Below are 56,421 nucleotides of genomic sequence, written 5' to 3'. Positions count from 1 at the left end.
GGCGATTTCGACGCCCCTCCTTTGAGCCTGGAAGCAGAAGCCTCCGCCGCCTTTGACGAGCTGTTTGCCAACGCAGAGCAGCTATCCGATATTGAAGAGCCGCCGCCGGAGCTGATCCCTCCTTCCCCCGAGCCTTTTTCGCAGGCGCTTGAGGAGCTGAGCCCAGAAGAGGGGGGAGCGGAAACGGATTTGGCGGAGCTGTTTGCCGAAGTAATGGGCGAAGCGGCGGCAGAGCTGTCACCTGTCGAGCCTGCCGAGCTGACAGGAGCCGAGGAAACCAGCCAGGCCATCTGGGATGTCCCCGCCCAGGAGCGGGCGGCCCAAGTCGCTGCGGAAAGCCCCGAGGAAGCCTCGGCTGCAGACGAAGCTGCAAGTGTCGGAGTGGAAGCCTTGTTCGAGCTCGAGGAGCTGGCAGTAGAGAGCTCTCCTCTGCAGGAGCTGTCTCAGTTGCCTGACTTTGGGGCTGCTCCCGACAGCGGGCCGGAAGCGGATCTTTGGGCAGAGGAGCCGTCTCCGTCCCTCCAGCCTGGGGATGGGGAGGCGGCCGCAGACTTGTGGGCTGAGTTCCCCGCCGACATCTGGCCGGGGGACTTTTCTGTCCCCGATGAGACGGGATCCCTGACATCTTTGGACTCTGCGGCTGAAGGCGGCCTGGAGAGCCTTGTCTCGGCGGCGGATCAGGCCTGGTGGAGCCCAGAAGAAGCAGGCGAACCTTCCCCCTCTTTCGAGGTGGCTTCTCAACCCTCTTCTGACCTTGCCGACTCTGCCGCAGTCGAGCAACTGGAAGACCTTTTCGCCGAAGAATCTTCGCCCGGCGAACCTGCCGCTGCGGCGGAGAGCTTCTTGGCCCCTTCCGACGAGTCGACGGCGGCGGAAACCCCGGACTTGGGGGCCGAGCTGAGCCTAGCCGATCTCTTCGCCGGGGAGACGCTGGAGGATGCCCCGAGCACGGGGGATGCGGCACAGGCCCAGGACTGGGCTCTTTTGGAGAACCTCTTCCCGGTTCAGGAAGAAGCTCTCTATCCTGAGGGCCAGCCCGCGGAGGCCTTCGACCGCCTCGAGGCTCTATTTGCCGAGGAGCCCGCTACCGAAGCACTGAGCTTAGAAACCAGCGGATCCCTCTCGGCCATGGATGGCGAGGTGGATTTGGATGAGTTGAGCCGGTTCTTTGCAGAAGGGGAGGCCGCCCAGGAAGCGATCCCCTCAGATCTGGCCACTTTCCTGGGCGAGGCAGAGGCTTTGCAAGGGAGCAGTCTGGAGGGAGTGACTCTGCCTGAGCCAGAACCACTTGTAGCTGCAGCAGAGCAAGGCGGAGCTTCCCAGCCAGCAGAGGACGATCTGGCCAGCCAACTGGAAAGCCTGTTCGCGGAGGATGAGCTCTTGGCTGCCCAGAGCGCGACTGTTTCCCCAGATGAGACACAGCCTTTGGAGGAAGAAGCGCCGGAAGCCTCTCCTGCCCCAAGTTTGGACGATTTGGCCGCCCTTTTCGATGCCGCCGAACCAGCGGTGCCCCCTGAGCTAGAGGAGGTCATCGCTCCCATTGTGGGATCCCCTACAGCCGTGAGCGGCGAGGTCGCCGACGATTTCGCAGCCCAACTGGAATCCCTCCTAGGCGATCTCGAGGTCGCCCCCCAAGTCTCTGCAGCAGCGCCGGCGCCTTCTCCGCCCGCTGTCGCCGCCCCAGCAACAGCCGCCCCCACGGCACCGGCTACCCCAACAGCACCGACCACACGGCGATCTGCCCTCAGCAATCCTGTAATGCGGGTGGAGGTGCGCCACCTCGACTCCATCAACAACTTGGTGGGAGAGCTGGTGGTCATCCGCAACAGCATGGAGCAAAACCAAACTCGCCTGCGCCAGTTTCTGGATGGCCTATTGGGCCGGGTGCAACAGCTAGGGGAGCTGGGCCAGCGCATGCGGGATCAGTACGACCGCTCGTTGCTGGAAGCGGCGCTGTTCTCCAGCCGCAGCAGCGCGGCAACGGTGGGGTTTGGTCGGAACGGCGAGGAATCCCCTCGGGGACGGGTGGGTCATTCCATAGGCCAAGAGTTCGACAAGTTGGAGATGGATCAGTTTACGGCCTTCCACACGCTGGCCCAGGAGATCATTGAGCTCATCGTGCGGGTGCGCGAGTCTTCTTCCGACATCGAGTTTGCGGTGGACGAGGCAGAGCAGATCACCCGCCAATTCCGCCAGGTCACCACCCAACTGCAAGAAGGCCTGAACCGGGCGCGCATGGTGCCCTTCTCGCAAATTGCCGACCGGCTGCCCCGCGCCGTCCGTGACCTCTCCATCAAAACGGGCAAACAGGCCAGCCTGGTGGTGGAAGGCCGCGACACCCTCATCGACAAGGCCATCCTGGAAGAGCTTTCCGACCCGATGACCCACCTGGTGAACAATGCCCTGGTGCACGGGATCGAGCCCCCTGAGGAGCGGCGCCGCTTGGGCAAGCCCCCTGAAGGCAAGATCACCGTCAAAGCTTTCTACCAGGGCAACCAGACAATCATCGTCGTCGCCGACGACGGTGCCGGCATCCCGGTGGAGAAAATCAAGGCCAAGGCGCAAAGGCTGGGGCTGCTGTCAGAGCAGGCAACCGAAGAAGAAGTGTTCAACGTCCTCTTCCACCCCGGCTTTAGCGTTCGCGAGGCCAGCGAGGTGGACGATCTGGCCGGGCGGGGGGTTGGCTTGGACGTGGTGCGCCGCAACATCACCGATCTGCGCGGCAGCATCCAAGTGGATTCCGTGCGCGGCAAGGGCACCACCTTCACCATCCGCCTGCCGCTTACCCTGAGCATTTCCAAGGCAATGGTGTGTGTCAGCGACAAAGCCCTGATCGCCTTCCCCCTCGACGGTGTGGAGGAGATGCTGGATGTTCCCGTCGACGAGGTGCAGCCGGATGAACAGGGGCGGCCCTCCATTCCCTGGCGGGATCAACGCCTTCCCTTCCAGCCCCTCTCGAATCTGTTGTCCTACAGCCGCAGCCACAGCCGCAGCCGCTCAGAGGTCTACAGCATCGCCCAAGAGGAGGGCATCCTGCCCATCGTCGTCCTGCAAAGTGCCGGCCAGTACGTTGCCCTGCAGGTGGACAGCTTTGTGGAAGAGCAGGAAATCGTGATCAAGCAATTGCGCGGGCCTGTGCCCAAACCACCTGGCATTTCTGGGGCAACGGTGCTGGGCAATGGTCGCGTGCTGCCAATTGCTGACGTCCTTGAACTGGTAGATATGGCCCAAGGCCGCCGTCGCGATCTCAGCCGCCTCTGGGCGGAGCGTCGCGCTGCGGAGCCACGTGCCGAGGAAACCCATCAAACCACGGTGCTCATTGTGGACGACTCGATTGCAGTGCGGGAACTGCTCTCCATGTCCTTTCAAAAGGTGGGCTACCGGGTGGAGCAAGCCCGCGATGGCCAGGACGCCTGGGAAAAGCTTCGCGGTGGCTTGCGCTGCGATCTCATCTTTTGCGACATCGAGATGCCGCGCATGGACGGCTTGGAGTTGCTCTCCCGCATACGGGCAGACAGCAACCTCAGGCATATTCCAGTAGCTATGCTCACCTCACGGGGGGCAGAACGGCACCGGCAGACAGCCCGCGAGCTGGGAGCCACTGCCTACTTCACCAAGCCCTACTTGGAGGAAGAGCTGTTCAGCGCTGCCGCTCGCATGTTGCAAGGGGAGCAGTTGTTGGCACCCAACCCCACTTCCTGAACTGGCGACGCCAGGGGCGCCCAGATGGAGGCACCAAGCTAAGGGATCCCACTCTGGCGCCAGGATCGCCAAAGGGTTTGACTCCAGAGGGGGCTGGAAGGCGTAGGATATTGACCTGTTGTCCTCGGAGAGAAGTGGCGATGCGCCTGACTGTCTGTGCTCTCATCCTGGCTGGTGGGTTTGTCCTGGGCAATCCCTGGCTTGCCAGGGAGCTGGGGCTAGAGGCAACTGCTCATGAGAACAAGGGGGGGCTCTCAATCCAGAGAGCTCATCGGCTAGGCCTAGGCCCTGCCGACGAATCCTTCGAACTGCGGTTTCTGGATGCGATGATCCTCCACCACGAGGGAGCGGTGAGCATGGCCACAGAAGCCCTGCAAAAATCCCGGCGGCGGGAAATTCGTCAGTTGGCCAGGGCCATTGGGGTCGCCCAAAGCCAAGAAATCAAGCAGATGCAAGACTGGCGGCTGAGCTGGTACCCGCTAGCTCCCCAGGAGCCCGTCATGTGGCATGAAGAGATGGGCCACCAGATGGCCATGACTCCAGAAATGATCTCGGCTATGCGCATGGATACCGACCTGGGAGCCGCTGACCCTGAGTTCGATCTGCGCTTCCTGCAAGCAATGATCCAGCACCACGAAGGAGCCCTGGTCATGGCTAGAGAGGCTCTGGAAAAATCCAAGTGCCCCGAGATTCGGCAACTGGCAACAGCCATTGTCACTACCCAGCAAGCGGAGATTGAGCAAATGCGGGCCTGGCAAAAGCGGTGGTATCCGCGCTAGGGCCGCTGGGATCGTTTGCAGGCCTCAGCAGGCTCTGTAAAGATGATGGGATGCGAGCAAGGCCGGCTCTTGCGGCTGCCCGCAGCACTCAGAGGATTCCCCTGCATTGCCAATGGCCCTAGAGCTGCCCTCCTTCCCTCAACACCCGGCTTTGCTCCCACCGCTTCGCCCAGAGTGGAGATCCCGCTGGCTGGCGGGGCTGGCCGTTTTGCTGCTGTGTTTGGGATCCCCCAACCGCTGGCTGCACTGGTTTCCGGGAGCGCTGCTGGGCCTAGCGCCTCTGTTTTACCTTTGCGAACAGCAACAGGGTTGGAGGCAGTGGCGTTTGGCCTATGGCCTCTGGTTTTGCGTGTGCCTGTACGCCTTCTGGGTGGATCCCTTCTCGCTTCAAGTGCTCAGCGCCTGGGAGATCCTGGGAGGAGCAGTGGTGGCTCCCCTGATCCCTCTGTTTTTCACAACAGCCACGGTCTTGAGCTTGGCGCTGAGCCGGCCCCTCCCCCCCTGGGCACGTCCCCTGGGCCTGGCCACGGTCTGGACAGGCCTGGATGGGCTGCTGGGCCTGCTCTGGTGGCCGATCCCCTTTCATTGGGGATCCCTGCTCTTTGACTGGCCCCTGGGGATCCAAATTGCCGATCTCACCGGGATCTGGGGAGTGACCTTTTTTGCCGTGTTCGTCAATGGCGTGGTTTGGCAGTTGGCCGAGCAGCTCCGCTGCCAATGGAGGGCAGAGGGATCCTGCTCGGGGGCCGAGAACCCGGATATCCGGCGCACGCTGGCCTGCGGCTTAGGTCTGGGGGGGCTGGTCTTGGCCTATGGCAGCCTGCGGCTGGCCTACTTTGATGTTTTAGCGGCGGCGGAAGGGGATCCCAGCTTTCGCGTGGGGACGGTGCAGCAGGTGGCCTGGTTGGAAGCCGATCGCAGTTGGGAGTACCGCAGCCAGCGCTACCGGGAGTTGCACCAGCTTTCGGCCCAGGCGGTGGCCGAGGGGGCGCAGTTGGTGATCTGGCCGGAAGGAGCCTTGCGGGCCCGGTTGCTGAACACCCCCCTGCAACCCCATGTGATCGAGCCAATGCGAGCCATCCTCCCCCCAGAAGGGGCTTTGATTACGGGGGCCACGGAGCCGGATCCCCGCACAGCCCACCTGCCGGAGGAGGAGCAGCGATTTTTCAACACCGCCCTCTTCTTCAACGCCCAAGGCCAAGTGCTGGATTGGTTTGGCAAGCAGTGGATCTTCCCCTATTTTGAGTCGGGGCGCTACGCGCCCTCCCCAGATGGCTATCGGCCGCTGGCGGGAGGGGAGCTGTTTGGGCCTTTGGGGGTGATGATCTGCTTGGAGAGTGTATTGCCCGCCCCCAGCCGAACTCTGACCCGCAATGGAGCAGAGTCGTTGATCGTGATCTCCGACGATAGCTGGTTTGGCAACAGCCACTGGCCCATGCTCCACGGCCGGCTTTCGGTTTTCCGGGCGGTCGAAAACCGGCGCAGCGTGGTCTTTGTCAACAACACCGGCGGCAACCTGGTGGTGGATCCCTCAGGTCGACTCCAGCAGGTGGGCCCGATTTTTCAGCGCGGAGTGGTGACTGGAGAGGTCAGGCGGCAATCCCAGGTAACCTTCTACACGCGCACAGGCGACTGGCTGGCCTGGTTAACCTTAGGTCTTTCTCTAGGATTGACGGCCTGGGGATCCCGAGCAGGGCAAGGATGCGCTAAGATTGGTGAGCATCAATAGTCTAAGTCAGCTTTCCCGTCCCGCGTTCCCAGTTTGCGCTGCTGAACTGGCTGAACAAAGGGATGCGGAATTGCTTACCCTTGCTGATGTAGCTCAGTCGGTAGAGCAGCTCACTCGTAATGAGCAGGTCATCGGTTCGAGTCCGATCATCAGCTTTGGAGCCTTGTCCGGCCCTCACGGGGCTACTGACCTAGGCTGGCCTAGCGCGGGGATCCCCTCTCCCAGGAGGGGGACATGAAGAGCGTAGCCAGTTGGTCGGGGCTTCGCCTTATGCTGAGAAGTATGGCCATTTCCCCGGCAGCGGTCTTTGGCAATGGCAACCCCCTTCTCTTGGCCCTATCGCACCCCAGGGATCCCGGACTCCGCCTTTGAGCGGATCCCGGGGATCCCGATGAGCCCCCGCGAGGTACGCGTGCTGGTGCTAAGCCAGTTGCGCCTGGGAGAAGACCACTGCCTATGGGATATCGGCGCCGGGACAGGCACCATCGCCATCGAAGCGGCCATTCTCTGCCCCCGCGCTCGCGTGATTGCCATCGAGCGCGATGCCGAGGTGGTCAGCTTGATCGAGAGCAACTGCGAGAAATTCGGCCTCAACAACGTGCAAGTAATCCAGGGCACCGCCCCCGATTGCTTGCATCAGCTCTCTCCGCCCCCCGATCGCATCTGTATCGAAGGTGGCCATCCCCTACGGGAGATCCTGGAGGCCTCCTGGAACCATCTCAAACCCAACGGCAGGATTGTGGCGACCACCAACTCTCTGGAGGGGCTCTACGGCCTCTCTGCCGGGCTGGCTGCCGTGCGAGCTCATCATGTGGAGGTGATCCAATCAGCCGTGAACCGCCTGGAACACCGCGGTCGCAGCCAACTGTTGCTGCCTCTGGATCCCACCTTTGTGTTAAGCGGGGAAAAATCCAGCTAAATCTTGTAAGAAATCCGTTTATATTTTTTGCAAATCCCTTCGCAAAGTAATGGGCTCAAGAAAATTGGGCTAGCCCAAGCCCTCTTTGGAGATCGGCAAAGCACAAACCTTAAGCTATGCCGATATTTCTAGATTGCAGACTTTCATTTGCCCTTATACCAGAGACAGAGAGCTGCGGATCCCAGGGCCATGGATGAATTGCAACACCCCTTTCCCGAATCACGAGAAGTGAGGCTGCGACAACTGCTAATTCGAGAGCGCTGGCCGGAAATGCTGAAGGGCTGCCGGGCCTGCATCCATTGGGACGACTTCAAGCGACCCGAATGCTGCGGCGACTGCGGCATTGGCGATCGCCGCAGACAAGAAGCAGAAAACCAGCCCAGCAAATCTTCAGGCATTTAGCCTGGGCAGATTCTCCCCATCGGGAGCCGATTCTAGTAGTTATTTTTGCCCAGCAATTTCTACCTTAGGCTCATCAAAACGCCGGAGAGAGGAACTTCTTGGGGAGGCAGCAGAGGCACCTCTACTTTCGCCACTTCCTGCTCGTAAATGCCCAGCTGGCGAGCGGCAGCCGTCGAAATATCCAGATCTCGACCGCGAACAAAAGGGCCCCGAGCCAGAACATCCACCACCACTCTAGGCCTGGGATCCTCAGAATTGGTCAAAGTCTCCCAAAAACGTGTCCGGGAATACACTGATGAGCCCCACGGATCCCAGGTTCCGCAGAGGGATCTTTCGGCTGAAGTCAGTGGGCTTGGGTTGGGGCAATGCTCCCAGAAGCCGGCGCGGCTCCTCAAGGGCGAGGGGATCCCGGAGAAATGCAAACCACTGTATCAATTTCTACATAGTTCTCTACATTCCGCAGTCTTCGTTAGGGGCTGAGCTAGAGTGTTTCCAGCAGGCTCCTGGGGTGGGCTGCCTTTTCAGGAGGCCAAGTGCCGCGACTGATCGCATCAGCGGGCTGGAGGCACTTGGTTAGCAATTGGCAGGAGTAGCGATGCCAGCATCGCAACGGCAAGCTAGGCGCGAGAACAGCCTGGCCAAGCTTCGCAAGGAACGCCGGAGGGCAAGCAGAGGATCTAGGCCCAGCGGCCCAAAACATGTTACAGGTTCTCCCCCAGCCTGAAACCTCCGTAGGGGCGAGGGGGCGTACACAGAAGAGCTTACAGCCGTGTTGGTACCTATGTTTGCCGTGGATGGGAAAACCCCCCTGATGTTAATCAAACCCAGCCCCGCCAGACGGTGGGTAGCAAGCGGCGAAGCCACACTCCCCTGGCAGCGAGGTGAGCGGGGCGTGCGGCTGAAAGCAACCAATCGAGTGAGTTTGCAGGAGGTCGCTTCTGGCAAGCAGCTATGGCAAAATGCCAACCTAGGGTATTGCAAGTTTTTAACGTTCAACGGTTGGAGGGCACGGCTCCTAACAGCGCCGTGTAATGGTGTGTGATGAAAGTTGGAGATCGAGTGCGGGTGCGTACCAGCGTGATCGTCTATCACCACCCGGAACATCGCAATCAACCTTTTGACCTCAAAGGTATGGAGGGAGAAGTGACGGCTGTGATCCAAGACTGGAACGGCCGCCCGATCAGCGCTAATTTTCCCTTTCAGGTGCAGTTTGGGAATAAGTTCCGCGCCCACCTCCAGGCCGACGAGCTGGAGGTGATCGAGGCGAGCCCTTCCTCCGAGCCTGCGGCCTAGGTGAGACCCAGCAGGGTACGGTTGGTTTCCAGAATCGGCTGGATCAAAGCAAACTCCGCGGGGGTGAGGTACTTGGCTATCACCTCTTGCAAGAAGCGGTAGGTAGCCTCACAACTGCGCTGGGTGCGGAAGGCCCGCATCAAGGTCTGAAACCAGTAGAGAAATCGCTCCTTGTAGCGCTGCTCATCGTCTAGGAGCATGGCCAAAGCCGAGAGGCGCAAAACCCGCACGGTGTCGGCTCTCCATTTGTTGCGGAAATCCTCCACCCCTCGCATGAGCAAGTAGGGATCCAGAGCGCGCAGCTTCGCCTCCACCTCGCCGACAATCTGGGCTTCCGCCGCTTGGATTTTGCGATAGGCGCCCAGGCGCAGCTCAAAGGAGGCCAGGTAGCTCTCCATGAACTGCATCTCCTCATCTCTGAGGTAGCGTCCGTCGGCAGCCAGGCTCAGTTGGCGCAGTTGAGTCAGCATGGGGATTCCCTAGAAAACCAAGGAGAGAGGGGGAGTGCGGCCCTTTCGCCCCCGATCCTAGCCGCAAGCCCGTTGACAAAAGTGCGCGATCCTGCGGATCTTCGGCTATTCTCCCCGGCCTCTCAGCTGGGTTAATATTAATTAATAGTCTATCGTTGCAAGAATCCACTCGACCCCAGATGCCATCTGTGAGTTCGATAAAAAGCACCCTTTGGGAGGAAACGCTTCCGTGAGTCAGAAAGGTAAAAACAAAAAATGGAGAAGCGCCGGATTGTACGCGTTGCTGGCCATTGTCTTGATCTCGCTGGCCACAACCTTCTTCGGCACCCGTCCGGCTGAGCGTCTGGAGATCAGCTACTCCGACCTGATGAGCCGCATAGAACGGGGCGAGGTCAGCAAAGTCTTGGTCGAGATCGCCCCCGATGGTCGCCAAATTGCCATTGCCGAGGCGGAAATCAACAACCGCGCCACCCAAGTGCTGGTCAACCTGCCTCCCCTCACCCCCGAGTTTGAGAACACCTTGCTTGCGCAAGGGGTGGAGCTGGCGGTGCGCCCGGTTCAGGAGGAGGGTCTGCTGGGGCGCATCCTCAGCACCTTCTTCCTGCCCGTCTTGCTGCTGCTTGGCCTGTTTTTCCTGTTGCGCCGAGCCCAAAACGGCCCTGGCAGCCAGGCGCTCAACTTTGGCAAGTCGAGGGCAAGGGTGCAGATGGAGCCGAAAACTCAGGTTACCTTCAACGATGTGGCTGGTGTTGACCAGGCCAAGTTGGAGCTGGCCGAGGTGGTGGACTTTTTGAAAAACCCCGAGCGGTACAACGCTCTGGGCGCCAGGATCCCGCGCGGGGTGTTGCTGGTCGGCCCCCCAGGTACAGGTAAAACCCTGTTGGCCCGCGCTGTGGCCGGAGAGGCGGGTGTGCCCTTCTTCTCCATTTCTGGCTCTGAGTTTGTGGAGATGTTTGTTGGAGTGGGGGCCTCGCGGGTGCGGGATCTGTTCGAGCAGGCCAAGCAAAATGCCCCCTGTATTGTCTTCATCGACGAAATCGATGCCGTGGGTCGGCAGCGGGGAGCCGGCCTAGGAGGTGGCAACGACGAGCGGGAGCAAACCCTGAACCAGTTGCTGACCGAGATGGACGGCTTTGAGGGCAACTCCGGCATCATCGTTATCGCCGCCACCAACCGCCCCGATGTGTTGGATGCAGCGCTGCTGCGGCCCGGTCGCTTTGACCGCCAAGTGACGGTGGATCGCCCCGACTTCCAGGGCCGCCTGGAGATCCTCAAGGTGCATGCCCGCGGCAAAACCTTGGCCGCCGATGTGGATCTGGAGAAATTGGCCCGCCGCACCCCTGGGTTTACCGGCGCAGACCTGGCCAACCTACTCAACGAAGCGGCCATCTTGGCGGCCCGCCGCAACCTCACCGAGATCTCGATGGACGAGATCAACGACGCCGTGGATCGGGTGTTGGCTGGCCCAGAGAAGAAGGATCGCCTCATGAGCGAGCGGCGCAAGGAGCTGGTGGCCTACCACGAGGCAGGACACGCCCTGGTGGGATCCCTCTTGCCCAACTACGATCCCATTCAAAAGGTCAGCATCATTCCCCGCGGCCAGGCGGGCGGCCTCACCTGGTTCATGCCCAGCGATGATGACATGGGCCTGACCACCCGTGCCCACTTGAAAAACATGATGACCGTCGCCCTGGGGGGTCGGGTGGCAGAGGAGGTGGTCTATGGCGAGGCGGAGGTGACCACGGGGGCAGCCAGCGACCTACAGCAGGTGGCCCGCATTGCCCGCAACATGGTCACCCGCTTTGGCATGAGCGACCGCCTGGGCAACGTGGCCCTGGGACGCCAGTATGCCAATATCTTCCTAGGCCGTGAGATCGCTGCAGAGCGGGATTTCTCCGAGGAGACGGCGGCCCTCATCGACGAAGAGGTGCGACGTCTGGTGAATGAGGCCTACCAACGGGCCACTTACCTGATCCGGGAAAACCGCGCCCTCTTGGATCGCATCGCCCGCCGCTTGGTGGAGGCCGAAACCATTGATGGGGAAGAGCTGCAAGCGATCATCGACAGCTCGGAGGTGGTGATGCTACCGCCTGAGGAGGAGCCGGAGCCGCTGACCTTCCCGATAACCCTCAACGCTAGTGCCTAGTCTCCATGGACACAGGCCAGGGATCCCTGCCTTTTCGCCTGAGGAGGGCGGGGATCCCGATTTTTGCATGATGATAACTATCTCCCCTCTCCCAGAGAGAGGTTGGGGGTGGTCGCGTCGGCGGCGCGGCGCGCTTGGGCCATCCCTCAGGGAGAAGGGCTGGGTTGAGGGAGGCTAACTTAGCTAACGACGGCCGAGCCCGACAAGATGCGACTCACCTCCGTTTCGATAGGCTGGGGCTCATACATTTTCAGGACGTACTCAGCCACCATGCGGTCGGTGTTGAAGACCGGGTTGAGGGTGCGGATTGCTTCTTTCATGCGAGCAATCCAGCGGCGCGGGATCCCTTTTTCATCCCGGTCGTAGAACATAGGGATAATCTCGTATTCCAACACATCGTAGAGGGAGCTGGCGTCCAGATCGTCTTGGGCGGCTGGATCCAGACCTTCGATTTCTTGGCCGATGGCCCAGCCATTGCGACCGTTGTAGCCTTCGGGCCACCAGCCGTCCAAAACGGAGAGGTTGAGCCCCCCGTTGAAGCCCACTTTTTGGCCGGAGGTGCCGGAGGCCTCCAGAGGACGCCGCGGGTTGTTCAGCCAAAGATCCACCCCTTGGACCAAATTGCGGCTGACGTAGGCATCGTAATTTTCAATAAAGGCAACCCTGTGGGCCACCTCAGGCCGATTCGACCATTCCACCACCCGTTGGATCAGGCGCTTACCCTCTTCATCTCGCGGGTGAGCCTTGCCGGCAAAGATAATCTGCACAGGGTACTCTTTGTTGGTGAAGATGCGGGTCACTCGCTCCAAATTCCGCAAGATGAGGTCTCCTCGCTTGTAGGTGCTAAAGCGCCGGGCAAACCCAATCGTCAGGATCTTGGGATCCAACAACTGGTTGACGGCCTGGAGACGTTCGTTGCTTTCGCCGCGGTTGCGCCGCGCCCGCAACACCCGGTGGCGGGTAAAAGACACCAACCGCTCCCGCAGGGCTTCCTTGCGCCGCCACAGCTCCTCATCGGGAATTTCTTCCACCTTGGCCCACAGCTCCGGATCCGACACCCGCTCCGGCCAGTCGGGACCCAGGTATTGGTCGTAGAGGTTCCAGAAGAGGGGGGCAACCCAGGTGCGGGCGTGAACCCCGTTGGTAATGGAGCCGATGGGCACCTCCTCCACCGACCGCTCTGGGTAGAGCACATGCCACATTTGGCGAGAGACGCGCCCATGTAACTTGCTCACCCCGTTGGCTGCACGTGCGTAGCGCAAAGCCAGCACCGTCATATTGAAGCGCTCCCAGGGATCCCCGCCGCGCCGCGCCCCCAGAGCCAAAAATTGCTCCCGCGTCAAGCCCAGTTGCGGCCAGAAAGAGGCAAAGAACGCATCCATCTCGTTGGGGCTGAAAGCATCGTGCCCAGCCGGCACCGGCGTGTGAGTGGTGAAGACACACTTTTCCCGCACCTTGGCCTCTGCCGCCTCAAAGGGCGTACCCCGTGCCACCTCCTCCCGCAGCAGCTCCAAAGTCAAGAAGGCAGCATGCCCCTCGTTCATGTGATAGACCATGGGATCCAGGCCCAACTGGCGCAGCAGGCGCACCCCCCCAATGCCGAGGATACACTCCTGGGCAATGCGCGTATCGGTGCTGCCGCCGTAGAGATGAGCAGTAATCCAGCGGTCGATGGGATCATTCTCCGGCAGGTTGGTATCCAGCAGGAAGAGGGGCACCCGCCCCACGTCCACCCGCCAGGCGCGTGCCTTCACCAGCCGCTGCCGCATTGCCACTTCCACCAACAGAGGACTGCCATCTGGCTGCCGCACCAACGTCAGAGGCAGCGCGTCAAACTCGCAATCTTCGTACAGCTCCCCTTGCCAGCCGCTGAGATCCAGGCGCTGCTGGAAATAGCCTTGGCGGTAGAGCAATCCCACGCCCACCAGCGGCACCCCCAGATCGGAGGCGGATTTGAGGTGATCGGCAGCCAGCATGCCCAGGCCCCCGGAGTAGATGGGCAAAGACTCGTGCAGGCCGTACTCAGCGCAGAAATAGGCAATAGGACGCTGCCAGTCGTAGGTCTTCATGGTGCGCTTGGCCCAGGTATCCTCAGCCGCCATGTACTGCCGATAGGCCTGCACCATGCGATTGAGGGTGTTGAGGTAGTTGACGTCAGTAGCCAAGGCCGCCAAGCGCAAGTAAGAAACCTCCTCCAGCATGCGCACCGGGTTGTGAGAGGTTTTTTCCCACAGGGCGGGATCCATTTCCCGGAAAATGGTGAGGTGATCGGGGTTCCACGTCCACCAATAGTTACGGGCGATCTCGCACAGGGGCGTGAGCGCCTCCGGCAGCACCGGGCAACGTTCGGGAAAAGCGGGGGCTAAAGTGGCAAGGGACATAGGACAGATACCTGGGGTTGAAGCTATAGGCCGGAAAAAGAAGCGGCAGAGGTTAATCGTGCCTGGTAAACGTTTCTAATTTTTTATTATTGAGCCAACTTTGAGAATTCTGGCAGGAGGATTCAGGATCTCTACAAAATCTGCAGCAGCTCCAAGCCAGATTTCCTCAGTCTTTTCCCAGATCTTGCAACAACAATGGCCACCGGCAGTTCGGTTTTCAATCTCAGAGAAGGCTGCTGATCGATCTGCGGCCTGTCTGAAGAGACGGTGCTGCATCGGAGTTAACAGAGTTTCCAGAATTGCCACTGACTCCTGATCCCGGCAGGGCAATCTAAACTGCCACAAGCTCGGCAAAGCTTTAGCTGCCTTCGCTACCAAATGGCCTTTTTCGATAGGAGCTCCGACTGAGCCTAGCGTCCCTCCACCACGGCCAAGCTGGTGTTGCGGTAGTAGTGGCTGAGGATCTGTTGGTAGGAATAGTTTTGGCTGGCCAGGGCGGCAGCTCCCCATTGGCTCATGCCCACCCCGTGCCCGTAGCCGCGCCCTTGGATTTGGAAGAAAGCGGGAAAGTTTGCCCCAGCAGGGGTCAGGCTGGCGGTGGTGGCCGCCTCCCCTCGTGGGCTGATGGCGATCATCGTGCTGCGCAACCCCAGAGCCCGCCGGAATTCGCTGCCGCTGACGTCTTTGCTGCCTTGGGATCCCACTAGGCGCAGGGTGATGGCCCGTCCCCAGGGAGAGCTGCGCAGGATCTCAATGGAGCGGATGGCCCCGATCCCGCCGGCCAACTGCTGGAGCTGTTGGGCAGGAATGGTAGCCGTCCAGCTAAACACCGGCGAGTGGTGATCGAAATCGGGCACCCCCTGCAAGTAGGGCCGCGACTCCAGCCAAACATTGCCGGCATCGTCTGTGTGGCCGCCGCCGGAGGAGTGGAAAACGGCGTTGATCAACTGCCCCTGGTGGACGAGAACCTGGCCGGCAGTCTCGCGGGCTGCTGCCTGGGTGCGGTTGGATTCGGCAGCCACCCCTTTGTAAACCTGCCAATCAATCCCACTCCCCAAGTCAAAAGGCTGCTGGGAGCGACGACTGCGATGGTAGAGGGCATAGGTGCGGGAGGCCACGGCTTGGGCTTTGAGGGCCTCCATCGGGAAGCGGTGCCCCATCTCGCTGCCCACCACGCTGGAAACGTAGTCCTCCAAACCAACTTGATTGATGGCGATCACTCCACTTTCGCCGGGGATCAGCTCCACCCAGCCGCGGTACCAGTTCTGGTCGATGAACACCAACCCATCGGGGGTGGTGGGCTGTAGGTAAAGGCGTTCTCCCTGCTGGCCGGCCAAACTGACCGCCGAGCCTATCCGGCTGGCCTGCAGCGGCTGCATGGCCGGAACTTCGGCCAGCGGTTGTCCCTGGGCATCCAGCAGGCGGGCCGGGGCAGAGCTGCCGAGCCTGACCTGCGGCTTGTTGACGGCAATCCCCACCCGCAGCAGCACCCGCGCCTGCACCGGAAAGGCCAAGCAGAGCCAAGCCCAAACCAGAAGGCCGATCCCCCTAAGCCAAGCCGAGGGCAGCGGGGACACAACCGGAGAAGAAAAGAGAGCTACACTCACACGTCACTCCTCTGGGAAAGACCACCCAAGAGCAACGGATCCCTGTCCGCCGATAAACCACTTCGGAGGAGGGATCCAGAAGGAAACTGCGATCCTGCGGTGAGGATTGCCCAACCAACCCCTCAAGCGACCGACCAACCAAAGCGCTCCCGCCTTCAAAGAGCTTTGCCTTCGAGGCCGCGGCCGGATCCCAGCCAGCTGCTCGCGCTGGCGGGCCGGGGGCCTTCCGATATGACAGTATCAAAAACCGCTTGCCGATGCACGACCTCAACCCGGCCTTTTTGTCGCCCAAGTTCCCCGTCAGGTTGCCAGAGGGATCCCCCGCCGGCGGCTAAACCACTGCTGCAACAGGCGACGACACTCGGCCTCGCAAACTCCGCCGATGACCTCTGGGCAATGGAAGCTGGCGGCAGAAGCGGGCAGGTTGAGCACGCTGCGCAGCGCGCCGGCCTTGGGATCGTCGGCGCCGTAGATCACCTGGGCCAGCCGCGATTGGCTGATCGCCCCCGCGCACATGGGGCAGGGCTCCAGGGTCACGTACAGCCGACAGCCCTGCAACTGCCAGTCGCCCAGGCGCTGCCCCGCCTGCCGTAGGGCCAAAATCTCCGCGTGGGCCGTAGGATCCCGATCCCGTTCCCGCCGGTTGCTGCTTAGGGCCAACAGCTCTTCCCCCGGCCCCACCACCAGAGCCGCCACCGGCACCTCGCCCGCTTCTCCCGCCCGCTCGGCTTCTTGCAGGGCCAACTGCATCCAGGCGCGGTGGCGTTGCCATGGATCCCGCTCCGGCGGTGCTGAGGAAGGGAGGTGAGCTAGATTCCCGGTCATCGCTAGGCTCTTGAGCCCTGTCTTTGCCCGCAAGATTTGCTAAGTTAAGCACATATCCCCTAAACAGCTAAAAGAAGAATAGGCCAAAGTAAACCGGGTCTGCTTGCGCAGGTGGGTAGCGCCGGTCTGCCTGAGCTTCCTCAGTGCAGTGTTTTTGGGGCAATACGGCTGAGCTCTGGGAGGGATCATGACACGGCTTCTACGGCAAACATTTCTGGCGATGGCTTTGTTTGGCGGAGGCATTGCCTATGGGGTCTGGTTGTCCTCGCCAAGGGGGCAAGCATGGCTGCAGCAAACTCCCCTTGCCACTTGGTCGCAGCGGGCTGGAGAGGGGGTGGGATCCCTTCTGCCTTGGTCTGAGTCCCCTCCTGAGTCTGCCTCTCCTGCCGATGCCGTGCGGCCTTCCAATTTCATTGCCGCCGTTGCCCAAAAGGTGGGACCGGCGGTGGTGCGCATCGACGCCACCCGCACCGTGGCCAGCCCTATTGATCCCGATCTGTTCAACCAGCCCCTGTTCCGCCGCTTCTTTGGGGGCCAAATCCCCCAACTGCCGCAAGAGTTTCAGCAGGAGGGCACCGGATCCGGATTCATCATCGATCCCAATGGCCTCATTCTCACCAATGCCCACGTGGTGGAAGGCAGCGAGCGGGTGAGGGTGCATCTGCTGGATGGGCGCACCTTCGAAGGCAAAGTCAAAGGCTCAGACCCGGTAACCGACATCGCCGTGATCCAGATCGAGGGCGAAAATCTGCCCACGGTTACCTTGGGCAACTCCGACCAGGTGCGGCCAGGAGATTGGGCCATCGCCATCGGCAACCCGCTGGGCCTGGACAACACGGTAACGGCGGGGATCATCAGCGCCGTCGGACGCTCCTCTGGGCAAATCGGGGCCACCAACAAGCGGGTGACGTTCCTGCAAACGGATGCGGCCATCAATCCCGGCAACTCGGGCGGCCCGCTGCTGGACGCAGAAGGTCGCGTCATTGGGGTGAATACGGCCATTTTCCAGCGAGCCCAGAGCGTCGGCTTTTCCATCCCCATCAACCGCGCCATGGAAATTGCCGAGCGGCTGATCCGCGACGGCCGGGTGGAGCACGCCTTCCTGGGTATTCGCATGATCACCCTCAACCCCGATTTGGTAGCCCGCCTCAACCGCGACCCAGCGCGGCTTAGCCCGCTGACGGTGCAGGAAGGGGTGTTGATTGGGGAGGTGGTTCCGGGCTCGCCGGCTGAGCAAGTTGGCCTACGCAAAGGGGATGTCATTGTCGAGATCGACGGCCAACCTATTCGCGACGCCGAGCAGGTGCAGCAGTTGGTGGATGCCGCCGGTGTGGGCAAGACGCTGACGCTGCGGGTCATCCGCGACGGCCAGGCGCGCACCTTCCAGGTGAAGACGGGGGTGCTGCCGGTGGGCTCTTGAGCAGGCAGGCTGGGATCCCGATCCCTACCTTATTCTCAGCAAGCTCCCCTCCAAAGACTTGGAGTCGTTTTAAACTAGGTGAAAACACTCTGCCGCCATCCAAGCGCTCCGCGCCGCTGGCGCGTTTGCGACAGCTCTGCCTACCAATAACGACGTAGAGAAACGTTTCGTTGCTATTTGAAATGACCACAATCCCTGGGGCGATAGAGCCACCGCTGTGCCCGACAGGGGGTCTGCCCGGCAACGAGTAGTTTTACGTGCCGTCCGTTGTTGATCCCCGTGACAGAATAGCCCTAGAGGCGGGGAGCGAGATCGCGCATGGCTTGGGCAGTTGGCGAAGAATTGCAGGGGGGGCGCTACCGCATCGAGGCCGTTTTGGGGGAAGGGGGCTTCGGCATTACCTACCGCGCCTGGGACAGCGTCCGTGCTGAGGATGTGGTTATCAAGGTCTTAAAGGACAGCATCCGCGAGGATCCCGACTATCCTCGCTTCCAGCAAAACTTCATGAACGAGGCGCTGCAACTGGCCCGCTGCCGCCACCCCCACGTGGTGAAGGTGGAAGAGGTGATCTGGGAGCAGGAGCGTTGGTGCATTGTGATGGAGTACATCCGTGGCCAGACGCTGCACCAGCTTTTGCGGCAAAAGGGGCCGCTGCCCCTGCCGGAGGCCCTGCGCCTGACGCGAGAGGTGGGATCCGCCCTCATGGCCCTGCACGAACAGGGGATCCTGCACCGCGATGTGAAGCCGGCCAACATCCTGGTGCGGGAGGGATCCGGGCAAGCGGTGTTGATCGACTTTGGCCTGGCGCGGGCCTACGCCCAAGGTTTGATCCAGCGCCATACCTCCTACGGCACCGATGGCTACGCCCCCCTGGAGCAGTACGACAGCCTGCGCCGCCGCGGCGCCTTCACCGATGTCTATGCCTTGGCCGCCACCCTCTACACCCTGCTGACGGGGATAGTGCCCTTGTGCGCGCCGGTGCGGGCCACAGGCCGGCAGTTGGATCCCCCCCGCAGCCTTAACCCCAGCATTCCTGAAGAGGTGGAGGCCGCCATCCTCAAAGGGATGGCTCTCCACCCCGAAGAGCGCCCACAAACCATGGCCGAGTGGCTGGCCCTGCTGCCGGGAGCGGCCTCTCAAGAAGAGAAGAAGCCGCTGACCTTTGAGCCCGCCATCCGCACTCAAGATCTGCGGCAACTGGAGCGGCTTCTGGCCCCGCAACCCCAAGATGAGCTGGAACAGCTCCTGGCCCAGCACTCGGCAGAAGAGCTGGAGCAAATGGTGGCGCCCCCTACCCCTGCCACGACAAAGAAAAAAGAGGGGGCATCCGGATCCCTGGTTTCTCCCGAAGTTTGTCTAGAGGGACAGGGATCCCTGCCCGCTACTCTCCCCTGGCCAGACTGGGTGGGAGAAGCGGCTCCTGCCCTACAAGGGCTGTGGGATCGGCTGCGGGCTGGCCAGTGGGGGGAAGCCGATCGCTGGACGACGGCTCTAATGTTAAAGCTGGGCGGGCGATCCCAGGTGGGCTTTTTCGATCCCAAGGATGTTGAAGCTTTCCCCTGCCCGATGCTGCGGCTAATCGACCAACTTTGGACGCAGGCCAGCCATGGACGCTTTGGCTTTACCGTCCAGAAGCAGCTCTGGCAGGAGTGTGACTCGGAGAAAAGGGGAGGGCTCAGCTCGAGATCCTTCTCGGCCTTGCCCCGCGAAGAGTGTATGGGAGAGAAAGTAGGCTGGCAGATCCAGGGCCGCTGGCTGGAGTACGGGGAGCTCAAAACCAACTTGGAAGCGCCCAAGGGCCATCTGCCGGTGGGCTTTTTCTGGGGATACTCGGGGGGGTTACGCGCAGCCCTGCTGATGCTGGATCGGGCGGTATTGAAAAAGTTCAAAGCCTGCCTGTAAAAAACTTCCCCCTCCTGGGGATACAAAGCCAGAACGGCGAAAAAAGGGAGAGTGGACGCCTATCCCCTCAAGAAATCGAGGAGGATTGCCGGGCACTCTTCTCCAAAAGGGAGGTTGCCTGAGGGCTTTCGCGAACGGCCAGTCCCAAGTGAATCAGCGCTGTCTCAACAGTATTGACCTGCTCTGCCAAAGCTTTCCACCCTCTTGCTTTTATGCCGTAGCGCTTACTAAAGTAAGCTCGAGCGGCTGCAAAGGAAGCAAAAGCTTTTTTTAGGGTCGCTGCTGTCCAGGGCTTGGCATTCAGCCGTAGCCAATTCCTTTGACCTTGCTGCTGTCGCTCGGCAACAAGCTGTCCTGTCAACTCAAGGAGCTCAATATAGTTGCGACGCGAGGCCGCGATTGCCGTTTCAAGGCTCTCGATGAGACCCATGGTTATCCTCCAAATTCGCTTGATAAATATCCTGCTCGTTCTTCTGAAGCAACTTTCTAGAACCCGTAGAAGGCAGGTTAGCCTTAAAAATAGCCATGATCCTGTTCAGGTAACTTTGCAGTGAGCTCCTAATCTCTGGAATGGGAATGTAGTTTACCGCGTTCTGAAGCTGGTCAAAGATATGTTTAAGTTCCTTCAGAGCTAAAATGGCACGGCTGACGATCTCCTGGACTTGCAGCTGCTCTTCTGCAAGCTCTCTTATTCTATTGGCCAGCTTCTGATTTTCGTGTTCTTTCTCGACGAGCAAATCTAAAGCTACTTCCTCGCTCTCTTCTATTCTACGCTTAAGTTTTAGGTTTTGCTCTTCCAGAAATTCAATCTGCTCGATTAATAAACCTAACTCGCGCAAAGAACTAAATTCAATACCTCTGCCCACGAGAAAGTTAACAATTTGGTCGCTGCACTCTTGTCTTTGAAGCTGTAGTTCTGTGAGTTTAGGCTCTGCCAATTCCTTTAAGACTCTATGAGCTATTCCTACCCCCAGGAAATCGCCGTCGCCATGTCCAGGAATACTAACCCTCAAATGCCCGCGAACAGCTTGCGTGGGATGTCTGGCACGACGACGGACAATCTCCCAGCCCCACTTTCTTGCCTGAGACAAAATGTCTCGTTTCCGCCAATTTCTTGAAGACTGAATAGTGGTTTGAATCTCTCTCTGCTCCTCTATAACTTCTTCCCGCCTCTTAAGGAGATAGCCAAGCTCGTCTTCTCTGAGACAATCCATAGAACAGAACCTTAAGTGAAACTTCCTTACCTAGTCTACTCGGTTTTCACGGAGACCTGGGCTGATTGTACGGCAAAACCTCACCTCTCAGAAGCTATTGACGTTAAGAAATACTTAGTAGTTTTTCTAACAAGGTTTCTAAGTAACAACACAGCGGCAGAGCGAGCCAGCTCTGTAAAAAACTCCCCTCTCCCCTTGGGAGAGGGGCTGGGGGTGAGAGGGTGGAGAGCCTTAGTAGCGATGCACCAGCTTATTGATGGGCTTGAAGATGTCGGCCTCAAACCTCTTGCCCTTGAGCATGCGGTTCCAGTACAGCCAGGGCAACAGGTGCACCTTGGCCAAGTACATGGAGTAGCGCTCCCGCGTTGGATCCAGGGGGAAAGAGGGAGCTAGCTTCCCGTCGTAGGCAAACTCTGCCATGATCAGGGAGTTGTAGCCGGTGATCAGGGGGCAGCAGGTGTAGCCGTCGTAGCGGGCCGGCAGCGGCTTGGACTGCATGGCCGCCAAGAGGTTTTCCGCCAGCACCGGCGCCTGCTTGCGGGCCGCGGCTGCCGTCTTGGAAGTTGGCAGGGAAGAGGCATCCCCCAAAGCAAACACGTTGGGGTAGCGGGGATGCTGCAGCGTCCATTTGTCCACCTCCACCCAGCCGCCGGGCCCTGCCAGAGGGCTGCGCTTGACAAAGTCCGGGGCGCTCATGGGCGGAGCCACGTGGATCATGTCGTAGTGCAGGCTCACCTCCTCTTTGCCGCCGTCGGTGGTGACTTCAAAGATGGCCTCCCGGGTCTCGGGCCGGATGGCCTTGAGGTTGTGCCTGAACTTCACCTGGATCCCGCGGCGCTCCACCACCTTCTCCAGGGCGGCGCTGTATTCGGGCACCGCGAAGAGGGTAGGGGTGGCGGTGCAGAAGATAACTTTGGTGTTGACGCCAACGCCGCTTTTGCTCTTGAAAACGTCGTCGGCCATGTACATGATTTTTTGGGGCGCGCCGCCGCACTTGATGGGAGTGGCAGGGTAGGTGAAGATGGCCGTGCCCCCCTGGAAGTTGCGGATGGTCTCCCAGGTGTAGGGGGCGTAGTCTTTGGAGTAGTTGCTGGTCACGCCGCCCTTGCCCAGCGCCTCCGGCAAGCCCTCGATCAGGTGCCAGTCAATTTGGATGCCGGGGGCCATGATGAGGTAGTCGTATTCGATAACTTGGCCATCCTCGGTGATGACGCGGTTGTGATCCGGATCCAGCTCGGTTACTCGCGCCTGGATCCACTTGGCTCCCCTGGGGATCACGGTTTTTTCATCGCGCACAAACTTGGCCAGCGGCGCAATACCCCCACCCACCAACGTCCAGCCGGGCTGGTAGTAATGCTTGTCGGATGGCTCGATGATGGCAATGTCGAGGTTGCGCTGGCGCTCCAGCAACTGGGCTGCTGCGCTGATGCCGGCTGCCCCTCCCCCGACGACGACAATCTGATGGCGGAGAACCGCCGCGGACCCCTTCGATCCGATCCCTTGCACCTCAGAGCGCGCGCCGTTTTGCGGCACTGCTGCTGACTGCGCCTGGAATTCCCTTGGCTTTGTAGTCGGCACCACGATAACTCCCTCTAAAACTCAAAACGGAAACAAAAAAGAGACCGATAGACCCGTCGGCCATATTAAAAACAGCAAGAGAGCCAACCAACCCATCCAAGAGCCCGGACAGGTCAGCTAGCATGGGAGGCCGAAGCACTTCGGCTCCCCACAAGCTCTAGCTAATCATACTACCTAATAAGAATATATTCATCCTTTCTATCTATCTGTCGAGAATTTTCAGCAAATCTTAGCCGCCTCCTTAAACGTTGTTGACGCTTGCCTTAGCAAGAGCTGCTCGGGGAGCGTTTTACTGGGAAGGGCAGGCGGCATCCGCTAGGCTGTCAGATGGAGGAAGGTCGGCAGCTCGTCCTGCAGTTGTGTTGTTGTAACTCAAGATTCCGAACATGGCCAAACCTTCATCCCCTGAGCTGCTCCCGGCCCTTGCCTGGCATGCCCTGCCGGAGGAGCAAGCCATCCAGCAGCTCCTCGGAGAGGAGCTCTCTTTGCCGACGCTGTTGGAAAAAGGCCTCTCCCAGGCGGAAGTGGAGCGGCGGCAGAAGCAGTATGGCCCCAATGAGCTGAAGGCCAAGGCAGCTACCCCCGCATGGGTCAAGTTTCTGCAGCAGTTTAACCAGTCGCTGCTCTACATCCTGATGGTGGCCGGGGCGATCAAGGCGTTCCTAGGCTCCTGGCGCAACGCCATCGTAATCTGGGCGGTGGTGGTGATCAACGCTCTCATCAGCTACATCCAAGAGTCCAAGGCGGAGGAGGCGATTGCCGCCCTGGCCAAGTCGGTGGTGACGGAAGTAACGGTGATGCGGGAGGGGCAGAAAGTGCGGGTGCCCTCGCGGGAGCTGGTGCCGGGGGATGTGGTGCTCTTGAGCTCGGGAGACAGGGTGCCTGCCGACCTGCGCCTGGTAAGCGTGCGCAACTTGCAGGTGGACGAATCGGCCCTCACGGGAGAGTCGGTGCCGGTGGAAAAACGGCTGGGATCCCTCCCCGAAGACACGCCGTTGGCCGACCGCCAGAACATGGCCTATGCCGGCAGCTTCGTCACCTTTGGCCAAGGGGCGGGGGTGGTGGTGGCCATCGGCAACCAGACCCAAACAGGCCGCATCTCCAAGCTGATCGAGGAAGGGGGATCCCTGCAAACTCCGCTGACGCGCAAGTTTGAGGCGTTCAGCCTGACCTTGCTGAAAATTATCCTCACCTTGGCGGCGCTCACCTTTTTGGTGGGCCTGGTGCAGGGCCAAGCGGCAGTGAGTGTCTTTGAAGCGGCAGTGGCGCTGGCGGTGAGCGCTATCCCCGAAGGCTTGCCGGCGGTAGTTACCGTAACCCTGGCCATTGGGGTTTCCCGCATGGCCCGACGCCATGCGATTATCCGCAAGTTGCCGGCGGTAGAAACTCTAGGCAGCGCCACGGTGATTTGCTCGGACAAAACCGGCACCCTTACAGAAAACCAGATGACGGTGCAGGCCATCTACGCCGGATCCCAGCTCTACCGGGTTACCGGCAGCGGCTACAGCCCTCAGGGCCAGATCCTGTCCCCGGCGGCTGATTCCCCCATCGAAATCCATCAATTGCCTGCTCTTGAGGCTTGCCTCGTAGCTGGCTGCCTCTGCAATGACACCCGCCTCCAACCCAAGGACAAGGGCCAGTGGGAGGTGGTAGGGGATCCCACCGAGGCGGCTCTGCTTGTGGCAGCTCAGAAAGGGGGCTTGGATCGAGAAGATCTGCAGCGCTGCCGCCCTCGCCTAGATACCCTCCCCTTTGAATCCCAGTTTCAGTACATGGCTACCTTACACAGGGTGGGGCCGGAGGAGCATTGCATTTACGTCAAGGGATCCGCAGAAGCTCTCTTGCTGCGCTGCTGCAGCCAGATGGGATCCCAAGGGGAGATCCAGCCCTTGGAAGCAGAGCCGATTCGCCAGCAGGTGGAGGCCTTGGCGCGGCAGGGGCTGCGAGTTCTGGCCTTTGCCCAAAAAACCGTCCCCAGCAGCCAAACTCAGGTGGATCACTCAGATCTAGAGGAAGGGCTGATTTTCTTGGGCTTGCAGGGAATGATCGACCCGCCGCGCCCAGAGGCCATTGCCGCCGTGCGCTCCTGCCAAACCGCCGGGATCCAAGTCAAGATGATTACCGGCGACCATGTGCTCACGGCCCAAGCCATTGCCGAGCAGATGGGCCTGGGCGGCGGCAAACCGGTAAAAGCCTACAGCGGCCGGGATCTGGAGCAGCTCGGCCCAGAGGAGTTTGTTACCGCCGCCAACGAGGGATCCGTCTTTGCGCGGGTGGTGCCGGAGCAAAAGCTGCGCCTGGTGAAGGCCTTGCAGTCGCAGGGTCAGGTCGTGGCCATGACCGGCGATGGGGTCAACGACGCCCCGGCCTTGAAGCAGGCAGATGTGGGCATTGCCATGGGGAGGGGCGGCACGGAAGTGGCCAAAGCCGCCGCCGACATGATCCTGACCGATGACAACTTTGCCTCCATCGAGGCCGCCGTCGAAGAGGGGCGCACCGTTTACAACAACCTGCTCAAGGCCATCGCCTTCATCCTGCCGGTGAACGGAGGGGAGTCAATGACCCTTCTCCTCAGCGTCCTCCTCAACCGCGAGCTGCCCATTTTGGCCATCCAGGTGTTGTGGCTGAACATGATCAACTCCATCACCATGACGGTGCCCCTCTCCTTTGAGCCCAGCACGGGGCGGGAGATGACCCAACCACCGCGGGATCCCGACGCCAATTTGCTTTCTCCCCGGCTGCTGCAGCGCATTCTACTGGTTTCAGCCTTTAACTGGCTCTTGATCTTCGGGGTTTTTGAATACATCGAACAAACCACCGGCAACCTCAACCTGGCCCGCAGCATGGCCATTCAGGCGCTGGTGATTGGGCGCATCTTCTACTTGCTCAGCCTCAGCCAGGCTATCCCTACCCTCTTGGGCCGCGGGCGCGCCAGCCAGTTGGAACGCCGCGAACGCCTAATGGATGTGGCGGCTATCACCATCGGCATTGGAGCGGCCATCCTGCTGCAGATCCTCTTCAGCCAATGGAGCCTGTTCAACGCTCTCTTCGACACGGCACCGCTAGCTTGGGAGCAGTGGGGCTTCTGCCTGGTGGTGAGCCTGCCAATGATTGGGGTGGCAGCGCTGGCCAACCGGGTGGATCCGGAAGGCGCTTCGCTGGCCCGCTTACCCAGGAAAACCTAAATCTTGGGGGAAGCCAGAGCGGCGGCAAGGGCTTGCCTCCTAGATGGCTACGCTCAGCGGTTGCCCTGGGGGATGAGGAGTTGCCGCAAGGCTTCTTTGAGGTGGGGATATTGGAAGGTGAACCCCAGCTGCAGCGCGGCTTGGGGGATCACTTTCTGCCCTGTTAGAACCACCTGAGCTGCTTCGCCCAGCAGCAGTTCTAGGGCTGGGGCTGGTACCGGCAGCCACGAGGGGCGGGCCAAAACTTGTCCCAAAGTGCGGCAGAACTCTTCCATCTGCACCGGGTTGGGGGCAGTGGCGTTGAAGACGCCGGATCCCTGTTGCAGCAGGAAGCAGACTAGACTCACCCAGTCGTCGCGGTGGATCCAGGAGACCCACTGCTTGCCAGAGCCAATAGGGCCGCCGAGGAAAAACTGAAAGGGGGCAAGCATTTGGGCCAGCGCTCCCCCATCGGGCCCCAACACGATCCCGGTGCGCAGGATGGCCAGGCGGATCCCCAGCTCCTCTGCCGGGCGGGCGGCAGCTTCCCAAGCTTGACAGACTTCTGCCAAAAAGCCTTGGCCCGGGGGATCCGCCTCCGTCAGGGGATCCCCTTCGGGATGGGATCCGTAGTAGCCCACCGCCGAGCTGCTGAGGAGCACCCGGGGCTTTTGCTGCAGGGAAGCAAGAGCCTGGACAAGAGCCTGGGTAGTTTCCACGCGGCTGCGGCGGATCTCTCTTTTCTTAGCTTCTGTCCAGCGGGAAGAGGCCAGGGGCTCTCCGGCCAAGTTGACAATGGCCTCGTAGCCTTCCAGAGCTGAGGCCCAGGCTTGCGGTTGGTAGGGATCGTACTCCAGCAGCTTGAGGTTGGGGGATGCTCCCAGAACGCGGCGGGCCTGCTCAGGGTGGCGGCTCAAAACCAACACCTCATCTCCTCGCTCCAGCAGGCGGGCCACCAAGCGGCGCCCGATAAAACCACTCCCACCCGTGATGGCAATGCGCATAGGCGGATCCCGATAAGCACCCTACAAGCCCCTGGGCTCTCTGTTGCCTTCGTCCTTTGGACGGCGTAGAGCTTGCCCAAGGTAGGAACCTCTAGCCTAGCGCGTTTCCGGGTTTGGCCATAGCCGGTTTTTCTCTGGGCTGTCCGGCAGTTCCTGCTTGGCGTTGACCGAAGACCCGGAAAAAGAGCCGAAATCCGCCTCCGCCGTACCGGAGTAGAGCTGAAAAGAAAAATGTTTTGGACCACCGCCTGACACGTTCGGAAAAATCGGCTTCAATAAGCCCTAGCTGCGCTTCCCAGTAGCAGAGGTGGTCTTTCATCCCCCGATTGCTTCCCTTCACCCGTGACACCCAAGTCTACTTCGCGTACCTCGGCTCGCCCCATGTCTGTCAATGAGGGGCAGGTTCCTCGGCCTGAGCTGGGCGTCTCTATTGCTCCGCGGCTGCGTCGTTTGCAGGGGCAGGGATCCCTGGTTCGGGCCGGAGCGCCCCCTTCTCTCCCGGTTCCCGGCCCGCGGACGATCCCCGTCCGGCCTTCCTGTTCAAGAAATCTGTCTCGCCTGCGGGAACGACGAGCCCCAGAGCCGGAGCCCCAAGCTTGGGAACTGCTCTGTCGCATCGGGGTGAACCTCGTGTTTACGGCGGCTGCCCTCGGCGGCCTGTATCGCCTTTTACCGGTGCAGTTGGCCCAGCACCACCGCCTGCAGGTTTTGGAGCAGAACCTCGAAGTCCTCTCAGCCCGAGTCTCACGGTTGCGGGAGGGAGTGGATCGCGGCATGGATCCCTTGCAGCAGCAAGCCCTCATCAAGGAACGCCTCAACCGCGTGCCGCCCGATCAAATCCAGGTGCGCCTGGTGGATCCCAGCGACCTAGTAGCCGACGCGGAGAAAAAGGCACCCCCCACCTGGATTGGACAATCTCCCCAGTTGTCCAGAAGGCCCTAGCTAGGACTGTTGCAGCAGCAGGGCCGCCTCTTTGGCAAAGTAGGTGAGGATCATGTCAGCGCCGGCCCGCTTCATGGCCAAGAGGGATTCCATCATCACCTTCTTGCCGTCGATCCAGCCCTTTTGCTCAGCAGCCTTGATCATGGCGTATTCGCCGCTCACGTTGTAGGCGGCCACGGGCAGATCTGTCGCTTCCTTGACCCGATAGATAATGTCCAGGTAGGCCAAGGCCGGCTTCACCATCACAATGTCCGCCCCTTCCGCCTCGTCCAGCTCCACTTCTCTAAGGGCCTCGCGGGCGTTGGCGGGATCCATCTGATAGGTTTTTTTATCCCCCCACTTGGGCGCGGATCCCAGGGCATCGCGAAAAGGGCCATAGAAAGCGGAGGCATACTTGGCGGAGTAGGCCAGAATCGCCACGTCGGTATAGCCTTGCTCATCCAGGGCCTCGCGAATGGCGCCGACGCGACCGTCCATCATGTCGGAGGGGGCCACGATGTCGGTTCCCGCTTCCGCCTGGGAGAGGGCCTGCTTAACCAACACCTCCACTGTCTCGTCGTTGAGGATCACCCCGTCCCGCACAATGCCGTCGTGGCCGTCGCTGTTGTAAGGATCCAAGGCCACATCCGTGATCACCAGGATCTCGGGGATCTCCTGCTTGATCCGACGCACCGCCCGCTGGATGAGGCCCTCCGGGTTGAAGGATTCTCGCCCCGTGGGGTCTTTCTTTTCTTCGGGCACCACCGGGAAGAGGGCCACCGCCGGGATCCCCAAGTTGGCCGCCTCCTCCACCTCCTTGAGGAGCAGATCCAGGGTGTAGCGGTAGCAGCCGGGCATCGACTCCACCTCTTGCCGCTGGTTCTCCCCTTCCATGACAAACAGGGGGTAGATGAGATCCTGCACCCGCAGGTGGGTCTCCTGAACCAGCTGGCGAAGGGCCTCGGTGCGCCGCAGCCGGCGGGGACGGTAGATCAGGTCTTGGCTCATAGGAGCAGGAGAAAGAGGGCCTCTCTATTTTGCCATGAGGGCCCTAGGAGCTCAGTCAAAGCGGAGGGGGAAAATGCCGCTCCAACCAGCAGCCAATTGCTTGCTGAACAGCTGCAGCCTCGCAGTCGTGCAAAAGGTCGTGGCGCGACTGGGGAAAATCGTAGACTTCACCCTTGGGAAGCCGACAGGCAAACTCCACAGCGCCAGCAGGATTGACAACAATATCGGCAGAGGTGTAGAGCACCAAAACTGGCAGCTCCAGCCGGTGGGCTTGTTCAAGGCAGCGCCGGCCGCTGCGCACCAGCTCCGCCGTAAACCGGGCCCGGGTAACACCACACACGTAAGGATCTGCAGCCAAGGCTGCCTGCTGCTCCGCTAGGGAGGTCACCCGCCCGGGTTCGTAGAGGCCGGTCAGGGCCAACTGGGGCAAAACCTTGTCCAAGACCTGTAAAAGACCCCAGGTAAAGTGGTTGAAATAGTGGTCGATACGAAAGGCCGGGGAGATGAGGATCAGCCCCTGCACTTGGTCGGGGTGAGCGAGCGCGTATTCCGTAGCCCAATTGGCCCCTGCGCTGTACCCGCACCAGACTTGGAGGATCCCTGGCTGGGGCCAAACTTGCTCGACGATTGCCTCTAGATCCGCCTGGTACTGACCAAAGTGCTCGATCCAACAGCGGATGCCATCTGAGCGTCCAAATCCCCGCATGTCAGGCGCCAAAACCTCCCAGCCCCGGGCCACTAGTTCTTCCGCCAAGGGGCCAAACCCGCCGCCGTGATCCCCTTTGCCATGCAACAGCAACACCCGCCCGCGCGGGGATCCCTGTAGCCAGTGGCGCAGAAAAACCGCGGTGCCGTCTGAAAGCTGTAGTTCCCGGGAGCAATAGATCTCTTGAGACGACGGAGGTCTTGCCTGACTGGGCAACCGCTCCTCTGAAGCATCCCAGTGGTTTAACTGATGAACTGGATTACCGGACAAGTCAAAAGGCATAGATAGGTACCCAGCCAGCAAAGCCGCAGATCCCATCCTCCCATTCCCCAGCCTTCTCCAACACTGCTGCCGCTGAGCGAGCGCAATGTTGCTTTTCGCTTTAAAACATTTCTTAACAATTTTGCCCCTTGCCAGGGATCCCTATCTGGCCGAGCTTTGCGGCTCTTTTCCGGCAAGTGTCCGAGGCGTTTTGGGGACAAATTGGGGCCAACGGCGGGAATGAGGAGCTGTTGGGAGGTATGATCTTGTGAAGAACTTTTGCCGAGCCTCAGGTCTGACGGGATCCCGTCTCCGTGGCTGTCGGTCTTTGCTCTACCATTGCTTTGTTGCTTGTTCGCTTTATCCACTTGGAAACGGGTCGCTGAAACTATGCTGTTACTGAAAATCTCTGTTTACGCGGTGGTAATCTTTTTTGTGGGACTGTTTGTTTTTGGTTTCTTGAGCAATGACCCTGCCCGCAACCCCAACCGTCGGGACATGGAATGAGGGATCCCGCATTTGGGCGTTCCTGGTGAGAAGGGCTTACGCCTTAAGGGGGTGCTTGACGCATCCCCTGCTTTCGCTTAGCTCTCAATCCAAAGCAACGGCTCGGCTTGCCTACTGAAAGACTGTAATCAGAAGAGTCTGGGATCCAGAGCGGTTTTGCTGGTCAAAGGCAGTGATTCGAAACTGCCAAACGCCGGCAGGATCGCCAGGAGCAACCCGGAAGTCGGTGTTGAAGCTACAGAAAGTGGCACCTGGGCTGCAGCCAACCTGCTGGGGGCTAAAGACTTCCCTTTGCACGCGCGTGCCAAGCGGGTTGAAGGTTTCCAGTTCCACAAACTGGGTTGAGCGGGCGCCGCCCGGCACACTGACCTGCACCGTGAAAGCCGGTGTGGAGGTGCCTACGCGCCCAGAGGTAGGCGGATTGATAAAGGAAACGGTTGGGCTTTGGGGTGGAATGACAATCGATCCGCCAGAGTTGCCGCTGTTGCCGCAGGCGGTCAGAGTGGTGGCTAGAAAGCCCGTTGCCAAGAGAGTTAGCGCAGCGCGTCGCATTCTTGCCTTTTCTCACGAAACTTTGCAGAAACCTGGTGAAACCTTGGAAACCCCTTGTCCCTTCTCTGGGGCAAGTTTGCCTCTAGGCTAATCTTTGCTGCTCCAGCCCAAGAGCAAATGCGCAATCGCGCAAAGATAGAAGGTCTTTTGCGCTAAAGCAGCAGCAAGCGCCGCAGGATCAGGGCTAGGAGGGCAGCGAAGCTGACCACGATGAGCTGTCCTGGCAGGGTATAGCCAGAGTAGAGCCGAAGCAACTGCAGCAACTCTCCATTCCAGGGCTGAGTAGCTAAGAGATAGGTGATCCCGGTCAGGTGAACCAGGGTCAGGGCCACCAAACCGGCGGCGGCCAAGTCTTGCAGACGCACCGGCGCAGAGAGGCTGGGCTGCACGTAGGGGTTGCGGCGAGGGGGAAAGGAGGCGCGCGGTAAATGAGGATCCGTTTGTCGAAAGGCCATTGTCCCGCAGGCCCAGGCTGCAGGCAGAAACCCGAGCAAATAGCCGAAGGCGGGCTGGTACAGGTATTGCCATCCGCCTCCTTGGGCAAACACCTGCAGCCCCGCCAACCCCAATCCCAGATAGACGATCTGAGCGCACACTGCCGCCACCGGCCCCGCCAGACAGGCCGTCAGCAGCACGCCGCCGATTTGCAGGGAAAAGCTATATCCGCCCACCCCTGGCCACTGAGGCGGCAAGCTCACCTGGGTTAGGGTGCCCAAAATGGTCAAGATCACCCCAATCGCGATCCAGAGCCATTCCAGAGGGGTTAACAGTCGGCCAGAGCGCATAGCCGAGGGGAAGTCTTTTTCTATGCTAGAAGAGGACAAAGTACAGAGAGAGTAAGGTGGTCAAGCCAGAATGGATTGAATTGGCGCAGGCCCTGGCCGAGGCTGCCGGAGCGGTGATCCGACCTTTGTTTCGCGGGGAGCTGAAAGCCGAATACAAGGAGGCCCGCTCGCCAATTGTAACGATAGCCGACCGGGAGGCGGAACGGGCGATGCGGGCGCTGCTGGCCGCCCACGTGCCGGAGCACAACATCCTCGGCGAGGAGTTTGGCTTCCACCAGACCGGATCCCCCTACACCTGGGTTTTGGATCCCTTGGATGGCACCATCGCCTTTTCCACCGGCAAGCCCACCTTTGCCACTTTGATCGCCCTGTTGGCGGAGGATCGCCCCATCTTGGGCCTCATCGATCAGCCGGTGCTGCGCGAGCGCTGGCTGGGGGTGCAGGGACAACCAACCCGCTGGATAACCCCCTCCACCCAACAGCTCACGCGCACCAAAGCCACCACTGAACTCAGCCGCGCCTACCTAAGCTGCACCACCCCCGATTTGTTCGCCCAGCCTGACCAGCGGCAGCGCTTTCAGCAGCTCAGCCGCTCGGTTCACATCACCTCTTACGGCGGCGACGGCTACCAGTACGGCTTGTTGGCCAGCGGCTACATCGATCTGGTGATGGAGTGTGGGCTTGCCCTCTACGACTTTGCTGCTCTCGTGCCTGTTATCGAGGGATCCGGCGGCCTGATTACCGATTGGTCGGGGGATCCCTTGACCCGCACGTCTAGGGGGGAAGTGCTGGCGGCGGCCAACCCCGACTTGCATCGCCAGGCCTTGGCTGCAATAAGCTCCGAGAGGTAGTCCCTAGCCCGAAGGTAAGCGCTGGGGAGCGATTGTTAGAAATTGTTGCTGACAAGATAAGGCTCTAGCCAAGTTCTTCGTCCGGCGCCCCCGTCGACAACCGGTACCGCCACCCCCGGCAGTGCCAGTTCAGACCAAAAGCGTACCAAGCTTTCCCTTTTCTCCATAGCCGTTTCCTGACACTTTCTGACCCCAAACTCAACTGCAGTTTAAGGCTGGAAGTGCTTATCTGGAGCGGGTTTATGGCTTTGGGTGGCTGGAAGCGGGCGAACGGAATCGAACCGTCAACAGCAGTTTGGAAGACTGCGGTTTTACCATTAAACTACGCCCGCACAGGCATTTGCCTCTGCAGCTACCTATACTAGCATCTGCCGGCAGTCTCCTTCTAAGACCATCGCCGCTCAAAGCAGAGAGACGAGATGCTACTCATCGACGCTGAAGCTTCTTCTGGCGTTTCTTTTGCCACTGCTGAAACTCCTTTTCGTAGCGTTCACCCTCCGTTTGATAGGCGTTCCAGCCTTTGAGGGAAACTGTCAAGCCCCAGCCCATGAGTATAAACAGCGACCAGGATAGCCCTCCGCCGGAAAGCCAGTCCAAGCCCAGCAGAAAGCTGTTGACAATTGCATATCGCCCCAGCAACTGGTAAAACTGCCGGCGGCGGTAGCGCTGGAATTCGCGATGTTGGCTGTTCAGCTCTTGCCAAGCCTTCCATTCCTGTTCGGCCAGATCCAGCTCTTGGGGGGAGATCCCCAGTTCGGCGGCCATCTCCTGCAGTTGGGCGCGGGTAAACTCGCCCAGACGCGGCTGGCGGGCCATGGCCCGCTGGAGAATTTGTTGCACGTCCTCTTGGCTGTACCGGGATCCCGACATTGGGTCTACACACAACCTTACAATTCTTAGCCCAAGTTAGCCAGATCTTGCAGCTCGTTAAGTTCGCCTTGCTGCAGAACCCAACCGCTAGACTAAACCTAGGCCAGCCCGCCAGGCGCTTTCTCCACGGCTAAGTTACTCCTTGCCAACCGAACTTGCCAATAGGGCTATGACTTCTACCCGCCCTAGATCCCGCCAGAGCCGTCAGAGTCGGACTTCCCTATTGAGCGATCTGCTGGAGGCTTTGCCCCATCTGCGCCCGCAACTTTATTTCAAGTCTTCTCTGGTTGCCCTTAGCCACGCCATCGAGGATCAGGTGTTGCAAGGTCAGGGATCCCCGTGGGTGTTCGCCAATTTTCAAAAGGAGCGCTACTACCGCCAGGAGGCGCGGCGCTACCGTCGCATCGGCGCGGTTGCCCAAGATGTGTTTGTGTTGGCTGCTCCCGATGGGGCTCAGGCCGACCTGCCCCCTGACTTTATCCCCCTGGATCCGGAGGATCCGCTGGCGCAGGAGTGGCATTTGATCGTTATCGACGCCCACTATGCCACCTGCTTGGTGTGTCGGGAGCGGCCCTGGCAGGGCAGCGACATGGATGCGGCCCGCCAATTCGATGGCATCTGGTCATTTGATCGCTCCGTCACTGCCCAGGCGGCTTTGGCTCTGTTGCCGAAGATCCTTGGCTACCGTCCGGATCTGGCCCCTCGCCTGGAGCCGGTTCGCCAGTACCTCGAAGGAGCTCCCCAGGATGCTGACAGCCAACTGAACCCCGGCCCTTTTACGGAGCGGCTGATCACCTATCTCCAGGTAGGGCAATACAAGCTGCAGCGGGCCTATCGCACCATTCAAGCTCAAGAGCGCAAAGAACACTTGATCAACCGCATCAGCAGCGCCATTCGCCAGTCTTTGCATCCCGGCGATATCCTGACCATTGCCGTTCAGGAATTGGGTCAGGCAGCGAAGGTGGGGCGCTGTTTGATCTACCGCTACGACGGTCAGGTTCCTGCTGTCCAGATCGATCACGAGTATCACACCCTGACGATGGGCAGCCTCAAGGGATCCCTCTGGCCCGTGCCAAGCAACCCTTTTTTGCAGGAGGCGATGGCCTCGGCCCAACTGGTGTGTTGCGAGGACACCCAAAAGGATCCGCGCTTGCAGCAAGTGCCGGAGCTGTGGCAGGCGGCGCAAATTCGCGCTTGGGTGGCCATGCCGATTCTCTATCAGGGGCGGTTGCTGGGCCTATTGGAGCTGCACCACCAACACCCCCGCCGCTGGCAGCTGGCCACCCTGGAGCTGGCGGAAGCCATTGCCAACCAGGTAGGAGTAGCCCTCCTGCAGGCAGAAGCCTATCAGCACCTGGAAGAGCTGAATCGCCAGTTGCAGGCTCTGGATCGGGCCAAGTCGGAGCTGATTGCCGTGATCGGGCACGAGCTGCGCACTCCTTTGTCCACCATTCAAGTGTGTCTGGAGTCTTTGGCCGGCGACCCCGACATGCCCTTGGAGAGGCGCCAGGAGATGTTGAATGCGGCCCTGCAGGATGCCGGTCGGCTGCGGGAGCTGGTGCAGGATTTTCTCACCCTCTCCAAGCTGGAAAGTGGTCGCGTTCGCTGGCATATTGAGCCGCTGTCTGCCCAAGAATGCGTGGAGCTGGCCCTGAGCAACGTGAAAGCGCGACGACGGCACGAGGAGTTACCCACCATCGAGCAGGCGCTGCCCAAACGGCTGCCGATGGTCAGGGCAGATGGCGAGTGGCTGGTGGAAGTGTTGCGCAAGCTGTTGGACAATGCCTGCAAGTTTACTCCTCCCAGCGGGCGGATCTGGATCCGGGCAGAGGTGGAGCCACCAGCCGGCGAACCTGGAGAAGCGATGGTGAGATTTACTGTGGCCGACAGCGGGCGAGGCATTGAGCCGGAGCGGTTGCAAGCCATCTTCGAGCGGTTTTACCAGGCAGAGGGATCCCTGCGCCGTTCCGTGGGCGGGACGGGTTTGGGGCTGGCCATCTGCCGGCTGATCGTTGAGGCGATGGGGGGGCGCATCTGGGCCGAATCGCCGGGGATCAACCAGGGCAGTGCCTTCCACTTCACCCTGCCGATAGCAAACCCACGAACCCAGACTCAGCCCTCGATGGCCGCCTGAAAAGTGGGGGGCTGCCAGGCTGCTGCGATGAGCTGGGATCCCAGCCGGCAAATGCAAACCGCGAATGTCCAACAAATCAGGTTGCCGCATAGCTCCCCTCTCCCAAAGGGAGAGGGGCTGGGGGTGAGGGATGGCACGCCCTATTGGGAGTATAAACTCAGGCAGCGCTCCCGAATGGCCTGGAGATTGAAGGCCAAGTCTCGGCAGATGCGCCGTTCCACCAGGCCGACCGGCATGCGGCGCGGCGGCTTCACCTGCAGGTGGTAGGTGAGCAAAGTTTGCTGGTTTAGCCACTCGGCCAGCCCCCAAAACCCCTCGAAAAGGAGAAAGTCCCCCTCTATTTCTTGGAAGCGAAGCTGGTGGGGAAAGATTTCCTCAATGGCCAGCACCACTGCCGCCGAAAAGCGGGCAAAGAGAACCTTTTGGGATCCCACCTGGCGTACCAGCTTGCGGCCGTTCTCGCTGCCGAGGAAGCGGCTTTCCACCAAGTTGGGCACAAACTCCGCCAGATGGTCGTAATCGGTTAAAACCTGCCAAACCCGCTGCCGCTCCACCGGGATCAAGACGCAACCTCGCACTTGGCGGCGGCGATCCCCCAAGTCCTCCACCTCCACTTGGATGTCTTCGGGAACTGGGATCCCGTCTTGCGGGGCAGGGTCTGGGAGGCTTTGGGGATCCTGTGCGGAGTCGGAAGGCATGGCCAGCAATCGAAGCGCGTCAGGGTTGCAGAACAAAGGGGAAGGGCCGGCAGCCCCAACCTAAGCCCAGTCCATTGTACGAGGAATTGTATAGGGGACAACGCGCTAGGGGAAAAAGGCCCGGAACCAGGCGACGATCACCTGCCACACCTGCTCCAAAAAGGCGAAGGGATCCCGCAGCTCCTGCAACACCTGCCGCGGGCCAATTCTAAAGACCACGTACAGCACGGCCAGGAGGACCACGATCCCCACCGCCGTCCAGATGGCCTCCCGAACCACCCGCACCCAGAAAACCAGCACAAAAATGGCGATGGCCACCGCGGCCACCAGCGGCAGGGTCTCCAGTACCATCGCGTCCTCCCTTTGGCTTGGGTTTTGGCCTCTGACCTTAATCTACCCAGTCGAGCCCTGTTGTAGATGCGCCGGGGATCCCATCCCGTAAAATGGGATCACCCCGATGAGCCTTCTTTGCTTGGCTAGACCTATGGACATCATCACCTTTGGCTGGGTTGCCGTTGCGGCTTTCTTCGCCCTTTCCATTGCCTTCGTGGTTTGGGGCCGTAACGGCATGTAGCCCCAAGCATCCCCCTTGTCCTTCGCTACCTCTGGCTCTATGGAAACCGACTTGCCCTGGGTGGCCCGCCTTGCGTATGGGAGCATCTTTTTGCTCTTGACGGCTGTAACGGTGGGCGTTGGCTACATCACCTTTATCGACTGGCGGGATCGGCGGCGGCGCAACGAGGCAGAACGGCAGGCTCGCCGCTCCAAGCGTCGCTAGCTCCTGGGGTTCTGGGAGAGGGGCCAAGAAGTTTCTCATCTCAATCGGGCTTACCGCCAACAACCCTCAGAGTAGGAGAGGCTACCGGGGGCAAGGGATCCTCAGGCTGGAGGCAAGAGAGCTCTTGCAGGAGGCTCTGGTTGGCTTCCCAGAGAGCTTGCAGGTTGTAGCCAGCGTAGGTGGGCAGAAAGTCGGCCAGCTTGCGGTTGGCCTCCCCCAGCAGGATCATGCAGCCGCGGCGGTTGCCGTTTTGCAGGTGGTAGTAGGCCACGGCGGTTTGCAACAGCCCCTGGTAGAAGCGCCGCTCCGGATCCACCGCTTCCATCCACAGGGCCTCCAGGGTGTCGTGGCAGGCGTAGAATTCCCCCCGGTTGAATTGCTCAACCGCCCGTTGCAGCGCTTCCAAATCGCAATCGCCCATCACGCGGTGCAAGAGGTCTGCCCAGGCAGGGATCCTTGCGGCAACACCAGGGTAAAGCACGTCTTGCCCTGGCCGCTTTCTATAGAGACGCAGCCCCCCAGCCGCTGCATCCACTGCTTAACCAAAGCCAGCCCCAGGCCGGTGCCGCCCCGCTTCCAGGGATCCCCGCTGGGGATGCGGTAGAACTTCTCGAAGATGCGCTCCCACTCGCTGCGGGGAATCTCCACCCCCTCGTTGACCACCCGAATTTGCACTTGTTCAGGGCTGAGGCGGCGCGCCGTCACCGTGATGCGGTGCTGAGGCGGGGTGTACTTGCAGGCGTTGTTGACCAGCTCCTGTACCACCCGCGTCAAGGCGGCCTGATCCGTCACCACCTTGCCCACCTTCGGGTCAATCTGCCACTGCAACTGTTGCTGATTGGCCTCGGCCCGCTGCACAAAGGGCTGCAGCACAGTGGGCAGCCAGGCGGCCAGGGACACTTCTTCAAGATGAAGGGGTTTGGATCCCTGCTCCAACCGCTGCAGATCCAGCAGATCGTTGATCAATTCCGCCTCGCGCTCGCACTCCTGCTCTAGGATTTGCAGATATTGCTCCCGTTTTTGGGGGGTGCGGGCCATTTTCAGCAGTTGGATGGCCATTTTCATGTTGGTGATGGGGGTGCGCAGCTCGTGGGAGACGGTGTTTAAAAAATCATCTTTGAGGCGGTTGAGGCGCTCCAGCTCGCTGATTTGTTGCACCGAGGCCTGGTAGAGGCGAGCCTGGCGGATGGCGATGGCACAGTGATCCGCTACCTGCTGTACCACCTGCATCTCCAGGGTATCAAAGCACTCGGCTGCCGCCTTGGCCAACCACAGATCGCCCAACGCCCCCTGGTCATCCCGCAGCGGGCAAACCAAAAGCGTCAGCCCTTCCCGCCGTGGGATCCAGCTTTGCCCCGGCAGATGGCACAGTTGCGCCGCCTGCCCCCTTTGCAGTTGTCGGTAGAGATCTGGGTAGTCGGCCAGGGTTAGGGTGATCCCGCCGGCGGGCGGCAGGGCGGCGGTGTATTCATAGCGCACGGTGGCCTGGCCGGCTGCTCCCTCGTAGAGGCAGAGATCGCAGCCTTGGATGGGCAGCCCCAGCGCCAACTCCTGCACCACCGCCCGCAGGATCTGGGCTTCGTCTAGGCTGCTGCGCACCTGGTCGGTAACCCGCTGCAAGAGGGCATCCATGGCCAAAGAGCGCTGCAGGGCCGCCGTCCGCTCCTCTACCTCGTGCTCCAGACGGGCGTTGAGATCTTGCAACTGCCGGTAGAGCTGGTTTTGCGCAATCGACAGGGCCAGGTGCACCGCAGCGCGGCCGACCAGCTCCAGCTCCGCGGCCGACCAGGCCTTGGGCTCGTCAACTTTCAGCTCCCGCCAAGCGGCAAAGGAGATCAACGGCAGTTCTTGACGGGGATCCTCCCCACCTTCCCCTTGGGCGGGCCAGCGGTAGCCGGCCCAGTGGGTCTCTTGGCAGAGGGCGCCGCGAAAGACGCTCAGCCAGCCCACCAGCTGCTCGTTCCAAACCAGCGGCACCGCCAGCAGCCCGCGAATGGGCGTCTGCTGCAGCTGGGCCTGCAGTTCTGGCCACTTCTCCAACTGGGAAAGCGACCACGTCTTCACCCCCTTTCCTGCTGTCTTGGGCCTTCCCACCTGCTCCTGCAGCCAGGCGTCGTAGCCTGCCGGCGGCTGGATCCCATGGTGGCAGAGGGTGTCCAGGCCCAGGAACCGGATGCGCAGCCGCGCCCCGATCCCTTGGAGGCCGGCGGTAAGCTGCTCCAGCACAGTGGTCAAGGTGGTCTCGGGGTGGAGCGGCGAGTACACCAGCGCCGCAATTTGGTTAATCAAACGTTCCTGCTGCGCCTTTTGCCGCGCCTGCTCCAGCAATTCCGCCTGGGCAATGGCAATCGACACCTGATCCGCCACCAACTGCACCACCTGCAGCTCTTCGGCAGAGTAGGAGCGGGGCTCGGCGTGGTGGGAGACCAAGAGCCCCCACAACTGCTGGTGATGCAGGAGGGGTACCACCAGGGAGGAGGCCACCCCCATGCACTTGAGGTAGTGGGCATGGCAGGGATCCACCAGCCGCTGCGGCACCTCGCCCAGGGGCAAAGGCCGGGCCTGGGCAAAGTGGCCCAGCGACTCCGGCTGGCTGAGGAAGCGGGTCTGGGCCTCCACATCCACGATCACCCGCACCTGGGCCAGGCGAAACAGCTGCCGCGCCTCTTCTGGGATATCCCCCGCCGGAAACGATAGGCCCAAGAGGGAGGGCAACCGCTCGGCTTGTCGGGCTTCCGCCACCACCGTCCCATGGCCTTCCGGGTCGAAGCGGTATACCTTGACCCGATCCGTGCCCAAAAAGGCGCGCACCTCCTCCACCGTTGCCCTCAGGATCTGATCCAGCTCCAGGGATTGCCGGATCTGGTGGGTAATGCGGTTGATGAGGACATCCCGGCTGGCGCAGGCTGCAGGGGCCAAGGTTTCCATAGCTATAGGGGAGTGCAAAAGTATTGGAAGCTACACCTCCTCTTTCACGATAGCGCCCCCTGCCGGGAAGTTAGAGAGCCCCAAGTAAAAAGCTTAAAAAATGCCAAAAGTTCTCCACCCTTCTTCACAAGGGGGGCTGAGGCAGGCGGAAGAGGCGGGCGGCATTTTGGCTGGTCTGTCGGGCCAGGTCTTGCAAGGGGATCTGCAACAGCTCCGCCAGGGTTTGGGCCACCCGCTGCACATGGGCCGGCTCGTTGCGCTTGCCGCGGAAGGGGGTGGGGGCCAGGAAAGGGCAATCGGTTTCCACCAGAAGCTGGGACAGAGGCACCTCCTGGGCCGAGCGGCGCACCGTCTCAGCGTTCTTAAAGGTGACGATGCCGCTAAAGCTGATGAAGCAGCCCAGCTCCACAAACAGTCGCGTCTCCTCCGGGGATCCGCTCCAGCAGTGCATCACCGCCCGCAGCGGCCCCCTGGCAGCCATGGCCTCCCTCAAAATCTCGTAGGTGGCTGCTGCCGCCTCGCGGCAATGGACGATCAGAGCCAAATCCTGCTCCTGGGCAAGGGCAATGTGGGCGCGGAAGGATTCTGTTTGCCGCTCCACATCGGCCGGGTCGGACTTGTAGAAATCTAGGCCTGTCTCCCCAATGGCCACCACTCGGGGGTCGCCGGCGGCCAACTGGGCGATCTTTTCGGCCAGATCCGGCTGCCACTGGCGCGCCTCCAGAGGGTGCAGCCCCACCGACAAAAACACCTCCGGATACTGGTCGGCAATGGCCTGCAATTGGGGAAACTCCGCCGGCGTTACGCAGGAGTGCACCAGTTGCTGGATCCCGGCCTGGCGCCAGCGCTCGGCCACCTGCGGCAGATCTTCGGCAAAATCGGGATAGTTCAAGTGGACGTGGGTATCCACGAGGGGGGCAGCGGGCAAGACGGCGGTGCTCAAGGCTCAGCTCCCGAACCAAATGTTGCGGACTCTATCCAATTGTAAAAGCGGTTCCCGGCCTGCTTGGGGTGGGGGCTGCTGCGGGAGGAGCAGGATGATCCATGATGATTGAGGAAACCTTACGCTGGAGGTTTGCTATGGCCCGTACTCCCTCGACCATGTTGCCTCTGGGCACCCCTGCCCCTGACTTCAGCCTGCCCGATGTGGTGAGCAGCCAAACCATTTCCCTCTCCACCTTTGCCGACAAGCCGGCCCTGTTGGTGATGTTTATTTGCCAGCACTGCCCCTATGTGAAGCATGTGCAAGAGGAGCTGGCCCGCATTGGCAGAGATTATAAGGATCGCGGCGTCGGCATTGTAGCCATCAGCGCCAACGACGTGGAGAAATACCCCGACGACAGCCCCGAGAACCTGAAGAAGATGGCCGAGAGCTTGGGCTTCACCTTCCCGTTTTGCTACGACGAAAGCCAAGAGGTGGCCAAGGCCTTCACGGCGGCCTGCACCCCCGACTTTTTCTTGTTCGACGCGGAGCGCAAGCTGGTGTACCGCGGCCAACTGGACGACAGCCGCCCCAGCCTGCCGGATGTGCCGGTGACGGGCAAAGATTTGCGGGCGGCGCTGGATAACCTGCTGGCGGGCAAGCCCATCGATCCCGACCAAAAGCCCAGCCTCGGCTGCAACATCAAGTGGAAACCCGGCAATGAGCCCGACTATTTCAAGCAAGCCTAAATTCGCCAGCAACCCTTGGGAAAGCCTGAGCCGACCGGCCAGCCAAGCCCGCCGGGCGCCTCTAGTAGGGGTGGGCTTGGGGGAATCTGCGGAAAAAGTAGCCAGGGCAGTTCCGGGTTCCTTTGTGCCAGCAGGCTGCAGGCCTTGAAGCTAGGGTTTTTGCCTGCGGCGGCGCCCAGGGTTTTCCCCTCTCCCAGGGGGCTGCGGCATCAGCCGCAAGTTCTGGGTAGCCCAGGGCGCAGAACTAACTCTGACAAACCGGAAAGGACTCCAAAGGCAAGCTGTAGCCGCGGGGAGAATCTCAACATCCTCGATGAATCCAGAGATAACCTCGGGTTAATCTTCCTGGGGTAGTTTAGCGATGGCTGACTCTTGCCAAAGGCAAAAATTGCAGGGGGCGAAGGTCGAAGTGGATTTTCACTGTCGCGATCTGGACGCGATCTGAAATCCGAAAATGCCTTTGCCTTTGGCAAGTTGGTAGCGGAGTCCAGGTCAAGCTCTCAAGCGAGGGAAAACGATGAAGCGTCCTCTACCTTTGTTGGCGGTACTCTGGAGCCTGGTTTTTGCCCAGCCCCTTGGGTGGGGATCCCTGAACCCAGCCTGGGCCAAGCCGTCCGGCACCTTGCGTTTGTACACTTCCCAACCCGATGCAGATGCTCAGAAAACCGTGGCTGCGTTTCGGGAAGTTTATCCAGAGGTTTCGGTGGAGATCTTTCGCTCCGGCACCGAGGAGGTGATCAGCCGCTTTTTGCTGGAAGCCGAAAAGGGTAGTCCCCAGGCTGATGTGCTGCTGGTGGCCGATGCGCCTACTTTTGAGTTGCTGAAATCCCGCAATTTGCTGGAGCCCTACTGCAGCCCTGAAGCCAAGGCCATCGCCGCCACCTACTACGATCCAGACTGCCACTATTTCGGCACCAAGATCCTGGCCACGGTGATCGTTTACAACACGGCCAAAGCCCAGCCCGTGGATAGCTGGGCGGCCCTAGCCCAGGTTCCGGAAGGCCAACTGGTGATGCCCAGCCCCACCTATTCGGGTGCTGCCGCCTACAATTTGGGGGTGATCACACGCACCCCCGGCCTGGGCTGGGAGTGGTACGAAGCCCTGAAAAAGAACAAAACGGTGCTGGTGCAGGGCAATGGCGCTGTCGCCCGCAACGTCGCCAGTGGCGAACAGAGCTACGGCATGGTGGTGGACTTTCTTGCCATTCGCAGCCGCAACGAGGGATCCCCAGTGGAGGTGGTCTATCCCAAGGAGGGTGTGCCATTGATTACAGAGCCGGTGGGAATTGTAAAAGGAACGCCCAACCTGGAAGCTGCCCAGGCTTTTGTGGACTTCTTGCTGTCTCAGAAGGGGCAGGAGGTTGCTGCAGGGATGGGCTATATGCCACTGCGGCAGGATGTCACACCTCCGAAAGGGTTCCCCGCCTTGAGCGAGCTGAAGATCTTAAGCGTGCCGGCGACGGAGTTGGCCGAGAGCCGCGAGGCCGACAAGGCTCGCTTTGCCAAGTTGTTTGGGGAATAGGTTGACATCAAGCTGGCCAGACGCTGGCCAAGTCTTGCGGTGGAAGGACTTGAGCAAAGGGTTGAGGCACCCCATTATCCCCTGGCTGGTGGCTGTAGCCGCCCTTGTGACTCTGACCCACGTCTATCCCCTCTGGAGGCTGCTGCAGCGGGCCTTGGGCGGCGAAGGTGAGAACATCCGCTGGTTGCTGGAAACGCCTCGCGTCCATCTGGCGCTACGCCATAGCCTTTGGGTGTCCGCGGCCTCAGCGGCGCTGGCTCTTGGGGCCGCTCTGCTGCTGGCGGTGCTCACCACCCAGACGGATCTGCCGGGCCGCGGGATCCTACGGCTGCTCTTTTTGTCTCCTCTGGTGATTCCGCCCCAGGTTTTGGCCTTGGCCTGGATCCAGTGGGCTGGGCCGGTGGGCTATCTGCAGCAGGGGCTGCGCTGGATTTTGGGGGGTCAGGGATCCCTGTGGAGCCTCTACACGCCGGGGGGGATCATCCTGCTGCTGGCTCTTTTTGTGCTGCCAATTGCCTACCTGACGCTGGTGGCGGGCTTGAGCCGGCTCTCCAAGCAAGCTCAGGAGGCGGCCCAACTGGATGGGGCCAACCTGCTGCAGGTTTGGCTCTTCATCACGCTGCCCCTGTTGCGGCCCTCTGTGGCGGCAGCAGCGGCGCTGGCCTTCTTGGGGGCCTGGGGCAATTTCGGGATCCCGGCCTTGCTGGGGATCCCAGGACGCTACCTGACTTTGCCCACCCTGCTGTACCAAGAGGTGATCAACTTCGGCGGGGATGGGTTTGGGCGCAGCGCGGCGCTGGCGTTGCTCTTTGGCCTGCCGGCCCTCTTCTTTTTGGCCTGGTCACAGCAGCCTCAGGCGGGGCTGGATCCGGGCGAGGCCCCTCCGGATCCCTATCGCTTGGGCTGGCTGGGTTGGCTGCTCAGCGGGATCCTCTTTGCCGCAGCCTTGCTGGTCATCCTTGGGCCTTTGCTGGCCATGGCTGCAACTGCCCTGCTGCGGGCCTATGGCCTGCCCTTGGTCTGGTCTAACCTGACGCTGGAGCATTTCCGGCTGGTTCTGTTTGAGCTGGAGCGGGCCCGCCGCGCCACGCTGCACAGTTTGGGTTTGGCGGGAGGAGCAGCGCTGCTCTGCAGCGGGATGGCGACGATCTTGGGCTACGCCCTGACCCGGCTGAAAGCACGGCTGCTGGCGCTGCTCAGCTTCATTGTGGACTTGCCCTATGCCCTGCCGGGCCTGATTTTTGCGTTGTCCCTCATTTTGGTGTGGTTGCCCCCTCCCCTGCCGGGGCTGAGCCTCTACGGCACCCTGTGGCTGATCCTGATGGCCTACTTGGGGCGGTTCTTGGCCCTGGCGCTGCAACCGATGCAAGCTGCTTGGCGCAGCCTGGACACCAGCCTGGAGGAGGCGGCCAGCATCGACGGGGCCTCCCTGCTGCAAACTTTTCGCTACATCCTGCTGCCCCTGCTGGCACCGGCCTTGACAGCAGCGGTGTTGCTGGTGTTTTTGCAATCTTTTGCCGAGCTGACCCTCTCCGCCCTCTTGGTCACCTCCCGCTCAGAAACCTTTGGGTGGCTCATCTTTGGCTTGCAACAGGGGGGCTACACCCACCAGGCAGCAGCTCTGAGCACCCTGCTGGTACTCGTTCTCTTTGGCTTGGCTGCCGGGATCCAGGCGCTGCGGCGGCAGGTTGGGCAGCCTTAAGCAGGGGATCCCACCAGATCCTTCACGGATGGGGGTCGATGGTGGTGGTGCGACGGATGGGTTGCCCCTTCAGGATCCCCGGTTTATAACCTGCTCTTAATGTCGCTGCGCTAGTATCAGTCCTGCCCTTAGTGGATGCGACTGCATTTTATTATGAATACCCGTCGGACTTTCCTGGCTGCTCTGGCCGGCCTGGCGGCTGCCGCTGGTGCTGCCTTCCTGGCTGCTGACAGCTTTGCCCAGTCTCCTGCCAACGTCAAAGTTTGGATTGCCTTTACCGATAACCGTCTCGATTGGGCCCGTCAAAAGGCGGCAGAGTTCAACAAGCAATTTCCTCAATACAATGTAACTGTTGAGGGCTACGGCAACTACGAAGAAATTCAACAGGCCACCGACCTCGCTATTCAACAAAAAGCCGCTCCGGCAGTGGTGCAGTGGTTTGAGGTGGGCACCCAACGGGCACGGGATTTCGGCTACTTCAAGTCCATCGCCGAGGCGCTGGGCAACCGCACCGAAGTGAACGGGATCCCGGTGAACTTCGAGGATTTTATCGAGCCGGTGGTGAGCTACTACACCCTGGATGGCAAGTTCACCTCCATGCCCTGGAACAGCTCCAGCCCCATCCTCTACTCCAACACCGCCATTTTGAAGAAGGCCGGGATCGAGAAGCCGCCGGCCACCTGGCAGGAGCTAGAAGCCGCCTGTGAGAAGATCATGGCGCTTCCCGACGCTCCCCAGGGCTGCGTCACCTGGCCCAACCACGGCTGGTTTTACGAGCAGTGGATGGCGCAGCAAGATGCTCTCTTGGCCAACAACGAAAATGGCCGTGCCGCCCGGGCCACCCAGGTCTTTTTGGACTCGCAGCCCTCGGTGGCTATCGCCACCTGGTGGAAAGGGATGTATGACAAAGGCTACTACATCTACAGCGGCAAGCAGCGCGATTGGGCGGCCACGGAGCAAGCCATCCAAACCGGCACCGTCGCCATGGCCATCACCAGCAGCGCCGACGCGGCCAACATCACCAACGCCGCCAAGCAGAACAACATCGAGCTGGTCACCACCCGCATGCCCTACAACGCCGACAAGGGTTGGACGGGGAACTTGATCGGGGGCGCCAGCCTTTGGTTGGTGAAGGATCTGCCCAAAGAGGTGGAAGAGGGGGCGCTGACCTTCATGTTGTGGCTGAATAACACCGAAAATGCTGCCGAATGGCACCAAGTGACCGGCTATCTGCCCATTCGCAAAAGCTCGGTAGCCTTGCTGGAGTCGAAGGGCTGGTTCAAGGAAAACCCCAACTTCTTCACTGCTATCGACCAAATCAACAACTCCAAGGTCACTCCTGCCACCCGTGGGGCGTTGCTGGGAGCCTTTCCTGAGATTCGCAATGTGGTAACCCAGACCATGGAAGATCTCATGCTCAAGGGCGGGGATCCGGCCCAAGCCATGGCCAGGGCCAACGAGACTGCCAACCGGCTTCTGGCCGAGTACAACTCCCTCTATCAGTAATTGGTCAGGAGCTGGGCTACAGCAAAGCAAAATCTGAGGATGGGGGGTGGGCGGCGGCCTGCCCCTTTTTGGCTTTTGCAAGGTTGGATGGGAGAGAGAACATGGGGAAATGGATCCAAGTGCTGCTGCCGCTGCTGGCGGGGTTGTCGGGGGCCCTCTGGGTGGGATCCCGTTTTCGGCGCATCGAGCGGCCTGTGCTGCTGGGGGCGGCTCTGGGGGGGCTGGCAGGAGGGTTGGGATCCCTGATCTTCATGGTGCCGCTGGATTTTTGCACTTTTGAGCCGGAGCGCAAGGCCATCGACATGGCCTTTGGCGTGGGGCTGGTGCTGGCGGGCATGGCCATCCCCCTCTGGCCGCTGCTGGCCTGGATCCGCAAGGAGCGGGAGCGCCGCCTGGGGATCCCCAGTGCAGCTCCCCAAGAGAGGGGTATCTTCAAGCAGGGGTGGCTGGCCTGGCTGCTCTTGTTGCCCACCTTCGCCATTTTGGTGGTGTTTCTCTACTATCCAGGGCTGGATACCCTGCGCCTCTCCACCCTGCTCACCTTTGTGGGCGCGCCGCGCAGCCGCTTCGTCTGTGTGGACAACTTTACCGCTCTGCTGACGGATGCCACCTATCTGCGCAGCCTGGGGATTACCTTCGCCATTTCGGCGGCCATCGTGGTGTTGGGGCTGAGCGGATCCCTGTTGATTGCCACGCTGGCCTACCAGCCCATCCGCGGGGCGGCAATCTATCGCATCTTGCTGATCTGGCCCTACGCCATTTCGCCAGCAGTGGCCGGTATCATCTTTTTCATTATCTTCAACCCCTTGGGCGGCGTAGCCAACTACTTGCTGGGGTTAGTAGGGATCCCCCGTTTAAACTGGCTCAGCGATCCCAACTTGGCCCCTTGGGTGGTGATCTTTGCTAGCGTTTGGAAGCAGATGGGCTACAACATTTTGTTTTACCTTGCCGGCCTGCAAAACCTGCCCAAGGATTTGCTGGAAGCGGCTGCCATCGACGGGGCCGGGGCAGTGCGTCGCTTTTTTGCCATCACCCTACCGCTGCTTTCTCCCATCACCTTCTTTTTGGTGATTACCAACATGACCTATGCGTTTTTCGATATCTTTGGCACCATTGACTTGCTGACTGCTGGGGGCCCTTCCGGATCCACCTCGGTGTTGATCTACGAGATCTACAAAATTGGAGTGTCTTCTGGCAATTTGGGCAGGGCTGCCGCGCAATCCATCGTCCTGTTTCTCATTGTGGTGGGGCTGACGATCCTGCAATTCCGCACCACCGAGCGGAATGTAACGTATGGGGGATAACGGGGCTGGGGGAGAGAGCAAAATCTAGGATTCGTCAGCTTCCGACGGCTTAGAAGGGTCAGACAACTCGCGCCATTGCTTGAAAACATTGCCTAGGTTGCGGCGGAACTCGTCAATCCCCAGCAGGGATCCCGGCTCTGGATCCCAAGAAGCCGAGAACACGCCGTAGCTAATGCCCAAAAAGCCAAGGCCGAAAAAGGCCAGCGACTCCACCAAAGTAAAGTAGGGGGGCAGGGCTATCACATGGTTGGTTAAGAGATAGTAATTGACAAAAAAGCTGCTCAAGCCAAGGCCAGAAGGGATCCCGGAAAAGACCAAGATCCGCCGCACCATACGCCGGCTGACCTCAGGGGGAATGACAGCAACCGGCTCTCTTTGGGTCGGTTGCGTCTCCACCTGAGCAGGGGTAGAGCTGGAGCGGCGGCGGGAGGCTTTGGAATAGCGGCTGGACTTGCCCACGAAGGTAGCTCTCCGACAGTGATTTAGCTAGCTGCCTACTTTTTCACCCGAATGTTCAACCGTTCGGCCAGCTCCCGGAAGCGGTCGGGAGAACGTTTGGCAATGTAGTTGAGCAGCCGCTTACGCCGACCGATCATCATCATTAGGCCGCGGCGCGAGTTGAAATCTTTCGGGTTTTTCTGAAGGTGCTGCGAGAGTTGGTTGATACGGCTGGTTAGAAGAGCAACTTGTACCTCGGCAGAGCCGGTGTCAGTGTCGTGAAGTCGGTAGGTCTCGATAATCTCCTGCTTCTCTTGCTGCAGTAAGGCCATAAGTTCACAAAAACTGGATGCACTGCCTCAGAATGATAACATCGGCTTTTCGTCCTTTGCTATAGCCGGGTTAGGGGGAGAAAAGGAGATGACGACAACTTCTGGGGATCTGCCGGCCTTGCTGGAGCTGTTGAGCTCTCAGAACTTGGGGGATCGGCTGCGCGCCGTCAACAAGGCCAGAGAGCTCCCCGCGACCGAAGCCTTGACGCTGTTGCAGCGAGCTGTAACCGACGAGAATGCCCGCGTCCGCTATGCCGCCATTAGCCAATTGGGCACCCTCTCCGGCGCAGGTGTCGACCCGGCTGCCCTTTTGCCGATTCTGCGACAGTTTTTGCGAGAGGACCCCGAGTTCGATGTGCGGGCTGCCGCCGCCGCCGCCCTGGGGGATCTGAAGCAGCCACAGGCCCTAGACGATCTGCTAGAGGCTTACCGGCGAGAGACGGAGTGGCTGGTGCGCTTTAGCATTGTCGCCGCGCTGGGCGAGCTGGGCAACCCCGCCGCCTTCGACACCCTAGTGCAGGTTTTACAGGAAGGAGACGAGCTGCTAACAACAGCCGCTGCCGCTGCCCTGGGAGATCTAGGGGATCCGCGGGCCATCCCCCATTTGGAGCCCCTCATCGATTCGGACGATTGGCAGTTGCGCTACCGCGTCTGCATTGCTCTAGCCCAGCTCGGCACCGAAGCCGCCCGCCCCGGCCTAACCCGGCTGGCCCAGGATCCCCAAGAGCAGGTGGCCGCCCACGCCCGCACCGCCCTGGCATCTCTGTAGGCAGCAAGACCACCAAAGCTTGCCTCTCCACCGCCCAGACCGGCCTCCCTCCTCAAGAGAGGCGAGCTAGCTCATGGCATTGATGATGTAGTCGAAATAGGGGGCAGCCTCGGCGGCGGAGTCCGGATCCAGCAGGCTGAGGGCTGCTTCCTTCAAGAACACGATCGCATCGATCATACCGGCAATGGGCACGTTGAGGGCATTGTACATCTCCCGCACCCCTATCAAGCCGATGGACTCGATCGGCTCTTTGCTGCCGGCAATGATGCCATAGGTCACCAGGCGGAGATACCAGTCGTAGTCCCGCAGGCACTGGTTATAGCGCTTTTCGCCGTAGGCATTGCCGCCGGGTTGTATGTATTCGGGTCGCTTGGCAAATAGCTGCTTCTGCGCCTGATCGATAATGCGTTTTTTGTTCTCAGTTAACACCTGAGCGATCTGCAAACGCTTCTCGCCGCTGCTCATGTAATCTTTGATAGCTTGCAGTTCGCTGACGGAGAGATAGCGCAGTTGGTCGTCCGCGGTCTCGATGATCTGGTTGATCACGCTCACGGTAGGAATTCTCCTGTTTGCTAACTTGCTTTCAATTCAATTTGTTCACCAATCCGGCACCCATCCCGCAAGCCAAAGCTCGGCTCAGGAGATGAGAATATGGCCCAGAAAGCCAGCCTTGCCGCTTGCTCTCAGTTTAGGATAGGGCGAGCTTTCCCTCAAGCACCCACCCTGCGGGGCAGCGACCTCAGATGCGCCCCCGCAGCCATTGGGCCATCTCGTTGCGCCGCGGAGCCGCCTCCAGACACACCTCCTCTGTAATGCGCCCCTCTTGGTAGAGCCGAAACAGCGACTGGTTCATGGTACACATCCCCTCGTAGGAGCCGTCGGCAATCAGCTCCTCGATCTCGTCCACGGCACCCCGTTTGATGTAGTCGCGGATGGCATCGGTGTTGCGCATAATCTCGTGGGCAGCGGTGCGCTTGCCGTCGGTGGTGCGCACCAGCGTCTGGGCAATAATTGCTACTAGAGTCTCGGCCAGTTGCAGACGCATTGGCTCCTGCTCCTCTGGCCGGTAGATCCCCAAGAGACGCTCGATGGTGCGGACGGCGCTGTTGGTGTGCAGGGTTCCAAACACCAGGTGGCCCGTCTGGCCGGCCTTGAGAGCCGTATCCACGGTTTCGCGATCCCGCATCTCCCCGATGAGGATGATGTCCGGATCTTCCCGCAGCGAAGCCTTGAGGGCGTTGGCAAACTCCAGGGTGTGGATGCCGACCTCCCGCTGCCGCACCAGCGATTTCTTACTCTGGTGGACGAACTCGATGGGATCCTCAATCGAGATGATGTGCTTAGCAAAGTTGGAGTTGATGTAGTCCACCATCGCCGCCAGGGTTGTGGACTTCCCGGAGCCGGTGGGGCCTGTCACCAGTACCAGGCCCTTGTGCTCCTCGGCAATGCGCTTGAGCACCTCCGGCGCCCGCAACTGCTCCAGCGTCAAGATCTTGAGCGGGATCAGGCGCAGCACCATGGCAGGCCCTAGCAGAGAAACAAAGCAGTTAACCCGGCAGCGCACCAAGCCCTCGTACTGGATAGCGGTATCCAGCTCCAGGCACTCCTCAAACTGGCGGATTTGGTTCTCCGGCAGGCTTTCCCGCAGCCAGCTATAGAACACCTCGGTGGTGGTGACCGGGTAGTTGCCTATCACAATTTGCCCCCGATCCCGGAAACGGGGCACCTCTCCCACCCCCAGGTGAATATCCGAGTAGCCTTTTTCGTAGGCTTCCTGCACCAGTTGGCGCAGCGTCGGTCCAGCGGGGGCAGACTTAGGAGCAGCGGCGGCCACCGGGATCCGTCCAGCAGCCGTGGGGCGAGCCGGCGGCCCAAAAGGCGGAGCAGCCGAACCGGGGCTGGGGGGAGACACCTGAGGCCGGGCAGCAGGAGCTGGAGGGGGCGGAGACATCTGCGGGGGAGTGGCAGGGCCCGGCATGGGCACCGGCGTCTGCGGGGGGGCGACGGCCACATCTGGGGGGACGGGCCGGCCCAAGATGGGCTTGGGGGCGCTGGGGACAGGACGGGATCCGCTCCCGACAGGGGGAGGAGCAGCCCTGCCCAGCACCGGATCTAGCTGGGTTGGGGGTTCTGCCGAGGGCGCTTGCGCGGCCGCACGCGCGGGGCGCTGGATAACAGGCGGGGTCGGCGGCTTCCAACCGGAGTCTAAGTCGGTGGGAAATTGATTTTCGGGGCTAACCTCGCTCATAACAGGCCTCGCTTCTGGCAGGATCTGCGTCGATTTTAAGCTAGTATGCCCAGCCAGAGCAGAGGATTAGCTTTCTTGCCGGCAAAGCGCCGCGGCATCCTTAAAGGTTGGACGGGTGGCGAATGAGGCTCAAAAACTCCTCCCGCGTGCGGGGATCCTCCTGGAACACCCCCACCATCGAGCTGGTGACCGTCCAAGAGCCCGGCTTTTGCACCCCCCGCATCACCATGCACATGTGGGTAGCCTCGATAACCACCCCCACCCCATAGGGATCCAGCATGGTCATCAAAGCTTCCGCGATCTGGCGGGTAAGGCGCTCCTGAACCTGCAGGCGGCGGGAGTACATCTCGACAATGCGGGCGATCTTGCTCAGGCCCACCACCTTTTGGCGGGGGATGTAGGCAACATGGGCCTTGCCGATAAAGGGCAAGAGGTGGTGCTCGCAGAGGCTGAACAAAGTAATATCCCGCAGCAGCACCATCTCGTCGTGGCCCTCGTCGAAGATGGCGCCGTTGATGAGATCTTCCAGGGACTGCCGATAGCCGCTGGTCAAAAATTTCAGGGCGGCCACCACCCGCTCCGGCGTTTTCTTGAGGCCCTCCCGCTGCGGATCCTCCCCAATTCCCCGCAGCAACGTCTCCACTGCCGCTACCATCGCCGGATCCAGGCTCTCTGAGCCCTCGGGCTCTTGCCCCGCCGCATGGGACAGATCTCGGACAAGGCGAGACTTCAGGTTGGCTTTGTCGTTGAGTCGAAACTCGGCACCGGATCCAGGCTTGGCAAGAGTCATAGCAGGATATTCCTTGGGTTGAACGAAGGGTTGAAGGAACTTGTCGAGGGAGGCGGTGCAGGCAGATCTCCTCAAAAGCTCAGTCACAAAGGCCGTTACAGGAAAAGCCAGCTCCAGCCCGGCCTAAAAGGCCCCTGCTGCCGGCATGAGGGTCAGATCTTCCACCACAGCACCCTTGGGCAGGCGAACGATGTGGGCAATCAAGTCCGCCACCCACTCCGGCGAGAGCATTTTGGAACGGTCGAAATCGACCTGAACTGTATCCCAAAGAGGTGTATCCACAGCTCCGGGACACAGGCTGGTCACCCGAATGCCATGCTGCCGTTCCTCTGCGGCCAGGGCTTGAGAAAAGCCCAGCAGGCCAAACTTACTGGCGCAGTAAGCCCCCCAATTGGGAAAGGCTCGCTTGCCCGCAATGGAGATAATGTTGACAATCGTGCCGCAGCGCTGCCGGCGCATCGCCGGCAGGACGGCTTGGGCACAGAGAAAAGCTGCCGTCAGGTTCAAGTCGATCACCCGCTGCCAATCGGACAAAGATAAGGTGGCCAAAGGCCCGACATGGGCTATGCCGGCGTTATTGACCAAGACATCACAAACACCAAATTGATCCAGGAGAGCCTGCAACCGCTGCGGCAGGGCTCTTAAGTCGGCCAAGTCGATGGGAAAAACCTCCGCCTTTCCTCCCTTTGCCTGGATCTCCGCCTGTACCCCCAGCAAATCGGGATGGGAACGGGCCACCAGAGCAACTGCCACCCCCTGCCGAGCTAGGGCTAGGGCCACTGCTTTGCCGATCCCTCGACTGGCCCCCGTAATCAGGGCACGTTCGGGAAACTGGGTCTCAAAACTCATCCACAATAAAACTCTGGGATGCGCCGTCGAGAATAAGCGCCACCAGAGCCTGGGAAACTCCGTTAACCCAGTGTAACACTAATTCCTGCCTGCCCCTCCAAGCAAACAGGAAAGACTGGCATCGATCCCTCTCCGCCGCCCTCTAGCTGACTGGCGTCGGGCCGGGAAGGATCTGAGGTATGGTAGTCTGGTAAAGATAGTGAAAATCTTTTGCAACAACGATCATGGCCGAGTTTTTGATTTCCTCGACGTCCACCGCTGCCCGGACGGACTCTCCCTACATTCTTGAGGTTGAGCACATCAGCAAGGGGTTTCCCGGCCAGCGGCAGTTGGTTTTGCAGGAAGTGGCGTTTCGCCTGCCCCAGGGAGACATTCTGGGGATTGTCGGCCCATCGGGCTGTGGGAAGACCACTTTATTGCGCACCATTGCCGGCTTTGAGCAGCCAGACAGCGGGCGGATCCTGCTGGGGGGGCGAGTGGTGGCCGGGGAGGGGCAGTGGATCCCACCGGAGCGGCGGGGGGTGGGGCTGGTGTTTCAGGATTTTGCCCTGTTTCCCCACTTGGATGTGTTGGCCAATGTGATGTTTGGCCTCCGGCCCACTGCCCTGTTCGCGTCGGCAGCGGGGGGCGGCAGTCGCTCCTCCTCGGCTGAGGTGGGAGGCGCTGCCCAACAGGCGCGGGAACGGGCTGACGAGGTGTTGCGGTTGGTGGGTCTAGAGGACTACGCCCACCGCTATCCTCATGAACTTTCAGGCGGGCAGCAGCAGCGGGTGGCCCTGGCCCGAGCTCTGGCCCCCAAGCCCAGCCTAATCCTTTTGGATGAGCCGTTGAGCAACTTGGATGTGCAGGTGCGCTACTACTTGCGGGAAGAAATCCGCAAAATCCTCAAGCAAACCCAGACCTCGGCCATTTTCGTTACCCACGACCAAGAGGAGGCTCTCTGCCTTTCCGATTGGGTGGCGGTGATGCGGGAAGGGCGTATTGAGCAATGGGGATCCCCGGAGGAAGTCTATCGGGAGCCGGCTACCCGCTTTGTGGCGGAATTCATCGCCCAGGCCAACTTTCTTCGCTGTGAGCGGCGGGAGTTCGGTTGGCAAGCTGAGGGGCTGCTGCACATCCCATTTCAGGCTTTGAGGGATCAGCCCGATCCCCATCTGCGCCAGGGAGAGCTGATGATCCGGCAGGAGGAGTTACGTCTGCATCCCAATCCCCAGGGGAGAGTTACCATTCGGGATCGACAGTTTCTGGGGCGAGAGTATCGCTATTGTCTGGTTACAGAGACGGGCAAGCAATTGCACGCCCTGGCGCGGGAAGCTTTGCCGGTGGGCACGCGGGTTCAAGTTACCGTCGAGCAGGGCCGTCTGTTTCCCATTTCGGAACCTCAGTCAGTAGCGGGATCGGGAAGCAAAAGCTTTGCCTGATGGGATCTTTGCCCTCAGCCCAGGCGCCCCACGCCGCTGCCGCGTTCCCAGGATCCTGCCTTCTCAGCCCAGACTCTACAGCCAGAGGATGGAGGGGCTATCTGTATTTGGTGTGGATCCGCTTTGCTAGACTCCGTATATAGTAGGAGGTGATGCGGGATCCCCACCCAAAACGAGGGCTTTACCCCTCGACAGGGGTTGAGCAAATGCTTTAACCTTGCCTTCTAGGGTGGCCCAGGGGGCGCTCGTCAAAAAGGGTAGAGGGGCGTAGTGTCAGCAAGGGCCAGCTTCGCCAGGCGCTGTCCCCAAAGTCCCAAGAGTGCGCCGCATGGCCAGCCTGAGCTGTGTTGAGCAAGGTGAGCTTGGTCAGCTCCTCTTGGGCAGAGGTCGTCGGTTAGTGTTTCAGGGATCTGACCCAATAGCAACGAAGACAAGGCGTGATGCCAGGAGTAGAGATGAAAATGATGCGCGGTAATGCAGTGCCGCTTTTGGGATCCCTCTGCCGCCGTAGAGCTCAGGCAGGCGGGCGGGCCGCGTTCGTAGCGGCAGTTCGCAGCACCCTCCTGCTGGGGTTGGCGGGGGTGATCTGGGGGGGAGTTCCTACTTTTGCTCAAGGGGGGCCCCTCTCGACTCAGGCAGTGGCAGCCCCCATGAGTCGTCAAGAAGTGGCGGAGCGGCTGAATCTGGTGCCGGTTTTTGCCATTGTGTCTCAGAACGGCACCCCTGTGGTCGCTAACGTAGAGCGGGAGGGTCGCACCATCCAGGTGGCTTCTTTCTGGCTGGATCAGAACCAAGCCCAGCAAGCGTTGGATCAGGTGAAAGCCAAGAACCCTGAGGTGGGCCAGCAAGCCCAGGTGGTGCCCATTCCCTTGGGCTACGCCTACGAAAAGTCGGAAGAAGAGCGGGCCAAGAATAGCAATCTGTACTTTGAGGTGGTGCCTCGGGCTGCTGATGTGGAGGCGGCCAAGCAAGTGCTGAAAGAAACGGGTCAGGAGGTGCCGCCGGAAGTGATCGGCGTGCCGCTGTTCTATGGCCGCTCGGGAGAGGGGTTGCTGACCATCGAGCAGGATGGCCAGGAGGTGGTGCCTTTCTTCTTCGACCGCAACGACCTGAAGGGGGCTTTAGACCGGGCGGCGGCGCAGAACCCCGAGGTGGTCGGCAAAACCCAGATCGAGGTCACTTCCCTGGCCATCGTGGTGGAGCGCATGTTAGCCCCTGACGCCCAGGAGGATGTGCAGAAGATCGCTTTCATTCCGCCGCGCGCGTCGCTGGAGTACGTGCAATCGTTAATTCGCTCTGCCACTCCCCAGCCTCAGCGGCGTTGACCTAGCTCCTGATGGGATCCCCCTCTGCGCTGGTGCAGCAATTGCTGGCCTGGCGTGCCCAGGCTCTGCAGGCGGCGCAAGCCGCCGGCATCCCTCCTCAGGAGGTGGAACTTCTGCTTAGGGAACGGCTGGGCTGGGGATCGTTGGAGCGCTTGCTGGGTCGGCCCCCGACGCTGCAGGGGGATCCGCTGGCGGAGGTAGAGGAGCTGTGGCGGCGCCGGCTGACAGAGCGCATCCCCCTGCAGTACCTGCTGGGAAGGGTAGAGTGGGCAGGTTTGAGCTTGCGGGTAACGCCAGCGGTGTTGATCCCGCGCCCGGAGACCGAGCTGCTGGTGGAGCAAGCCTCCCTTTGGTTGCAGTCTAACCTGCTGCCGCCGGGATCCCCTTTTGCCGACCTGGGCACCGGCAGCGGGGCCATTGCCATCGCTTTGGCCCAGGGGCATCCCCAGTTGCAGCTTCTAGCGGTGGACGTGAGCCCAGAGGCTTTGGCCGTTGCGGCAGCCAATGTGGCGGACTATCATCTGCAGGAACGGGTGAAGCTGTTACAGGGATCCTGGTTTGCGCCTTTGGATCCCTGGCGAGGTCGGCTGCGTGGCCTGGTTTCCAACCCGCCCTATATCCCCACCGGGGAGCTGGCCTACCTCATGCCCGAGGTACGGCTGCACGAGCCACGACAGGCCCTCGATGGCGGGGAAGATGGGCTGGTGCACTTGCGGCTTTTGATTCAAAAAGCACCGGATTACTTGGCCCCCAACTCCTTTTGGGCGGTGGAGGTGATGCAAGGCCAAGCCCCTTGGGTGGCGGAGCAGTTGCAGGCCAGAGGCGGCTATCAGCAGATCCAAGTCCACCGGGATTTGGCCGGAATTGAGCGGGTGGTCAGCGCCCACTTCGTCGGCTAGAAAGTTGGGAAGAAAAAGCATGACTCTAGTCAATGATATGCTGGACTATACTGAAAATAATGCCCAGTATGTTCAGTATGGCTGCTTGGTATGGCTAGGTATGTAAAACCG

General features: G+C 60.6%; 51 protein-coding genes and 2 tRNA genes (1 of these 53 only partly in view). 26 read left to right on the top strand and 27 right to left on the bottom strand.

Annotation, left to right across the window (positions count from 1 at the left end; all coding sequences use genetic code 11):
* The 6 genes from ACVWXC_RS06880 to ACVWXC_RS06855 all read left to right on the top strand — a co-directional run.
* Nucleotides 1-3,702, top strand: partial view of a response regulator gene (locus tag ACVWXC_RS06880; protein WP_457391785.1) — the 3' portion only. Its footprint begins 1,560 nt before the window's first position; the window shows 3,702 of its 5,262 coding nt (coding positions 1,561-5,262); the start codon falls outside the window, past its left edge; its stop codon occupies nt 3,700-3,702.
* A 140-nt stretch (nt 3,703-3,842) separates the two neighbouring features.
* Nucleotides 3,843-4,481 carry a DUF305 domain-containing protein gene (locus ACVWXC_RS06875; RefSeq protein WP_414346209.1) on the top strand — a complete coding sequence of 213 codons (639 nt, stop codon included), beginning with the start codon at nt 3,843-3,845 and terminating at the stop codon, nt 4,479-4,481.
* A gap of 112 nt (nt 4,482-4,593) precedes the next feature.
* Complete coding sequence (locus tag ACVWXC_RS06870; protein ID WP_011431519.1) at nt 4,594-6,210, top strand: apolipoprotein N-acyltransferase; 1,617 nt, start codon at nt 4,594-4,596, stop codon at nt 6,208-6,210.
* Nucleotides 6,211-6,292: 82 nt separating this feature from the next.
* Nucleotides 6,293-6,365: transfer RNA gene (locus ACVWXC_RS06865), tRNA-Thr, on the top strand.
* 158 nt (nt 6,366-6,523) lie between these two features.
* A complete protein-coding gene (cbiT, locus tag ACVWXC_RS06860) occupies nt 6,524-7,129 on the top strand; it encodes a precorrin-6Y C5,15-methyltransferase subunit CbiT (protein WP_011431520.1) in 606 nt (201 codons plus the stop codon).
* A 189-nt stretch (nt 7,130-7,318) separates the two neighbouring features.
* Nucleotides 7,319-7,531: a hypothetical protein gene (locus ACVWXC_RS06855; RefSeq protein ID WP_049749797.1), complete on the top strand. Its 213-nt coding sequence runs from the start codon at nt 7,319-7,321 to the stop codon at nt 7,529-7,531.
* Nucleotides 7,532-7,590: 59 nt separating this feature from the next.
* On the opposite strand, the gene ACVWXC_RS06850 is transcribed toward ACVWXC_RS06855, so the two are convergent.
* A complete protein-coding gene (locus ACVWXC_RS06850) occupies nt 7,591-7,794 on the bottom strand; it encodes an RlpA-like double-psi beta-barrel domain-containing protein (RefSeq protein ID WP_168173328.1) in 204 nt (67 codons plus the stop codon).
* A 778-nt stretch (nt 7,795-8,572) separates the two neighbouring features.
* On the opposite strand from ACVWXC_RS06850, the gene ACVWXC_RS06845 reads away from it, so the two are divergent.
* A complete protein-coding gene (locus ACVWXC_RS06845) occupies nt 8,573-8,824 on the top strand; it encodes a ferredoxin-thioredoxin reductase variable chain (RefSeq protein WP_011431523.1) in 252 nt (83 codons plus the stop codon).
* Here the strand turns inward: ACVWXC_RS06845 and ACVWXC_RS06840 are convergent.
* Nucleotides 8,821-9,294, bottom strand: coding sequence for a globin family protein (locus ACVWXC_RS06840; protein ID WP_011431524.1), 474 nt, complete (start codon nt 9,292-9,294; stop codon nt 8,821-8,823). The genes ACVWXC_RS06845 and ACVWXC_RS06840 overlap by 4 nt on opposite strands.
* A gap of 229 nt (nt 9,295-9,523) precedes the next feature.
* On the opposite strand from ACVWXC_RS06840, the gene ftsH reads away from it, so the two are divergent.
* Entirely contained in the window at nt 9,524-11,440 is a 1,917-nt protein-coding gene (ftsH, locus tag ACVWXC_RS06835; protein WP_011431525.1) for an ATP-dependent zinc metalloprotease FtsH, read from the top strand.
* Between the two features lie 179 nt (nt 11,441-11,619).
* On the opposite strand, the gene glgP is transcribed toward ftsH, so the two are convergent.
* From glgP to ACVWXC_RS06820, 3 genes are all read right to left on the bottom strand, one after another.
* The gene (gene glgP, locus ACVWXC_RS06830; RefSeq protein ID WP_457391781.1) at nt 11,620-13,821 is read right to left on the bottom strand and encodes an alpha-glucan family phosphorylase; all 2,202 of its coding nucleotides are present in this window, start codon (nt 13,819-13,821) and stop codon (nt 11,620-11,622) included.
* Nucleotides 13,822-14,231: 410 nt separating this feature from the next.
* Nucleotides 14,232-15,428 (bottom strand): SpoIID/LytB domain-containing protein, encoded by a 1,197-nt coding sequence (locus ACVWXC_RS06825; RefSeq protein ID WP_041438653.1) that lies wholly within the window; start codon nt 15,426-15,428, stop codon nt 14,232-14,234.
* A gap of 300 nt (nt 15,429-15,728) precedes the next feature.
* Entirely contained in the window at nt 15,729-16,253 is a 525-nt protein-coding gene (locus ACVWXC_RS06820) for a nucleoside deaminase (RefSeq protein ID WP_011431528.1), read from the bottom strand.
* A 187-nt stretch (nt 16,254-16,440) separates the two neighbouring features.
* Between ACVWXC_RS06820 and ACVWXC_RS06815 the strand changes: the two genes are divergently transcribed.
* Together ACVWXC_RS06815 and ACVWXC_RS06810 are read left to right on the top strand one after the other, a co-directional pair.
* The gene (locus tag ACVWXC_RS06815) at nt 16,441-17,673 is read left to right on the top strand and encodes an HhoA/HhoB/HtrA family serine endopeptidase (protein WP_457391778.1); all 1,233 of its coding nucleotides are present in this window, start codon (nt 16,441-16,443) and stop codon (nt 17,671-17,673) included.
* Nucleotides 17,674-17,991: 318 nt separating this feature from the next.
* The gene (locus tag ACVWXC_RS06810; RefSeq protein ID WP_099812712.1) at nt 17,992-19,575 is read left to right on the top strand and encodes a serine/threonine-protein kinase; all 1,584 of its coding nucleotides are present in this window, start codon (nt 17,992-17,994) and stop codon (nt 19,573-19,575) included.
* Nucleotides 19,576-19,642: 67 nt separating this feature from the next.
* On the opposite strand, the gene ACVWXC_RS06805 is transcribed toward ACVWXC_RS06810, so the two are convergent.
* From ACVWXC_RS06805 to ACVWXC_RS06795, 3 genes are all read right to left on the bottom strand, one after another.
* Nucleotides 19,643-20,005 (bottom strand): hypothetical protein, encoded by a 363-nt coding sequence (locus ACVWXC_RS06805; RefSeq protein WP_099812711.1) that lies wholly within the window; start codon nt 20,003-20,005, stop codon nt 19,643-19,645.
* Nucleotides 19,983-20,789, bottom strand: a complete 807-nt coding sequence (locus tag ACVWXC_RS06800; protein WP_099812710.1) for a hypothetical protein — start codon at nt 20,787-20,789, stop codon at nt 19,983-19,985. Before ACVWXC_RS06800 ends, ACVWXC_RS06805 begins: the two co-directional genes overlap by 23 nt.
* Before the next feature lie 231 nt (nt 20,790-21,020).
* Nucleotides 21,021-22,295 carry an NAD(P)/FAD-dependent oxidoreductase gene (locus tag ACVWXC_RS06795; RefSeq protein ID WP_011431532.1) on the bottom strand — a complete coding sequence of 425 codons (1,275 nt, stop codon included), beginning with the start codon at nt 22,293-22,295 and terminating at the stop codon, nt 21,021-21,023.
* A gap of 458 nt (nt 22,296-22,753) precedes the next feature.
* Here ACVWXC_RS06795 and ACVWXC_RS06790 point away from each other — a divergent pair, with 458 nt between their 5' ends.
* A complete protein-coding gene (locus ACVWXC_RS06790; protein ID WP_457391775.1) occupies nt 22,754-25,552 on the top strand; it encodes an HAD-IC family P-type ATPase in 2,799 nt (932 codons plus the stop codon).
* A gap of 53 nt (nt 25,553-25,605) precedes the next feature.
* Here ACVWXC_RS06790 and thyD read toward each other — a convergent pair whose 3' ends face one another.
* Nucleotides 25,606-26,535: a thylakoid membrane protein ThyD gene (gene thyD, locus ACVWXC_RS06785; RefSeq protein ID WP_457391773.1), complete on the bottom strand. Its 930-nt coding sequence runs from the start codon at nt 26,533-26,535 to the stop codon at nt 25,606-25,608.
* 96 nt (nt 26,536-26,631) lie between these two features.
* Entirely contained in the window at nt 26,632-26,811 is a 180-nt protein-coding gene (locus tag ACVWXC_RS06780; protein WP_143596988.1) for a hypothetical protein, read from the bottom strand.
* Between the two features lie 105 nt (nt 26,812-26,916).
* On the opposite strand from ACVWXC_RS06780, the gene ACVWXC_RS06775 reads away from it, so the two are divergent.
* Entirely contained in the window at nt 26,917-27,477 is a 561-nt protein-coding gene (locus ACVWXC_RS06775; RefSeq protein WP_228375367.1) for a slr1601 family putative cell division protein, read from the top strand.
* On the opposite strand, the gene hemB is transcribed toward ACVWXC_RS06775, so the two are convergent.
* Complete coding sequence (gene hemB, locus ACVWXC_RS06770) at nt 27,478-28,464, bottom strand: porphobilinogen synthase (RefSeq protein ID WP_011431536.1); 987 nt, start codon at nt 28,462-28,464, stop codon at nt 27,478-27,480.
* A gap of 55 nt (nt 28,465-28,519) precedes the next feature.
* Nucleotides 28,520-29,452, bottom strand: coding sequence for an alpha/beta hydrolase (locus ACVWXC_RS06765; protein WP_457391770.1), 933 nt, complete (start codon nt 29,450-29,452; stop codon nt 28,520-28,522).
* 369 nt (nt 29,453-29,821) lie between these two features.
* Between ACVWXC_RS06765 and ACVWXC_RS06760 the strand changes: the two genes are divergently transcribed.
* Nucleotides 29,822-29,938, top strand: a complete 117-nt coding sequence (locus tag ACVWXC_RS06760; RefSeq protein WP_011431538.1) for a photosystem II reaction center protein I — start codon at nt 29,822-29,824, stop codon at nt 29,936-29,938.
* Between the two features lie 111 nt (nt 29,939-30,049).
* Here the strand turns inward: ACVWXC_RS06760 and ACVWXC_RS06755 are convergent, their stop codons facing one another.
* Both ACVWXC_RS06755 and ACVWXC_RS06750 read right to left on the bottom strand, forming a co-directional pair.
* Nucleotides 30,050-30,490, bottom strand: coding sequence for a hypothetical protein (locus tag ACVWXC_RS06755; RefSeq protein ID WP_011431539.1), 441 nt, complete (start codon nt 30,488-30,490; stop codon nt 30,050-30,052).
* A 152-nt stretch (nt 30,491-30,642) separates the two neighbouring features.
* Nucleotides 30,643-31,275 carry a biotin transporter BioY gene (locus tag ACVWXC_RS06750; RefSeq protein ID WP_011431541.1) on the bottom strand — a complete coding sequence of 211 codons (633 nt, stop codon included), beginning with the start codon at nt 31,273-31,275 and terminating at the stop codon, nt 30,643-30,645.
* Between the two features lie 56 nt (nt 31,276-31,331).
* Between ACVWXC_RS06750 and hisN the strand changes: the two genes are divergently transcribed.
* Nucleotides 31,332-32,126 (top strand): histidinol-phosphatase, encoded by a 795-nt coding sequence (hisN, locus tag ACVWXC_RS06745; RefSeq protein ID WP_011431542.1) that lies wholly within the window; start codon nt 31,332-31,334, stop codon nt 32,124-32,126.
* Between the two features lie 261 nt (nt 32,127-32,387).
* Here hisN and ACVWXC_RS06740 read toward each other — a convergent pair.
* Nucleotides 32,388-32,458, bottom strand: a tRNA-Gly gene (locus ACVWXC_RS06740).
* A gap of 94 nt (nt 32,459-32,552) precedes the next feature.
* Nucleotides 32,553-32,996, bottom strand: coding sequence for a 2TM domain-containing protein (locus ACVWXC_RS06735; protein WP_099884457.1), 444 nt, complete (start codon nt 32,994-32,996; stop codon nt 32,553-32,555).
* A 169-nt stretch (nt 32,997-33,165) separates the two neighbouring features.
* On the opposite strand from ACVWXC_RS06735, the gene ACVWXC_RS06730 reads away from it, so the two are divergent.
* Nucleotides 33,166-35,130: a DICT sensory domain-containing protein gene (locus ACVWXC_RS06730; protein ID WP_011431544.1), complete on the top strand. Its 1,965-nt coding sequence runs from the start codon at nt 33,166-33,168 to the stop codon at nt 35,128-35,130.
* Between the two features lie 140 nt (nt 35,131-35,270).
* On the opposite strand, the gene ACVWXC_RS06725 is transcribed toward ACVWXC_RS06730, so the two are convergent.
* Together ACVWXC_RS06725 and ACVWXC_RS06720 are read right to left on the bottom strand one after the other, a co-directional pair.
* Nucleotides 35,271-35,828 (bottom strand): SRPBCC family protein, encoded by a 558-nt coding sequence (locus ACVWXC_RS06725; RefSeq protein ID WP_457391766.1) that lies wholly within the window; start codon nt 35,826-35,828, stop codon nt 35,271-35,273.
* 105 nt (nt 35,829-35,933) lie between these two features.
* A complete protein-coding gene (locus ACVWXC_RS06720; protein WP_011431547.1) occupies nt 35,934-36,179 on the bottom strand; it encodes a hypothetical protein in 246 nt (81 codons plus the stop codon).
* A 106-nt stretch (nt 36,180-36,285) separates the two neighbouring features.
* Here ACVWXC_RS06720 and ACVWXC_RS06715 point away from each other — a divergent pair, with 106 nt between their 5' ends.
* A complete protein-coding gene (locus ACVWXC_RS06715) occupies nt 36,286-36,402 on the top strand; it encodes a cytochrome b6-f complex subunit PetN (protein ID WP_240527309.1) in 117 nt (38 codons plus the stop codon).
* Nucleotides 36,403-36,417: 15 nt separating this feature from the next.
* A complete protein-coding gene (locus ACVWXC_RS06710) occupies nt 36,418-36,606 on the top strand; it encodes a hypothetical protein (protein WP_011431549.1) in 189 nt (62 codons plus the stop codon).
* Between the two features lie 40 nt (nt 36,607-36,646).
* On the opposite strand, the gene ACVWXC_RS06705 is transcribed toward ACVWXC_RS06710, so the two are convergent.
* From ACVWXC_RS06705 to ACVWXC_RS06695, 3 genes are all read right to left on the bottom strand, one after another.
* Nucleotides 36,647-37,027: a DUF309 domain-containing protein gene (locus ACVWXC_RS06705; protein ID WP_041438668.1), complete on the bottom strand. Its 381-nt coding sequence runs from the start codon at nt 37,025-37,027 to the stop codon at nt 36,647-36,649.
* Nucleotides 37,027-39,534 (bottom strand): sensor histidine kinase, encoded by a 2,508-nt coding sequence (locus ACVWXC_RS06700; RefSeq protein WP_457391763.1) that lies wholly within the window; start codon nt 39,532-39,534, stop codon nt 37,027-37,029. The genes ACVWXC_RS06705 and ACVWXC_RS06700 overlap by 1 nt, the downstream gene beginning before the upstream one ends.
* 124 nt (nt 39,535-39,658) lie before the next feature.
* Nucleotides 39,659-40,477: a TatD family hydrolase gene (locus ACVWXC_RS06695; RefSeq protein WP_228375368.1), complete on the bottom strand. Its 819-nt coding sequence runs from the start codon at nt 40,475-40,477 to the stop codon at nt 39,659-39,661.
* 137 nt (nt 40,478-40,614) lie between these two features.
* Between ACVWXC_RS06695 and ACVWXC_RS06690 the strand changes: the two genes are divergently transcribed.
* The 5 genes from ACVWXC_RS06690 (at nt 40,615) to ACVWXC_RS06670 (ending at nt 47,239) form a co-directional block, all read left to right on the top strand.
* A complete protein-coding gene (locus tag ACVWXC_RS06690) occupies nt 40,615-41,205 on the top strand; it encodes a thioredoxin family protein (protein ID WP_457391761.1) in 591 nt (196 codons plus the stop codon).
* 517 nt (nt 41,206-41,722) lie between these two features.
* The gene (locus tag ACVWXC_RS06685; protein WP_414402431.1) at nt 41,723-42,727 is read left to right on the top strand and encodes an ABC transporter substrate-binding protein; all 1,005 of its coding nucleotides are present in this window, start codon (nt 41,723-41,725) and stop codon (nt 42,725-42,727) included.
* Between the two features lie 61 nt (nt 42,728-42,788).
* Nucleotides 42,789-44,429: an ABC transporter permease gene (locus ACVWXC_RS06680; protein ID WP_457391759.1), complete on the top strand. Its 1,641-nt coding sequence runs from the start codon at nt 42,789-42,791 to the stop codon at nt 44,427-44,429.
* Between the two features lie 153 nt (nt 44,430-44,582).
* Nucleotides 44,583-45,935: an ABC transporter substrate-binding protein gene (locus ACVWXC_RS06675; protein WP_457391757.1), complete on the top strand. Its 1,353-nt coding sequence runs from the start codon at nt 44,583-44,585 to the stop codon at nt 45,933-45,935.
* A 101-nt stretch (nt 45,936-46,036) separates the two neighbouring features.
* Nucleotides 46,037-47,239 carry a carbohydrate ABC transporter permease gene (locus tag ACVWXC_RS06670; RefSeq protein WP_457391755.1) on the top strand — a complete coding sequence of 401 codons (1,203 nt, stop codon included), beginning with the start codon at nt 46,037-46,039 and terminating at the stop codon, nt 47,237-47,239.
* A gap of 24 nt (nt 47,240-47,263) precedes the next feature.
* On the opposite strand, the gene ACVWXC_RS06665 is transcribed toward ACVWXC_RS06670, so the two are convergent.
* Both ACVWXC_RS06665 and rpsO read right to left on the bottom strand, forming a co-directional pair.
* Nucleotides 47,264-47,698, bottom strand: coding sequence for a PAM68 family protein (locus tag ACVWXC_RS06665; protein WP_011431559.1), 435 nt, complete (start codon nt 47,696-47,698; stop codon nt 47,264-47,266).
* Between the two features lie 35 nt (nt 47,699-47,733).
* The gene (gene rpsO / locus ACVWXC_RS06660; protein WP_011431560.1) at nt 47,734-48,009 is read right to left on the bottom strand and encodes a 30S ribosomal protein S15; all 276 of its coding nucleotides are present in this window, start codon (nt 48,007-48,009) and stop codon (nt 47,734-47,736) included.
* Between the two features lie 88 nt (nt 48,010-48,097).
* On the opposite strand from rpsO, the gene ACVWXC_RS06655 reads away from it, so the two are divergent.
* Entirely contained in the window at nt 48,098-48,778 is a 681-nt protein-coding gene (locus tag ACVWXC_RS06655; RefSeq protein ID WP_099812700.1) for a HEAT repeat domain-containing protein, read from the top strand.
* Nucleotides 48,779-48,844: 66 nt separating this feature from the next.
* On the opposite strand, the gene apcD is transcribed toward ACVWXC_RS06655, so the two are convergent.
* The 4 genes from apcD to ACVWXC_RS06635 form a co-directional block, all read right to left on the bottom strand.
* Nucleotides 48,845-49,330 carry an allophycocyanin subunit alpha-B gene (apcD, locus tag ACVWXC_RS06650; protein WP_011431562.1) on the bottom strand — a complete coding sequence of 162 codons (486 nt, stop codon included), beginning with the start codon at nt 49,328-49,330 and terminating at the stop codon, nt 48,845-48,847.
* A 187-nt stretch (nt 49,331-49,517) separates the two neighbouring features.
* Nucleotides 49,518-51,026 (bottom strand): PilT/PilU family type 4a pilus ATPase, encoded by a 1,509-nt coding sequence (locus tag ACVWXC_RS06645; RefSeq protein WP_228375371.1) that lies wholly within the window; start codon nt 51,024-51,026, stop codon nt 49,518-49,520.
* A 100-nt stretch (nt 51,027-51,126) separates the two neighbouring features.
* On the bottom strand, nt 51,127-51,735 hold the full coding sequence (gene folE / locus ACVWXC_RS06640) for a GTP cyclohydrolase I FolE (protein WP_049749847.1): 609 nt from the start codon (nt 51,733-51,735) through the stop codon (nt 51,127-51,129).
* Nucleotides 51,736-51,939: 204 nt separating this feature from the next.
* Nucleotides 51,940-52,665, bottom strand: a complete 726-nt coding sequence (locus tag ACVWXC_RS06635; protein WP_099812698.1) for an SDR family oxidoreductase — start codon at nt 52,663-52,665, stop codon at nt 51,940-51,942.
* A gap of 224 nt (nt 52,666-52,889) precedes the next feature.
* On the opposite strand from ACVWXC_RS06635, the gene ACVWXC_RS06630 reads away from it, so the two are divergent.
* From ACVWXC_RS06630 to prmC, 3 genes are all read left to right on the top strand, one after another.
* Nucleotides 52,890-54,086, top strand: coding sequence for an ABC transporter ATP-binding protein (locus tag ACVWXC_RS06630; protein WP_011431566.1), 1,197 nt, complete (start codon nt 52,890-52,892; stop codon nt 54,084-54,086).
* A 455-nt stretch (nt 54,087-54,541) separates the two neighbouring features.
* The gene (locus ACVWXC_RS06625) at nt 54,542-55,411 is read left to right on the top strand and encodes a Tic22 family protein (protein WP_099884443.1); all 870 of its coding nucleotides are present in this window, start codon (nt 54,542-54,544) and stop codon (nt 55,409-55,411) included.
* Between the two features lie 11 nt (nt 55,412-55,422).
* A complete protein-coding gene (prmC, locus tag ACVWXC_RS06620; RefSeq protein ID WP_041438671.1) occupies nt 55,423-56,310 on the top strand; it encodes a peptide chain release factor N(5)-glutamine methyltransferase in 888 nt (295 codons plus the stop codon).
* Nucleotides 56,311-56,421 lie beyond the last annotated feature (111 nt).

This window comes from Thermostichus sp. OS-CIW-20, from assembly GCF_054061455.1.
The sequence above is the reverse complement of the archived record's forward strand: the minus strand, read 5'-3'. Positions and strand labels throughout refer to the sequence as shown.

Coding starts and splice junctions, on each gene's coding strand:
- ACVWXC_RS06875 (WP_414346209.1), top strand. CDS start 3,843: ATGCGCCTGACTGTCTGTGCTCTCATCCTGGCTGGTGGGTTTGTCCTG.
- ACVWXC_RS06870 (WP_011431519.1), top strand. CDS start 4,594: ATGGCCCTAGAGCTGCCCTCCTTCCCTCAACACCCGGCTTTGCTCCCA.
- cbiT (WP_011431520.1), top strand. CDS start 6,524: ATGGCAACCCCCTTCTCTTGGCCCTATCGCACCCCAGGGATCCCGGAC.
- ACVWXC_RS06855 (WP_049749797.1), top strand. CDS start 7,319: ATGGATGAATTGCAACACCCCTTTCCCGAATCACGAGAAGTGAGGCTG.
- ACVWXC_RS06845 (WP_011431523.1), top strand. CDS start 8,573: ATGAAAGTTGGAGATCGAGTGCGGGTGCGTACCAGCGTGATCGTCTAT.
- ACVWXC_RS06840 (WP_011431524.1), bottom strand. CDS start 9,294: ATGCTGACTCAACTGCGCCAACTGAGCCTGGCTGCCGACGGACGCTAC.
- glgP (WP_457391781.1), bottom strand. CDS start 13,821: ATGTCCCTTGCCACTTTAGCCCCCGCTTTTCCCGAACGTTGCCCGGTG.
- ACVWXC_RS06820 (WP_011431528.1), bottom strand. CDS start 16,253: ATGACCGGGAATCTAGCTCACCTCCCTTCCTCAGCACCGCCGGAGCGG.
- ACVWXC_RS06815 (WP_457391778.1), top strand. CDS start 16,441: ATGACACGGCTTCTACGGCAAACATTTCTGGCGATGGCTTTGTTTGGC.
- ACVWXC_RS06810 (WP_099812712.1), top strand. CDS start 17,992: ATGGCTTGGGCAGTTGGCGAAGAATTGCAGGGGGGGCGCTACCGCATC.
- ACVWXC_RS06805 (WP_099812711.1), bottom strand. CDS start 20,005: ATGGGTCTCATCGAGAGCCTTGAAACGGCAATCGCGGCCTCGCGTCGC.
- ACVWXC_RS06800 (WP_099812710.1), bottom strand. CDS start 20,789: ATGGATTGTCTCAGAGAAGACGAGCTTGGCTATCTCCTTAAGAGGCGG.
- ACVWXC_RS06790 (WP_457391775.1), top strand. CDS start 22,754: ATGGCCAAACCTTCATCCCCTGAGCTGCTCCCGGCCCTTGCCTGGCAT.
- thyD (WP_457391773.1), bottom strand. CDS start 26,535: ATGCGCATTGCCATCACGGGTGGGAGTGGTTTTATCGGGCGCCGCTTG.
- ACVWXC_RS06775 (WP_228375367.1), top strand. CDS start 26,917: ATGTCTGTCAATGAGGGGCAGGTTCCTCGGCCTGAGCTGGGCGTCTCT.
- hemB (WP_011431536.1), bottom strand. CDS start 28,464: ATGAGCCAAGACCTGATCTACCGTCCCCGCCGGCTGCGGCGCACCGAG.
- ACVWXC_RS06765 (WP_457391770.1), bottom strand. CDS start 29,452: ATGCCTTTTGACTTGTCCGGTAATCCAGTTCATCAGTTAAACCACTGG.
- ACVWXC_RS06760 (WP_011431538.1), top strand. CDS start 29,822: ATGCTGTTACTGAAAATCTCTGTTTACGCGGTGGTAATCTTTTTTGTG.
- ACVWXC_RS06755 (WP_011431539.1), bottom strand. CDS start 30,490: ATGCGACGCGCTGCGCTAACTCTCTTGGCAACGGGCTTTCTAGCCACC.
- ACVWXC_RS06750 (WP_011431541.1), bottom strand. CDS start 31,275: ATGCGCTCTGGCCGACTGTTAACCCCTCTGGAATGGCTCTGGATCGCG.
- ACVWXC_RS06735 (WP_099884457.1), bottom strand. CDS start 32,996: ATGTCGGGATCCCGGTACAGCCAAGAGGACGTGCAACAAATTCTCCAG.
- ACVWXC_RS06730 (WP_011431544.1), top strand. CDS start 33,166: ATGACTTCTACCCGCCCTAGATCCCGCCAGAGCCGTCAGAGTCGGACT.
- ACVWXC_RS06725 (WP_457391766.1), bottom strand. CDS start 35,828: ATGCCTTCCGACTCCGCACAGGATCCCCAAAGCCTCCCAGACCCTGCC.
- ACVWXC_RS06720 (WP_011431547.1), bottom strand. CDS start 36,179: ATGGTACTGGAGACCCTGCCGCTGGTGGCCGCGGTGGCCATCGCCATT.
- ACVWXC_RS06715 (WP_240527309.1), top strand. CDS start 36,286: ATGAGCCTTCTTTGCTTGGCTAGACCTATGGACATCATCACCTTTGGC.
- ACVWXC_RS06705 (WP_041438668.1), bottom strand. CDS start 37,027: ATGGGCGATTGCGATTTGGAAGCGCTGCAACGGGCGGTTGAGCAATTC.
- ACVWXC_RS06700 (WP_457391763.1), bottom strand. CDS start 39,534: ATGGAAACCTTGGCCCCTGCAGCCTGCGCCAGCCGGGATGTCCTCATC.
- ACVWXC_RS06690 (WP_457391761.1), top strand. CDS start 40,615: ATGGCCCGTACTCCCTCGACCATGTTGCCTCTGGGCACCCCTGCCCCT.
- ACVWXC_RS06685 (WP_414402431.1), top strand. CDS start 41,723: ATGAAGCGTCCTCTACCTTTGTTGGCGGTACTCTGGAGCCTGGTTTTT.
- ACVWXC_RS06675 (WP_457391757.1), top strand. CDS start 44,583: ATGAATACCCGTCGGACTTTCCTGGCTGCTCTGGCCGGCCTGGCGGCT.
- ACVWXC_RS06670 (WP_457391755.1), top strand. CDS start 46,037: ATGGGGAAATGGATCCAAGTGCTGCTGCCGCTGCTGGCGGGGTTGTCG.
- rpsO (WP_011431560.1), bottom strand. CDS start 48,009: ATGGCCTTACTGCAGCAAGAGAAGCAGGAGATTATCGAGACCTACCGA.
- ACVWXC_RS06655 (WP_099812700.1), top strand. CDS start 48,098: ATGACGACAACTTCTGGGGATCTGCCGGCCTTGCTGGAGCTGTTGAGC.
- ACVWXC_RS06645 (WP_228375371.1), bottom strand. CDS start 51,026: ATGAGCGAGGTTAGCCCCGAAAATCAATTTCCCACCGACTTAGACTCC.
- ACVWXC_RS06635 (WP_099812698.1), bottom strand. CDS start 52,665: ATGAGTTTTGAGACCCAGTTTCCCGAACGTGCCCTGATTACGGGGGCC.
- ACVWXC_RS06630 (WP_011431566.1), top strand. CDS start 52,890: ATGGCCGAGTTTTTGATTTCCTCGACGTCCACCGCTGCCCGGACGGAC.
- ACVWXC_RS06625 (WP_099884443.1), top strand. CDS start 54,542: ATGAAAATGATGCGCGGTAATGCAGTGCCGCTTTTGGGATCCCTCTGC.
- prmC (WP_041438671.1), top strand. CDS start 55,423: ATGGGATCCCCCTCTGCGCTGGTGCAGCAATTGCTGGCCTGGCGTGCC.